Origin of the sequence: Methylopila sp. Yamaguchi, from assembly GCF_002897035.1 — a bacterium.
Classification (GTDB): domain Bacteria; phylum Pseudomonadota; class Alphaproteobacteria; order Rhizobiales; family Methylopilaceae; genus Methylopila.
Window position 1 is genome coordinate 1 of record NZ_BAUX01000022.1, and the last position, 55,499, is coordinate 55,499.

Annotated in this window: 50 protein-coding genes and 1 pseudogene (1 of these 51 running past the window's edge); 26 read left to right on the plus strand and 25 right to left on the minus strand. The window is 69.9% G+C overall.

Translation table 11 applies throughout. The features are described from left to right. The 12 genes from METY_RS19175 to arfB form a co-directional block, all read right to left on the minus strand. On the minus strand, positions 1-1,755 hold a 1,755-nt coding region (locus METY_RS19175; protein ID WP_160147393.1), incomplete at its 3' end, for an AAA family ATPase. Continuing rightward, positions 1,742-2,998, minus strand: a complete 1,257-nt coding sequence (locus METY_RS19180; RefSeq protein WP_103122997.1) for a metallophosphoesterase family protein — start codon at positions 2,996-2,998, stop codon at positions 1,742-1,744. The genes METY_RS19175 and METY_RS19180, both read right to left, overlap by 14 nt. 376 nt (positions 2,999-3,374) lie before the next feature. Beyond that, positions 3,375-4,355, minus strand: coding sequence for a branched-chain amino acid ABC transporter permease (locus METY_RS19185; RefSeq protein ID WP_103122998.1), 981 nt, complete (start codon positions 4,353-4,355; stop codon positions 3,375-3,377). A 199-nt stretch (positions 4,356-4,554) separates the two neighbouring features. Further along, a complete protein-coding gene (locus METY_RS19190) occupies positions 4,555-5,442 on the minus strand; it encodes a branched-chain amino acid ABC transporter permease (protein ID WP_103122999.1) in 888 nt (295 codons plus the stop codon). Positions 5,443-5,652: 210 nt separating this feature from the next. Further along, a complete protein-coding gene (locus METY_RS19195; protein ID WP_244593743.1) occupies positions 5,653-6,429 on the minus strand; it encodes an ABC transporter ATP-binding protein in 777 nt (258 codons plus the stop codon). Next, a complete protein-coding gene (locus METY_RS19200; protein WP_103123001.1) occupies positions 6,422-7,186 on the minus strand; it encodes an ABC transporter ATP-binding protein in 765 nt (254 codons plus the stop codon). The genes METY_RS19195 and METY_RS19200 overlap by 8 nt, the downstream gene beginning before the upstream one ends. Before the next feature lie 150 nt (positions 7,187-7,336). Then, the gene (locus tag METY_RS19205) at positions 7,337-8,539 is read right to left on the minus strand and encodes an ABC transporter substrate-binding protein (protein ID WP_103123002.1); all 1,203 of its coding nucleotides are present in this window, start codon (positions 8,537-8,539) and stop codon (positions 7,337-7,339) included. 448 nt (positions 8,540-8,987) lie between these two features. Beyond that, the gene (gene amaB / locus METY_RS19210) at positions 8,988-10,514 is read right to left on the minus strand and encodes an L-piperidine-6-carboxylate dehydrogenase (RefSeq protein ID WP_103123003.1); all 1,527 of its coding nucleotides are present in this window, start codon (positions 10,512-10,514) and stop codon (positions 8,988-8,990) included. A 135-nt stretch (positions 10,515-10,649) separates the two neighbouring features. After that, positions 10,650-11,435: a DUF1499 domain-containing protein gene (locus METY_RS19215; RefSeq protein ID WP_103123004.1), complete on the minus strand. Its 786-nt coding sequence runs from the start codon at positions 11,433-11,435 to the stop codon at positions 10,650-10,652. Between the two features lie 4 nt (positions 11,436-11,439). Continuing rightward, positions 11,440-12,603: a M48 family metallopeptidase gene (locus METY_RS19220; RefSeq protein ID WP_103123005.1), complete on the minus strand. Its 1,164-nt coding sequence runs from the start codon at positions 12,601-12,603 to the stop codon at positions 11,440-11,442. Continuing rightward, positions 12,604-13,809: a YjgN family protein gene (locus METY_RS19225; protein WP_103123006.1), complete on the minus strand. Its 1,206-nt coding sequence runs from the start codon at positions 13,807-13,809 to the stop codon at positions 12,604-12,606. Between the two features lie 73 nt (positions 13,810-13,882). After that, complete coding sequence (gene arfB / locus METY_RS19230) at positions 13,883-14,302, minus strand: alternative ribosome rescue aminoacyl-tRNA hydrolase ArfB (RefSeq protein WP_103123007.1); 420 nt, start codon at positions 14,300-14,302, stop codon at positions 13,883-13,885. A gap of 132 nt (positions 14,303-14,434) precedes the next feature. On the opposite strand from arfB, the gene METY_RS19235 reads away from it, so the two are divergent. Beyond that, a complete protein-coding gene (locus METY_RS19235) occupies positions 14,435-15,517 on the plus strand; it encodes a sensor domain-containing diguanylate cyclase (RefSeq protein ID WP_103123008.1) in 1,083 nt (360 codons plus the stop codon). A gap of 65 nt (positions 15,518-15,582) precedes the next feature. Here METY_RS19235 and METY_RS19240 read toward each other — a convergent pair whose 3' ends face one another. Beyond that, the gene (locus METY_RS19240; RefSeq protein WP_103123009.1) at positions 15,583-17,244 is read right to left on the minus strand and encodes a calcium-binding protein; all 1,662 of its coding nucleotides are present in this window, start codon (positions 17,242-17,244) and stop codon (positions 15,583-15,585) included. A 267-nt stretch (positions 17,245-17,511) separates the two neighbouring features. Here METY_RS19240 and METY_RS19245 point away from each other — a divergent pair, with 267 nt between their 5' ends. Further along, a complete protein-coding gene (locus METY_RS19245) occupies positions 17,512-18,561 on the plus strand; it encodes a TIGR03032 family protein (RefSeq protein WP_103123010.1) in 1,050 nt (349 codons plus the stop codon). Here METY_RS19245 and METY_RS19250 read toward each other — a convergent pair. The 3 genes and pseudogenes from METY_RS19250 to uvrB form a co-directional block, all read right to left on the minus strand. Beyond that, positions 18,539-19,261 carry a calcium-binding protein gene (locus METY_RS19250; protein WP_103123011.1) on the minus strand — a complete coding sequence of 241 codons (723 nt, stop codon included), beginning with the start codon at positions 19,259-19,261 and terminating at the stop codon, positions 18,539-18,541. The two genes, METY_RS19245 and METY_RS19250, sit on opposite strands and share 23 nt — an antisense overlap. 6 nt (positions 19,262-19,267) lie before the next feature. Continuing rightward, a pseudogene (locus METY_RS21795) lies at positions 19,268-19,351 on the minus strand (hypothetical protein); the annotation flags it as partial. 105 nt (positions 19,352-19,456) lie between these two features. Then, a complete protein-coding gene (gene uvrB, locus METY_RS19255) occupies positions 19,457-22,219 on the minus strand; it encodes an excinuclease ABC subunit UvrB (protein WP_103123012.1) in 2,763 nt (920 codons plus the stop codon). A 187-nt stretch (positions 22,220-22,406) separates the two neighbouring features. Between uvrB and aqpZ the strand changes: the two genes are divergently transcribed. The 4 genes from aqpZ to METY_RS19270 all read left to right on the plus strand — a co-directional run bounded on the left by aqpZ (position 22,407) and on the right by METY_RS19270 (position 24,529). Then, positions 22,407-23,135, plus strand: coding sequence for an aquaporin Z (gene aqpZ / locus METY_RS19260; protein WP_200819741.1), 729 nt, complete (start codon positions 22,407-22,409; stop codon positions 23,133-23,135). Between the two features lie 92 nt (positions 23,136-23,227). Continuing rightward, positions 23,228-23,719, plus strand: a complete 492-nt coding sequence (locus tag METY_RS19265) for a hypothetical protein (protein WP_146035766.1) — start codon at positions 23,228-23,230, stop codon at positions 23,717-23,719. A gap of 174 nt (positions 23,720-23,893) precedes the next feature. Further along, positions 23,894-24,106 carry a hypothetical protein gene (locus METY_RS21155; protein WP_160147394.1) on the plus strand — a complete coding sequence of 71 codons (213 nt, stop codon included), beginning with the start codon at positions 23,894-23,896 and terminating at the stop codon, positions 24,104-24,106. A gap of 156 nt (positions 24,107-24,262) precedes the next feature. Further along, positions 24,263-24,529 (plus strand): YARHG domain-containing protein, encoded by a 267-nt coding sequence (locus METY_RS19270; protein WP_103123015.1) that lies wholly within the window; start codon positions 24,263-24,265, stop codon positions 24,527-24,529. Positions 24,530-24,801: 272 nt separating this feature from the next. On the opposite strand, the gene METY_RS19275 is transcribed toward METY_RS19270, so the two are convergent. Next, entirely contained in the window at positions 24,802-25,740 is a 939-nt protein-coding gene (locus tag METY_RS19275; protein WP_103123016.1) for an NYN domain-containing protein, read from the minus strand. Between the two features lie 216 nt (positions 25,741-25,956). Between METY_RS19275 and METY_RS19280 the strand changes: the two genes are divergently transcribed. Genes METY_RS19280 through METY_RS19290 form a run of 3 tightly spaced genes read left to right on the plus strand, consistent with a single transcriptional unit; the run spans position 25,957 to position 29,966 of the window. Then, on the plus strand, positions 25,957-27,909 hold the full coding sequence (locus METY_RS19280; RefSeq protein ID WP_103123048.1) for an AI-2E family transporter: 1,953 nt from the start codon (positions 25,957-25,959) through the stop codon (positions 27,907-27,909). A 57-nt stretch (positions 27,910-27,966) separates the two neighbouring features. Beyond that, positions 27,967-28,368, plus strand: coding sequence for a peptide-methionine (R)-S-oxide reductase MsrB (gene msrB, locus METY_RS19285; RefSeq protein ID WP_103123049.1), 402 nt, complete (start codon positions 27,967-27,969; stop codon positions 28,366-28,368). A 59-nt stretch (positions 28,369-28,427) separates the two neighbouring features. Continuing rightward, complete coding sequence (locus METY_RS19290) at positions 28,428-29,966, plus strand: rhomboid family protein (protein WP_103123017.1); 1,539 nt, start codon at positions 28,428-28,430, stop codon at positions 29,964-29,966. Here the strand turns inward: METY_RS19290 and METY_RS19295 are convergent. Continuing rightward, on the minus strand, positions 29,947-31,224 hold the full coding sequence (locus METY_RS19295; protein WP_244593745.1) for a PQQ-dependent sugar dehydrogenase: 1,278 nt from the start codon (positions 31,222-31,224) through the stop codon (positions 29,947-29,949). The two genes, METY_RS19290 and METY_RS19295, sit on opposite strands and share 20 nt — an antisense overlap. A 105-nt stretch (positions 31,225-31,329) precedes the next feature. Between METY_RS19295 and METY_RS19300 the strand changes: the two genes are divergently transcribed. The 3 genes from METY_RS19300 (at position 31,330) to METY_RS19310 (ending at position 33,814) form a co-directional block, all read left to right on the plus strand. Further along, on the plus strand, positions 31,330-32,580 hold the full coding sequence (locus tag METY_RS19300; protein ID WP_103123018.1) for a PQQ-dependent sugar dehydrogenase: 1,251 nt from the start codon (positions 31,330-31,332) through the stop codon (positions 32,578-32,580). Continuing rightward, entirely contained in the window at positions 32,580-32,903 is a 324-nt protein-coding gene (locus tag METY_RS19305) for a c-type cytochrome (protein ID WP_103123019.1), read from the plus strand. The genes METY_RS19300 and METY_RS19305 overlap by 1 nt, the downstream gene beginning before the upstream one ends. Before the next feature lie 116 nt (positions 32,904-33,019). Beyond that, a complete protein-coding gene (locus METY_RS19310) occupies positions 33,020-33,814 on the plus strand; it encodes a polysaccharide deacetylase family protein (protein ID WP_103123020.1) in 795 nt (264 codons plus the stop codon). 23 nt (positions 33,815-33,837) lie between these two features. Here METY_RS19310 and METY_RS19315 read toward each other — a convergent pair whose 3' ends face one another. Further along, positions 33,838-35,190, minus strand: coding sequence for an Nramp family divalent metal transporter (locus tag METY_RS19315; RefSeq protein WP_103123021.1), 1,353 nt, complete (start codon positions 35,188-35,190; stop codon positions 33,838-33,840). A 291-nt stretch (positions 35,191-35,481) separates the two neighbouring features. On the opposite strand from METY_RS19315, the gene ppdK reads away from it, so the two are divergent. The 3 genes from ppdK to egtD all read left to right on the plus strand — a co-directional run bounded on the left by ppdK (position 35,482) and on the right by egtD (position 40,787). Beyond that, a complete protein-coding gene (ppdK, locus tag METY_RS19320; protein ID WP_103123022.1) occupies positions 35,482-38,175 on the plus strand; it encodes a pyruvate, phosphate dikinase in 2,694 nt (897 codons plus the stop codon). A 390-nt stretch (positions 38,176-38,565) separates the two neighbouring features. Further along, positions 38,566-39,831 carry an ergothioneine biosynthesis protein EgtB gene (egtB, locus tag METY_RS19325; protein ID WP_103123023.1) on the plus strand — a complete coding sequence of 422 codons (1,266 nt, stop codon included), beginning with the start codon at positions 38,566-38,568 and terminating at the stop codon, positions 39,829-39,831. After that, a complete protein-coding gene (egtD, locus tag METY_RS19330; protein WP_103123024.1) occupies positions 39,831-40,787 on the plus strand; it encodes an L-histidine N(alpha)-methyltransferase in 957 nt (318 codons plus the stop codon). Before egtB ends, egtD begins: the two co-directional genes overlap by 1 nt. On the opposite strand, the gene METY_RS19335 is transcribed toward egtD, so the two are convergent. The 4 genes from METY_RS19335 to METY_RS19350 form a co-directional block, all read right to left on the minus strand. Beyond that, positions 40,784-41,368, minus strand: coding sequence for an outer membrane protein (locus METY_RS19335; protein ID WP_103123025.1), 585 nt, complete (start codon positions 41,366-41,368; stop codon positions 40,784-40,786). The two genes, egtD and METY_RS19335, sit on opposite strands and share 4 nt — an antisense overlap. A 200-nt stretch (positions 41,369-41,568) precedes the next feature. Next, the gene (locus METY_RS19340; RefSeq protein WP_103123026.1) at positions 41,569-42,240 is read right to left on the minus strand and encodes an outer membrane protein; all 672 of its coding nucleotides are present in this window, start codon (positions 42,238-42,240) and stop codon (positions 41,569-41,571) included. Between the two features lie 273 nt (positions 42,241-42,513). Continuing rightward, on the minus strand, positions 42,514-43,158 hold the full coding sequence (locus METY_RS19345) for an outer membrane protein (protein WP_103123027.1): 645 nt from the start codon (positions 43,156-43,158) through the stop codon (positions 42,514-42,516). Positions 43,159-43,396: 238 nt separating this feature from the next. Next, the gene (locus tag METY_RS19350) at positions 43,397-44,095 is read right to left on the minus strand and encodes an outer membrane protein (protein WP_244593746.1); all 699 of its coding nucleotides are present in this window, start codon (positions 44,093-44,095) and stop codon (positions 43,397-43,399) included. A 383-nt stretch (positions 44,096-44,478) separates the two neighbouring features. Here METY_RS19350 and METY_RS19355 point away from each other — a divergent pair, with 383 nt between their 5' ends. The 7 genes from METY_RS19355 (at position 44,479) to METY_RS19385 (ending at position 49,799) form a co-directional block, all read left to right on the plus strand. Beyond that, positions 44,479-45,231, plus strand: coding sequence for an SDR family oxidoreductase (locus METY_RS19355; protein ID WP_103123028.1), 753 nt, complete (start codon positions 44,479-44,481; stop codon positions 45,229-45,231). 44 nt (positions 45,232-45,275) lie between these two features. Then, on the plus strand, positions 45,276-47,264 hold the full coding sequence (gene uvrC, locus METY_RS19360; RefSeq protein WP_103123029.1) for an excinuclease ABC subunit UvrC: 1,989 nt from the start codon (positions 45,276-45,278) through the stop codon (positions 47,262-47,264). Between the two features lie 39 nt (positions 47,265-47,303). Beyond that, positions 47,304-47,591, plus strand: a complete 288-nt coding sequence (locus METY_RS19365; RefSeq protein ID WP_103123030.1) for a hypothetical protein — start codon at positions 47,304-47,306, stop codon at positions 47,589-47,591. Between the two features lie 91 nt (positions 47,592-47,682). Then, positions 47,683-48,324: a CDP-diacylglycerol--glycerol-3-phosphate 3-phosphatidyltransferase gene (gene pgsA, locus METY_RS19370; RefSeq protein WP_244593747.1), complete on the plus strand. Its 642-nt coding sequence runs from the start codon at positions 47,683-47,685 to the stop codon at positions 48,322-48,324. After that, positions 48,321-48,572: a molybdopterin converting factor subunit 1 gene (gene moaD / locus METY_RS19375; protein ID WP_103123031.1), complete on the plus strand. Its 252-nt coding sequence runs from the start codon at positions 48,321-48,323 to the stop codon at positions 48,570-48,572. The genes pgsA and moaD overlap by 4 nt, the downstream gene beginning before the upstream one ends. A 6-nt stretch (positions 48,573-48,578) precedes the next feature. Beyond that, positions 48,579-49,037 carry a molybdenum cofactor biosynthesis protein MoaE gene (locus METY_RS19380; protein ID WP_103123032.1) on the plus strand — a complete coding sequence of 153 codons (459 nt, stop codon included), beginning with the start codon at positions 48,579-48,581 and terminating at the stop codon, positions 49,035-49,037. Between the two features lie 114 nt (positions 49,038-49,151). Next, the gene (locus METY_RS19385; protein ID WP_103123033.1) at positions 49,152-49,799 is read left to right on the plus strand and encodes a hypothetical protein; all 648 of its coding nucleotides are present in this window, start codon (positions 49,152-49,154) and stop codon (positions 49,797-49,799) included. A 71-nt stretch (positions 49,800-49,870) separates the two neighbouring features. Here the strand turns inward: METY_RS19385 and METY_RS19390 are convergent, their stop codons facing one another. Beyond that, positions 49,871-50,773: a branched-chain amino acid aminotransferase gene (locus tag METY_RS19390; protein ID WP_103123034.1), complete on the minus strand. Its 903-nt coding sequence runs from the start codon at positions 50,771-50,773 to the stop codon at positions 49,871-49,873. Positions 50,774-51,046: 273 nt separating this feature from the next. Here METY_RS19390 and METY_RS19395 point away from each other — a divergent pair, with 273 nt between their 5' ends. Genes METY_RS19395 through METY_RS19405 form a run of 3 tightly spaced genes read left to right on the plus strand, consistent with a single transcriptional unit; the run spans position 51,047 to position 53,636 of the window. After that, positions 51,047-51,592, plus strand: coding sequence for a MarR family winged helix-turn-helix transcriptional regulator (locus tag METY_RS19395; protein WP_244593748.1), 546 nt, complete (start codon positions 51,047-51,049; stop codon positions 51,590-51,592). A gap of 2 nt (positions 51,593-51,594) precedes the next feature. Beyond that, positions 51,595-52,305, plus strand: a complete 711-nt coding sequence (locus METY_RS19400; protein ID WP_103123036.1) for a response regulator — start codon at positions 51,595-51,597, stop codon at positions 52,303-52,305. Beyond that, entirely contained in the window at positions 52,302-53,636 is a 1,335-nt protein-coding gene (locus METY_RS19405; protein WP_103123037.1) for an ATP-binding protein, read from the plus strand. Before METY_RS19400 ends, METY_RS19405 begins: the two co-directional genes overlap by 4 nt. 34 nt (positions 53,637-53,670) lie before the next feature. On the opposite strand, the gene METY_RS19410 is transcribed toward METY_RS19405, so the two are convergent. Continuing rightward, complete coding sequence (locus METY_RS19410; RefSeq protein ID WP_103123053.1) at positions 53,671-55,053, minus strand: aminotransferase; 1,383 nt, start codon at positions 55,051-55,053, stop codon at positions 53,671-53,673. Here METY_RS19410 and METY_RS20945 point away from each other — a divergent pair. Further along, positions 55,052-55,499, plus strand: partial view of a hypothetical protein gene (locus tag METY_RS20945; RefSeq protein WP_146035768.1) — the 5' portion only. The gene runs 71 nt beyond the window's last position; only the first 448 of its 519 coding nucleotides appear in the window; it begins with the start codon at positions 55,052-55,054; its stop codon lies beyond the right edge, outside the window. The two genes, METY_RS19410 and METY_RS20945, sit on opposite strands and share 2 nt — an antisense overlap.

The following is a 55,499-nucleotide window of genomic DNA, read 5'->3' on the forward strand; positions in this document are numbered from 1 at the left end:
CTCGCGGGCGCGCCGGTCGGCGAGTTCGTCCGCCAGCGCCAGCGTCCGGTCGACGCTCTCGGTCTCCGCGGCCCGGACCGTGGCGTCCTGATGCGCGACGCCCGCGCGGTGCGCTGCGCGGACCTGCGCCCAGGCGGCCTCGCGGGCGGCCCGCGCGGCGCTGAGCGCCGCGTCTGTCGCGATCTCGCCGCCGGACTGCAGCCGCGCGATGGCGGCGAGCGCCGCCGAGCGCTTCGCCTGCGCAGCCACTCCGGCCTCCGCATGTCGGGCGCGGCGCTCCGCGCGGGCCTCGGAGGCGGCCAGCAGGTGCCCTGCGCTCTCGGCGGACGGGCAGGGCAGGTCGCGCGCAGCCGCTGCGTCGGCGAAGCCCATCGCCTTGGCGCGGGCGGCGACGTCCGCGGCGGCCGTCCTGGCCCGAGCGGCGCGCGCCTCCGCTTCCGCCGCCAGCGAGGGCAGGCCCGCGAGCTCCGCCGGCGCGACGCCCGAGGGCCTGTGATGGCCGGCGGCGTGCGCCGCGGCGATGCGGGCGTCGAGTCGGCGAAGCGCGAGAGCGCCGTCGCCGATCTGCGCGTCCAGCGCCGCGCGTTTGGGCGCGCGGGCCTCGGCCGCGGTCGCGAGCCGGCGCACGGCCTCCACCGCCTCCGGCGGCGGGAGGCGCAGGCTCAGGTCCTCGTCCTCGCGCGCGCCGATCATGCGGCGCAGCCGCGCGAGGTTGGTCTCGGCCTGCGCAAGCTCGCGCTGCCGGTTCGGCCGGTCCTCGCGCGCCTTCGCCACGTGCACGAAGTCCTCGACGACGTCGCGGATCGCGGCTTCCGCCGCCACCAGCGCGTCGTCGACCGCGATCGCGGCGAGCCGCTGGCCCAGCGTCGCCGCGACGGCATCGCTCTCCGCCAGCGCCTTCTCGGCCTCGGCGCAGGCGGTCAGCGCCGCCCTGGCCTCGTGCGCAAAGGCGTCCGGCAGAAGCGCGAGGTCCGGGTCGGCCGCAAGCCGCGCGGACAGAAGTTCGAGCCGCTGCAGCAGCGGCGAGACGCGGGCGATGCGCTCGAGGCCCGAGCGTTCGCGGGCGAGCGCCCGGCGGGCCTCCCGCAGCCGCGCGGTCTCGGCCTCCGCCTCGGACAGGGCCGCGCGCGCGCGGTCGTAGGCTTCCTTCGTGAGGAGCCCCGCCTTGGCGTCGCGGTCGGCCTCCTCGAAGGCGGTCAGCGCCTTGTAGAAGGCGCGCTCGCCCGAGCGCCGCGGCGCGAACAGGCCGTCGCGCGCGCGGTCGATGGCCTCCAGCCGCGCGACGAGGCTTCTCAGACCCCCGCCGGCCTCCACGATCAGCCGGCCGATCTCGCCGTCGGCGGTCAGCATGCGCTCGCCGCCGTCGCGCAGGCGCGTGTGGTCGAGGCCGAACAGGCTCTCGAAGCGTTCGCGGGTGGTCGCGCCCAGCAGCGCGGCGAGCAGGCCTTCCTCGGCGGGCGCGCCGTCCCAGTCGGTGAGCGTCCGCCCGGCCCGGCCCTTGCGCCGACGAAGCGCGAGTTCGCTTCCGTCCGCCCGGACAAGCCGCGCACCGATCCGCATGGCGTCGTAACCAAACACCCCGCCGCGGGCCGTCTGCGGCGGCACGCCGAACAGGAAGTCTCCGACCGCCGCGAGCGAGGTGCTCTTGCCGGCCTCGTTCGGGCCGTAGACCACAGTGAGCCCGGGGTGCGGAAAGGCGATCGTGCGGGCCTTCACCGCGCCGTAGCTGTCGAGCGCGAGCTCAGCGAAGCGCATCGTCGCGTCCTTCACCGACGAGCGCCAGCGCCAGCGCGCGGGCCCGCGCCGGGGCCTCCGCCCGCAGCGCCTCCAGCAACGCCTCCGCCCGCGCCGAGGCGGGGAGACGGGCGCGGATTTCAGCGATTCTCGCCTCAAGCTTGTCGGCCAGCGCCTCCGCCGGCAGGGCCGCGATCTCGGCCTGGATGCGGCCCGCGACGGTCGGGTCCGGCGCCGCTTCTGTGGCCTTCGGTGCGCGGGTTGCGAGGCTGAGCTTCTCGAGCCAAACCTCGGCGGAGAGGCCCGCCGCGATCGTCTCCGCCTCCTCGCGCAGCTCCGCCCGGCGCAGCGCCAGCTCGCCGTGCAGCGGCGTCTCGCCGGCCAGCGTCAGCCGCAGCGCCAGCGGCCGGCCCTCGGCGGCCTCGCCCGCGCGCTCCATCGCGTCTCGCAGCCGGCCCAGCGCCTCGGCGGAGGTGGTGGCGCCCCCGACGTCGACGCGCTCGTGCGCCCAGCGCACCGCGTCGAGCGTCCGGTGCTCCAGGCTCTCCACCGCGCCGTCTTGAACGCGAACGAGCGTCGCGCCCTTCGCGCCGGTCTCGCGGGCGCTGCGGCCCTGCAGGTTGCCGGGGTAGACCACGTAGGGCCGCTCGTTGAGCAGCCCGCGATCGTGGATGTGGCCAAGCGCCCAGTAGTCGTAGCCGTGATTGACCAACTGCTGGACAGAGCAGGGCGCGTAGGCCGCGTGTTCGCCCTCATGGCCGATGCAGGCGGTGTGCAGCAGGCCGATGTTGAACGCGCCGGCGACCGGCGGGGGATAGGTCTGCGCCAGATTTTCGGTCACGTCGCGCTGGGGAAAGCTGCGCCCGTGGATAGCGACGTCGATCTCCGGGAGGGTCGCGGTGTGGGCGGCCCGGGCCGAAAACAGCGTGACGTTGTCGGAGAAGTCGAGCTTCGCCATGAAGCGGTTCTCGGCGTCGTGGTTGCCGAGGATCATGTAGACGCGGACGCCCGCCTCGCGCAGCCGGGCGAGCCGCGAGACCAGGAACAGGCCCGCGCGGATGTTGCGCAGGTCGCCGTCGAAGACGTCGCCCGACAGCAGGACGAAGCGGCAGCCCTCGTCGATCGCAAGCTGCACGAGAGCGTCGAGCGCCGTGCGCGAGGCGTCCTCCACCCGCGCCGCGAAGTCCGGCGAGCGGCCGGAAAGACCGATCAGCGGACTGTCGAGGTGAAGGTCCGCCGCGTGGAGGAAGCTGAAGCTCGCCATGAGGCAGGGACGCTACACCGAAGCGGGGGCGAGGGGAGGGGCCGTGACGCGATGGGCTGTGGGGAACCGCCGACGGCGGATCGTTTGCTTTGTCCGAAGAGATGCGCTCGGCCATGCCCCGGCTCGTCCGGGGCATCCACCGCGCCGAGGCGCTGCAGGTGGCGGATGTCTGGATCCCGGACAAGCCGGGGGATGACGGCGGGGCGAGGGGCAGGGGATGTGCGCTCGGACGAGCTCCGGTCGACGTTCCCCCACCGTCCGCCGTCGTCCTCCGGCTTGACCGGAGGACCCATCTTCGTCGTGGCGCGCGACGTCGAAGATGGATGGTCCGGACAAGCCGGACCCTGACGGCTGGGGTGGGCAGGAAAGCGCCCCTTCAGTCCTCGCCGCGCCCGGCCAGCCGCTTCCCCCAGCGCGTCGCGAGCAGCTCGCCCACTACGCCGCGGCGGAAGGCGAGCACGCAGAGCATGAAGGCCACGCCGATGACGATGGTCGGCGGGAAATCCGAGGTCGCGAGGTAGTTCTCGAGCGCGGTGACGATGGCGGCCCCGACCACCGGTCCGATCATGGTTCCGATGCCGCCGAGCAGTGTCATCAGGATGACCTCGCCCGACATCTGCCAGCCGACGTCGGTCAGCGTCGCGAACTGGAACACCAGCGCCTTGGTCGCGCCCGCAAGTCCGGCGAGCGCCGCGGACATCACGAAGGCCGCGAGCTTGTAGGAGCCGACCGATATCCCGAGCGAGGTCGCGCGGCGCTCGTTCTCCCGGATCGACTTCAGGATCATGCCGAAGGGCGATTCCGTGATGCGGTGGATCGCGACCATGCCGGCGAGGAACACGACCGCGACGAAGCCGTACATGGCGAGCGGCTGATTGAGATCGATCACGCCGAACAGATGCCCGCGCGGCACGCCCTGGATACCGTCCTCGCCGTGGGTGAACTTCGCCTGCAGGCAGAAGAAGAAGAACATCTGCGCGAGCGCCAGCGTGATCATCGCGAAGTAGATGCCCTGCCGGCGGATGGCGAGGAAGCCGACCGCGAGCCCGAGGGCCGAGGCGCCTGCGACGCCCACCAGCACGCCGAGCTCCGGCGTCAGACCCCATTCCTTCACCGCATGGGCGGTGAAATAGGCCGCGCCGCCGAAGAACGCCGCATGGCCGAAGGACAGCAGGCCGGCGTAGCCGAGCAGCAGGTTGAAGGCGGCGGCGAACAGCGCGAAGCACAGCAGCTTCATCACGAAGATCGGGTAGACCACGAAGGGCGCGACCGCGAGCAGGACGAGCCCCACGGCGATCAGCGCGACCCCGCGCCCCTTGGAGCGCCCGGCGGCGGGAGCGAGCGCGGCGTCGGTCATGGCCGTGCGGTCCTAGAGCCGGCGGTTGCGCGCCGCCTCAGCCGGCGGTTCGCGCCGACCTCTTGTTGCCGGGGAGAGGTGAAGACCTGCGCCTCCTCCCGAAACGAAACGCGAGCGCGCCGCGCGTCACCTCTCCCCGGCAGGAAGAGGTCGGATCGCGCAGCACTCCGGGTGAGGGGGCTCACGGCCCTGCATCCTCTCACGCCGTCCTCCCGAACAGGCCTGCGGGGCGGATCAGCAGGACGATCGCCATGATGACGAAGATCACGATGTTGGAGGCCTCCGGGTAGAACACCTTGGTGAGCCCCTCGCAAAGGCCGAGCATGTAGCCGGTGACGACCGCGCCGAGGATCGAGCCCATGCCGCCGACGACCACCACGGCGAACACCACGATGATGATGTTGGAGCCCATGAGCGGGCTGACCTGGTAGATCGGCGCGGCCATCACGCCGGCGAGCCCCGCCAGCGCGGCGCCGAGGCCGTAGGTGAAGGTGAGCAGCAGCGGTACGTTCACCCCGAAGGCGCGCACCAGCGTCGGGTTCTCGGTCGCGGCGCGCAGGTAGGCGCCGAACTTGGTCTTCTCGATCGCGAGCCAGGTCGCGACGCAGATGGCGAGCGAGGCGACCACCACCCAGCCGCGGTAGTTCGGCAGGACCATGAAGCCGAGGTTGCGCGCGCCGGTGAGCGCCTGCGGCACGGCATAGGGCTGGCCGGCCGAGCCGTAGACGTAGCGGAACGAGCCCTCGATCGCGAGCGCGAGGCCGAAGGTGAACAGCAGCCCATAGAGCGGGTCGAGATCGTAGAGCCGCGAGAGCGCCAGCCGTTCGATCGCCGCGCCCGCGAGGCCCACGATCAGCGGCGCGAGGATCAGCGCGCCCCAGTAGCCGATCCCGGCGTAGGCCAGCAGCAGGTAGGCGACGAAGGCCCCCAGCATGTACTGCGCGCCGTGGGCGAAATTAATGATGCGCAGCAGCCCGAAGATGATCGCGAGTCCGAGGCTCAGCAGCGCGTAGAACGAGCCGTTGATCAGCCCGACCAGCAGCTGACCCAGAAGCGCCTGAAGCGGAACGCCGAACACCATGGTCATGGGGCGCGCTCCATGGGACAGGCTCGCCGCGATCCCTCGCCTTGCAAAGGGAGGGTGGCCGGCGGAGCCGGTCGGGTGGGGTCGGCCCAAGCGCGAGCGCGACGTCCAAGGACCCCGCCCGACCCTTGGCTGCGCCAAGGGCCACCCTCCCCAAGCTCCGCTTGAGGAGGGATCCGCGCGCCTTGGCCTGAAGCCGGGCGTTCTCCATCCTCACACCCCCAGCGCCTCTTTCAGCCGGTCCATGCGGTCGGGCAGCTCCGCCGCCGCGAAGCCGTCGACGATCTGGCCGTGGTCCATCACGTAGAACCGGTCCGCCACCCGGCTCGCGAAGCGGAAGTTCTGCTCGACCAGCAGCACCGTCATGCCGCGGCGCTTCATCTCGAGAATGATCTCGCCGATGCGGTCGACGATGACGGGCGCGAGGCCCTCCGTCGGCTCGTCCAGCAGCAGCAGCGTGACGCCGGTGCGGAGCACTCGGGCGATGGCGAGCATCTGCTGCTCGCCGCCGGAAAGCTGCGTGCCCGCGCTGCGCCGGCGCTCCTTCAGGTTGGGAAACAGCGCGTAGAGCTCCTCCACCGTGAAGCCGCCCGCGGCGACCACCGGCGGCAGCGTCAGGTTCTCCTCGACGGTGAGCGAGGCGAAGATTCCGCGCTCCTCCGGGACGAAGCCGAGGCCGGCGGCCGCCACCTTGTGCAGCGGCGTGCCGATCATCTCGCGGCCGTTGAGGCGGACGGAGCCCGTGCGCTTCGGCAGGATGCCCATGATGGCGCGGAGCGTCGTGGTCTTGCCCACGCCGTTGCGGCCGAGCAGCGTCACCGTCTCGCCGGAGGCGACGTCGAGGTCGACGCCGTGCAGCGCGTGGCTCTCGCCGTACCAGGCGTTCAGCCCGCGCACCTTCAGCAGCGCCTGGGCCACGGGCTTCGTCCCGCGGGACGAGGGCTGGAGCGTGGAGTTCGACGGCGGCGGCGCCAGCGGAGCCTCAGTCATGGCCCGCTCCGAGATAGGCGACGCGCACGCGCTCGTCGCGGGACACCGTGGCGTAGTCGCCCGAGACCAGGATCTCGCCGCGCTGGAGCACGGTGACGCGGTCGCAGAGGTCGGCGACGACCTTCAGGTTGTGCTCGACCATCAGCACCGCGCGGGTCCTGGCCACGTCGCGGACGATGGCGGAGACCACGGCGACGTCCTCATGGCCCATGCCGGCCATGGGCTCGTCGAGCAGCAGCGCCTTGGGGTCGAGCGCGAGCGTGGTCGCGATCTCGAGCGCCCGCTTGCGGCCGTAGGAGAGGTCGGCGGCGGGGCGGTTGCGCGCGTCCTTGAGGCCCACAAGCTCGATCAGCTCCAGCGCCCGCGCGTTCAGCCGGTCCAGCGCGCTCATCGGCCGCCAGAACTGGTGCGCGAGGCCGTTCGGCCGCTGCAGGGCCACGCGTACGTTTTCCAGCACGGTGAGGTGCGGGAAGGTGGCCGAGATCTGGAATGAGCGCGCCAGCCCCATCCGCGCGACCTTGGACGGCGAGGTCTTGGTGATGTCCTGGCCGAGCAGCGTGATCCGCCCCTTGGTCGGCTGCAGGAACTTGGTCAGCAGGTTGAACACGGTGGTCTTGCCCGCGCCGTTCGGCCCGATCATGGCGTGGATCTCGCCGTGCCGCAGGTCGAGGTCGACGTCGTTCACCGCCGTGAACCCGGCGAAGTCCTTCCGCAACCCGCGGCAGGAGAGGACGATCTCGGAACCTGGAGCGTCCATGGTCACGTACGGGTGTCCTTTAAGAGCGCCGTCTTGCCCCGGCTTGTCCGAGGCATCCACCGTTCCGGCAGGCGGACGCTCCGGCCTGGATCCCCCGGCCAAGCCGGGGGATGACGGAGCGTCATCGGCGGCCGTTTGCACAGCGGGCCGTCACTGCGCCAGCGGGCAGCCGCTTTCCGACGGCTTGATGTAGGCCTGGTCGCCAGGAACGGTCGCGAGCACCTTGAAGTAGTCCCAGGGCTGCTTGCTCTCCTCCGGCTTCTTCACCTCCATCAGGTACATGTCGTGGATCATGCGGCCGTTCTTGGCGACGATCCCGCCCTTCGCGAAGACGTCGTCGACGGGCATGGCGCGCATGGCCTCGGCCACCTTCTCGGTGTCGTCGGTCCCGGCCCGCGCGATGGCCTTGAGGTAATGCGTCACGCCGGAATAGGTGCCGGCCTGGATCATGTTCGGCATCCGCTTGGTGCGCTCGAAGAAGCGCTTGCCGAACGCGCGCGAGGCGTCGTCGCGGTCCCAGTAGAAGCCTTCGGTGAGAGACAGGCCCTGCGCGGCCTCGAGCCCAAGGCCGTGCACCTCCGCGAGGGTGAACAGCAGCGCCGCCAACCGCTGGCCGCCGGCGACGATGCCGAACTCCGAGGCCTGCTTGATGGCGTTCGCGGTGTCGAGGCCGGCGTTGGCGAGGCCAATCACCTTCGCGCCGGAGGACTGCGCCTGCAGCAGGAAGGAGGAGAAGTCGGCGTTCGAGAGCGGATGGCGCACCGAGCCCACCACCTTGCCGCCGTTCGACGTCAGGAACTTGGTGGTCTGGGCCTCGAGCGAATAGCCGAAGGCGTAGTCGGCGGTGAGGAAGAACCAGCTGTCGCCGCCCGCCTTCACCAGCGCGCCGCCGGTGCCGACCGCGAGCGCGTTGGTGTCGTAGGCCCAATGGAAGCCGTAGGGGCTGCACTGCTTGCCGGTCAGCTCCGTCGTCGCGGCGCCGGTGACGAGGTTGATCTTCTTCTTTTCCTTCGAGAGCCCCTGCACCGCGAGCGCGACCGAGGAGGTGGTGAGCTCCATGATCGCGTCCACCTGGCCGGTGTCGTACCACTGCCGGGCGATGTTGGAGGCGATGTCGGGCTTGTTCTGGTGATCGGCGGTCACGACCTCGATCGGCATGTCGAGCACTTTGCCGCCGAAGTCCTCCACCGCCATCTTGGCGGCCTCGTAGGACCACTTGCCGCCGAAGTCGGCGTAGACGCCGGACTGGTCGTTCAGGATGCCGATCTTGACCTTGTTGTCCGACACCTGAGCCGCCGCGGGCAGCGCGCTCGCCACGAGCAGCGCCGCGGCCATCGCCGCCGAAAGCTTCATGCTTCATCTCCTCCCAGAGATACGCCGGCCTGTCTCGCCCGTTTTCGGGTCATGCGGCGGCGTTGAAGACGTTCTTGGCGCGCGACTTCGCGATTCTTCGTATTGTGACGAAGCGCGCACGGTTTTGTTCACTATCGGAAGGTCGCCCGAGGTCCGAGCGTCGCCGCGTTTCCTCTTACATCTCCTGAACTCGGCGACGTTGCCCGTCGCTCTCTGCCCGACACGAGCCTAGCATCGGGGCGAAGGCCATCAAGCGCTAAATTTCGTTTTGGACGGGGATGCGAAAGGCGCGCGCTTGGCCCCGCCCTCGCCGTCGTCCTCCGCCTCGACCGGAGGACCCACGCCCGCGTCCATCGCGCCGATTGACGTGGGGTTAGATGGTTCGGTCAAGCCGGACCATGACGGCGTGGGTCGTCTTCGGATGATTGAAACGTCGCTCGCCGGCCACTCACCCCACGTCGAACCGGACCCCCTGCGCCAGCGGAAGCGAGCGGCCCCAGTTCACGGTGTTGGTGGCCCGGCGCATGTAGGCCTTCCACGCGTCGGAGCCGCTCTCGCGGCCGCCGCCGGTCTCCTTCTCGCCGCCGAAGGCCCCGCCGATCTCGGCGCCCGAGGGCCCGATGTTGACGTTCGCGATGCCGCAGTCGGAGCCGCGGTCGGACAGGAACAGCTCCGCCTCCCGCAGGTCGTTGGTGAAGATCGAGGAGGACAGGCCTTGCGCCGCCGCGTTGTTGAGCGCGATCGCGGCGCCCAGGTCGGCGTGACGGACGACGTAGAGAACGGGCGCGAAAGTTTCTTCCAGCATCGGTCCCTCCTGCCGCGGCAGCTCGACCAGCGCCGGCCGCGCGTAGACGCCGGGCCCGGGCAGCCGTTCGCCGCCGGTCACCCGTCCGCCCAGCGCCGCGGCGGCGCCAAGCGCGCGGGCCATTCCCGCGGCGGCGGCCTCGTCGATCAGCGGCCCGACGAGCGTCTTCGGGTCGCGCGGATCGCCGATCGCGACCGAGCCGTAGGCCTTGGCGAGGCGCGGGACGAAGGCGTCGTAGACCGCGTCATGCACGAACAGGCGTCGCAGCGTGGTGCAGCGCTGGCCCGCCGTGCCCATCGCGGCGAAGGCCACGGCTCGCAGCGTCAGGTCAAGGTCGGCGGAGGGGCAGACGATCGCGGCGTTGTTGCCGCCGAGCTCCAGCAGGGCCTTCGCGAAGCGGGCGGCAAGACGGGGCGCGACCGCCCGGCCCATGGCGGTGGAGCCGGTGGCGGAGACGAGCGCGACGCGCGGGTCGTCCACCAGCGCTTCGCCCGCGGCGCGGCCGCCGATCAGCGTTGCGGTCAGTCCCTCGGGCGCGTCGCCGCCCGCCGCCCGAAAGCGGGCGAGGGCGCGCGCCAGCAGCGCGTCGACGGCGAGCGCCGTCAGCGGCGTCTTCTCGGACGGCTTCCACACAACGGCGTTGCCGCAGACCAACGCCAGCGCCGTGTTCCAGGCCCAGACCGCGACAGGGAAGTTGAACGCCGAGATAACGCCGACGACGCCGAGCGGTCGCCAGCTCTCCGACATCCGGTGTTCGGGCCGCTCGGTCGCGATGGTGAGCCCGTAGAGCTGGCGGGACAGGCCGACCGCGAAGTCGCAGACGTCGATCATCTCCTGCACCTCGCCGAGACCTTCGGAGAGGATCTTGCCGGCCTCGAGCGTGACGAGCCGTCCGAGCGGCTCTTTGGCCGCGCGCAGCTCCTCGCCGAACAGCCGCGCCAGCTCGCCGCGCTTCGGCGCCGGGACGTCGCGCCACGCGCGGGCGGCCTCCGCGGCGCGTCCGATGGCGCGATCCACGGCGCGCGCGTCGCTCTCCACGAGATGGCCGATCACGGCGCCGTCGATCGGCGAGCGCGCGGGAAGCCCCGCCGGGCCCAAGCGTCCGAGGTCGACGCCGAGCGCGTCAAGGACCTGGCGCGCCTCATCGACGGGGGGGTGGAGCGTGGTCATTGTTCGCCTCCCTCTCTCGCCAAGGCGCTCAGCGCCGAGGCGTCACACGCGCCGTCGCTCCGGGCGAAGTCCCCGAACCACGACGTGGTCATCGGCTGCGCCCGACGCGTCTCGAAGCACCCACGCGCCCTCGCGTCACCCCCCGCCCGCCGCCGCCTTCAGGTCGGCGAGGAAGCTGCGGATGCGCTCGGCGTTGGCGCCGAAATCGCCGCGGCCCAGGCGGGAGGCGGAGCGCATGTCGACGCGCGATCCCGTTCCGTCCTCGCGCACGCGAATCACGACGTCGTCCTCGAAGCCCAGCACGGGCGTGCGCGCCACCGCCTCCACGCGGCCGAGCGGCGGCCCGCCGCGCGGGTAAGCGGTGGGGCCGAGCGTGCGCCAGCCGCGCTCCTCCACCAGCGCGATCACGAGGTTCGACACTTCGTCGGGCCCTTGCGACAGCTTCAGCGGCTGAAGGTCGCCGTAGGCCGCGCGCAGCCGCTCGGCCTGCTCCGGCGGGATCGGGCCGGGGACCGGCAGATCGCCGGGCGTGCGGTCGCGGACGGCGCGAGTGAAGGCGGGCGGGTCGGCGAGGTCGGTCGCGACGTCGTTCAGCACGGGCGCCCCGAACCCGCGGGCCGCCACATAGGCGGGGCCTGCGAGCACCGCGAGCGCGATGGCGATGGCCGCGACGGCGCGCACGCCGCCCCGCAGCCCCGTGGTCCAGACGACGACGAGGGCCGCCGCCCCGAGCAGGATCGCGATCACGGCGATCCCGAGCCCGGAGGCGAAGGCGGCGAAGGCGGCGAACGGCTCCACGAGCCGCAGGCGAATCAACGCGAAGGCGTAGAGCGCGACCAGCGCCGAGAACCACGCGAACGCGAGCGCGAGGCGCGCGAGGCGGGACCGGCGGCGCGGCGGCTCTCTCAGGTCGAACGTCACGCGGTCAGGATCCCTCGTCAGCCGTCTCAGGCCCGCAGATCGTCTTCAGCGCCGCGAAGGCGGCGGCGTCCAGCGCGGGCCTCGCGGGCGCGTCGCCCGCCGCGGCGTCGATCGCGCGGCGGCGCTCGGCGACCGCCGGATGAGACGAGAGATAGTCGAGCGCGGAACCGCCGTCGCGGTCTTTCTCGACGTCGGCCCCGTCCTTCGACTTCGACTCGGCGACAAGGCGGTCCAGCATCGTCCCGAGCGCGCGCGGGTCGGCGCCGATCCTGCGCATGAGACGGACCGCGTAGAGATCGGCGTCGCTTTCCGCGGCGCGCGAATAGGACGCCTCGCTCAGCACCCGGGCCACGAAGATCGTCGCCGCGCCGCCGCTGAAGTCGCCGAGCACGAAGCCGAACAGGAACGACAGCCCGCTCGCCTGCAGCACGCGGCGGGAGCCGTCGCGATGCGCCACGTGCCCGATCTCATGCGCCAGCACGCCGGCGATCTCGTCGGGCGTCTCCGCTTCGCGGATCAGGCCGTCGAACAGGTAGATGTAGCCGCCCGGCAGCGCGAAGGCGTTGGGGATCGAGCTGCGGACGGCCACGATCTTCAACGGCACGGGAAGCGCCGCGGCGTCGGAGAGCTTTGTCGTCAAGGCGTCGAGCGCGGCCTTGCCCGCCGCTTCGCCGTCGCCCGCGCCGCATTCGAAGTCGCCGTCGCCGGTCGGCAGCAGGAAGCGGATCTGGGCGTCGAAACCTTCGCCCATGCGTTGGTCGACGCTCCAGGGCAGCAGCGGCGCGATCCGGTCGGCGAGCGCCGGCAGGCCGTAGACCGCGAACAGGCCGGCGGAGACGGCGGCCGCGCAGCCCCAGAGCGCGACGCGCCGCCTGAGGCCCCGCTCCGCGCGCTCGCCCGCGGCGAGGCTTGGCGCGCGCGCCCGGATCGCCGCGGCGAGGGCTGCGTCTCGCACGTCCAGCCGGGCGAGGGCGTGCGCCGACTGCGACGACAGCCGCAGCGCGCCGGGCGGTCCCGCGACCTCGCGCAGCAGCGAGTAGGGCCAGAGCTGCGGCGCGGCGCCGTCGCTTTCGCTCAGGCGAAGCCCCGTGTCGTCGAGCGCGACGAGCACCGGCCGGCGCCGGCTGGTGACGCCGTCGAAGTAGGAGGCGGGACCGCTCAGCCCCATTCAGAAGCCGCCGAAGTCGAGCGCGTCGGCCACGCCCTCGCCGAAGGCGTTGGCGGGCGGCGTCGCGGACTGGGCGGCGGCGAGGTCGGCGAGCCCCAGGATCGCGACGCTCTCGAACGATTTCCGCCACAGCCCGCGCGCGCCGATGAGCTGCCAGAGCGCGGAGGCGCCCAGCGCGGCGCCCAGATAGAGCGCTAGTCCCAGAACGATGACGATCGGGCTCGGGGCGCGCTCGAAGTCGACGAGGCCTGCGAAGGCGCCGCCCGCAAACACGGCGCCGCCCGCGGCGGCGAGGGCCAAGCCCAGGAGCAGCAAGGCGCCGAAGAAGAGGAGATAGGTCTTCAGGAAGGCGAAGAGGCCGAGATCGCACTCCGCCCGCGCCGGGCCGATCCGGCATGCGTTCGCCCACCAGCGGAACTCGATGGCGTTCAGCAGGGGGAAGGTCACGAAGAGTGCGAGGTAGAAGGTGACGGTGAAGAAGCCCGCCGCAGCGGCGGTCCGGCCCGCGGCCAGATCCTGCTGGGAGGCGGCGTAGTGCACGCCGAGGAAGGCCGCCGCCGAGCCGAGGCCGACGACGACCGCGAACAGCCACAGCAGGACGCCCTTGCGGAACAGCTGCCCGCCCGTGCCGTCGAACGCGCCCTGCTGGTCGCCGTACCAGGTGTTGCGCATCTTGAAGCGCTCGAGGCTGGCGCGCATCCAGGGGTAGGCCAGCCCGAGCGTGAGGACCGCCACGATCAGCCAGCCGAGGCTCCGTCCGGCGTAGGCCCAGCCCGAGCCGGTCTGCTGCAGTCGCACGCCGCGCCAGATCGTGCGCGTCAGCCGGTAGCGGCGCGCCCGGTAGAGCGCGTATTGCGCCAGAACCACCACGAGCAGGGAGACCGCCACGTTCACGAGCGGCCCGAAGGCGCCCGCGGCGATGCCGAGCAGCGCCGCGCCGCCGTAGAGCGGGATGAGCACGCCGAGCGCGATCAGGAAACCGATGAACAGTTCGAGCCCGCGCCCGGTGTATTCCAGCGCGTCGCCGTCGATCTCGACGTTGTTCCAGAGGAAGCGGCGGACGTCGGTCTGGTACCAGAACCGGTAGACGCCGAGAGTGACGACGCTGAGGGCGAGACCCTTCAGAACGAGCGGCGCCATCGCCCGCTTCGTCCCGTGAAACCGCGGGCGGATTGCGCCCCATCCGCCGTTCGGCCCGCCGTCCATGTTCGCTCTCCCCTTAGCCGACTCACAACTCGGAGCTTCACGAGCTTAGCCCGAACCCAAAGCCTCGCCGCCATCAGTCCATCGTCGGTCGACCACGCAACGCCTTGACGTCGCCCCGCTTGGTCTTGCCCTCGATCCGGCGAACCTTGGAGGCCTTCGTGGGCCGCGTCGGACGCCGTGGCTTCGGCTTCTCCGCCGCCTCGCGCACCAGAGCGGTCAGGCGTTCGATGGCCTCGGCGCGGTTATCGCCCTGCGTGCGGTGCGACTGCGCCGTCAGCACGAGCACGCCCTCGTTGGTGAGCCGCGAGCCCGCGAGCTTCATGAGGCGGATCGCCACGTCGTTCGGCAGCGAGGGCGAGCGCCGCACGTCGAAGCGCAGCTGCACCGCCGTCGAGACCTTGTTGACGTTCTGGCCGCCCGGTCCGGACGACCGCACGAAACTGAGCTCGACCTCGTTGTCGTCGATCGACAGATTTGGTGTGATCACGATCATGACTTTAAGAGTCGTTTCACGTTTGGCGTGCGTCGTTCGCGGGGCGAAGCCATGCGCGAGGGCGAAACCTGCGCCCCTCGCCGGGCGTCGGCCGCGCTCCCCGGCGCGCGGCGCCGACCGAGAGGCCAGCCTATGACCGAGCCGTACGCCTCACGCAACGAGGACGAGCGGATCGCCGCCCTCGAGCGGCTGCGGATTCTGGACGCGCCGCCCCCGGCGGGGTTCGATCGCATCGTGGCGCTGGCCCGCGACCTGATGCGCGCGCCGGTCGCGATCCTGACGATGATCGACCGCGAGCGCGCGTGGTTCAAGGCAAAGCGCGGCGTGGAAGGGGACGGCGCGCCGCGGGAGCTGGCCTTCTGCAACCGCACGATAGAGGGCGCCGGGCTGCTCGTGGTCGACGACCTCGCGGAGGACTCGCGCTTCGCGGACAACATCCTCGTCACGCAGCACCCGTCGTTCCGCTTCTACGCCGGGGCCCCGCTGGCGCTGACGCCGAACGTCAATCTCGGCACGCTCTGCGTCATCGACGACAAGCCGCGCTCGCTCGACGCCGACCAGCGCGAGGTTCTCGCGCGTCTCGCGGAGCTCGCCTGCGACCAACTGCGTCTGCACGAGATCAACGAGACGCTGAAGCAGGAGATCGCCGCCCGCCAGCGCCTGCAGGCGGAGCTGGAGGAGCAGGGCCGCGAGCTCGAGCGCCAGCGCGACGCGCTTCGCCACCTGGCCGAGCATGATCCGCTGACCGGCGTCGCGAACCGCGCGCTGCTGCAAGGGCGGCTCGACCAGGCGGTGGCCTCCGCCGAGGGGCGCGTCGGGCTGCTGCTGATCGACCTCGACGACTTCAAGCGCCACAACGACCTCTACGGCCACCCCGTGGGCGACGCGCTGCTGCGGACGGTGGCGCGGCGGCTGGAGAGCTGCACGCGGCCGGGCGATCTCGTCGCCCGCGTCGGCGGCGACGAGTTCGTGCTGCTCGCGCCGGGGATCGCGCACCGCGACGACCTGCAGGCTCTCGGCGACCGCGTCGTCGCCACGCTGTCGCGCGAACCGGTCGTCGTCGGCGAACTCGCGCTCGTCTGCCGCGCGAGCGTCGGCGCGTCGCTGTTCCCGGACGACGAACGCGAGGCCGACCGCCTGCTCGCGGTCGCCGACAGCGCCATGTACCGCGCCAAGGCGGCGGGCAAGGGCCGCGCCGTCTCCCGCCCGGGGTGAGGCGAGCCTCCGGAGCGGGGCGTGAGGGGACTGCGGTCTCCTTCACGCCGTCTCTGAGGTCAGCTTCAGCCGAATAGGTCCGCGTCGAGGAAGTGGTCGGCCGTCAGCTCCGGCGCGCCGCGGAGCGTGGCGAGCAGCACGGCCCGTCCCGATCCCGAGCCGTCGGCGTCGAACAGCAGCCGGCCGTTGGTCTCGTTGTAGACGAAGCGGGCCTCCGCGGTGGTCGCGACGCCGCCCACGTTCGACTCGAACAGGCTCGCATCGAAGCTCGTCAGGCCGAAGCCTTCGACGTCGATCGCGATGAAGTCGGAGTCGATCTGGAAGTCGGTGATGGTGTCGCCGGCGTCGCCCACGTCGTGGAACAGGAAGGTGTCGTTGCCGGCGCCGCCGGTGAGTACGTCCTTGCCGGCGCTCCCGATCAGCAGGTCATGGCCCGCGCCGCCCTTGATGCTGTCCGCGCCGAGGCCGCCGGCGAGCCGGTCCGCGCCGGCGCCTCCGGTCATGGCGTTGTCGGAGTCGTTGCCGGTCACGGCGAGGCCGTCAGCGCTGCGGACGATGACGTTTTCGACGTTGGCGGCGAGGATGTGGTCGACCGTCGTGTAGACGGTGTCGGTTCCCTCGTCCGCGAGTTCGACCACGACGTCGCCGGCGTCGTTGACGAAGTAGCTGTCGTCGCCGGCGCCGCCGATCATGCTGTCGGCGCCGCCGCGGCCGTCGAGGCGGTCGTCGCCGTCATAGCCGATCAGCGTGTCCGCGCCGACGCCGCCGGTCATGGCGTTGGCGAGGGCGTTGCCCTTGACCGACAGGCCGGCGTCGCCGCGGATGACGATGTTCTCGACATTGTCCGACAGGCGGTAGGCGGACGTGGTGTAGACGGTGTCGACGCCTTCGCCGGCCAGCTCGACCACGACGTCCGACGGCTTGTTGACGACGTAGGAATCGTCGCCGAGCCCGCCGACCATGGTGTCGACGCCGCCGCGGCCGTTCAGGGTGTCGTCGCCGTCGAGGCCGTACAGCGTGTCGCCGCCCGCGCCGCCGATCAGGCTGTTGTCGAGCGCGTTGCCGGTGAGGGTGAGGCCGGTGTTGGCGAAGGCGATGATGCGCTCGACGTTGTCGGGCAGCGTGTAGTCGACCGTCGTGTAGACCGTGTCGTAGCCTTCGCCGCCGTTCTCCGTCACCACGTCGTCGGCGCTGTCGACGTAATAGCGGTCGTCGCCGTCGCCGCCGATCATCTCGTGGGCGCCGTCTCCGATCGCGCCGAGCGTGCCCGTCCCTCCGTCGACGATCTGCGGCAGCACGCCGGCAGGGCCTGAGCTCTGGATCATCGTGTAGTTGCCGTCGTTGTAGCCGTAGCCCGCGAAGCGGATGTAGTAGGTCTCGCCCGCGACGACGCTGAATTCCTCATAGAAGTTGCCGGAACCGAAGCTGGCTCCGGATCTTAGCTCCTGGAGAGAGCCGAACGACGAAGAGCCGTCCGGGGAGAGGAAGATGTTATAGGCGAACGACGAATCGAAACCTTCGGTCTCGAGAACGATCGTGCCCGTCGCCGACGCCGTGTAGACGAACCAGACGCTGTCGTCCGCGTCGTTATCCGGGTAGGGGTCGCCGTCATAGGCGGCCGGTTCTCCGACCTGCAGGGTCGCGTCGGCGGTCGTGCCGCTGTACGTGAAGCCGTCACCGGCGATGACGATGGCGTTTTCGATGTTGTCGTTGACAGGCTGCGCCATCGGCGTCTGCTCCTAAAGGCGTATTCGTGCGCGCTATAAGACGGAGCTTGTCTGTAGGAAAGTTTAACTGTGTAATGTTCAATCGAAAATCAAAGTTTTCCTGAACACGACAAGCAACCCGTGCCGGGACGGGACAAGCCGGCCGCCGTTCCCCCATGCCGCGGGGTAGCGCGCTCGCGATTGCGCCGAGATCGTTGCCCGGCTATCGCTCGCCGCGCGGCCGCGCTGCGCCGCCGGACCCCGCCTCCAGCCTCCGAGCGTCGCCGCGTGACTGACCCCGCCGAGCCCTTCGCCGTCTCCACATCGCCCGGCTTCGCCGCCTGGCTCGCCCGCGCGAAGGTCAGCCTCGCCTTCTCCACCTACCAGGCCGGAAAGCTGCTGATGCTCGGAGCGCGGCCGGACGGGCGGCTGTCGGTGTTCGAGCGGTCGTTCAAGCGCTCCATGGGGATCGCGGTCGCGCCCGGCGGCCGCAGCTTCGCCCTGGCCACGCACAACCAGATCCTGCGGTTCGACGACGTCCTGCCGCGCGGGCAGCGGAAGGACGGCCACGACGCGGTCTATGCGCCGCACGCCGGATGGATCACCGGCGCGTCCGACTCCCACGACGTCGGTTTCGGGCCGCGGATGCGGCCGATCTTCGTCAACACGCGGTTCTCCTGCCTCGCCTTGGTCTCAGACGGCCATTCGTTCAAGCCGGTGTGGCGGCCTCCCTTCATCACGGCGCTGCAGCCAGAGGACCGCTGCCACCTGAACGGCCTCGCCATGCGCGGCGAAGCGCCGGCCTACGTCACCATCGTCGGACGCTCGGACGCCCCAGGCGGCTGGCGCGAGATGCGCGGCGACGGCGGAATGGTCATGGACGTCGCAACCAACAAGACGGTGGTCGAGGGGCTCTCGATGCCGCATTCGCCCCGGCTGGCGGACGGCAGGCTCTGGGTGCTGAACTCAGGCCGCGGCGAATTCGGCTTCGTGGACGTCGCCGCCCGTCGGTTCGAGCCGCTCGCGTTCTGTCCCGGCTACGCCCGCGGCATGACCATCGTCGGCCGCCACGCGGTTGTCGCCCTGTCCCTGGCGCGTGAGAACAGGACCTTCGGGGGGCTCGCGCTGGAGGAGGAACTGGCCCGGCGGGGGGAGGAGCCCCGCTGCGGGCTGCTGGTGATCGACGTCAAGACCGGCGAGACGGTCGAGTGGGTCCGCCTCGCCGGCCCGGTGCGGGAGCTCTACGACGTGGCGGCTCTTCCCGCCGTTGCGAACCCGTCGCTGGTCGGGCTGTTCGGCGACGACGTCGACCACGTCATCTCGATCGAAGGGGTGTGAGGGGCGCCTCGGCGCCGCCTGCTTCCGGCCGGGATGGAGCGGTCCGCGGGAGACGGACGCGCGTCGGCACCCTGCGACGGCGCGTCAGACGAGCAGGCTGGCGTCCGTGAAGTCGTCCGCCGGCAGTTCGGGCGCGCCGCGGAGCGTCGCGATCAGCACGGCCTGAACCGTCGGCGTCGAAGAACAGCCGGCCGGTGGTCTCGCTGTAGACGAAACGGGTGCCGGCGTCGGTCGCGAGCCCGCCGGCGTTCGACTCGAACAGGCCGGCATCGAAGCTCGTGAGATCGAAGTCCGCGCGGTCGATCCCGATCTTGTCGACGCCGATCTGGAAGTCCGTGATCGTGTCGCGACCCTGGTCGACGTCCGTGAACACGAAGATGTCGGCGCCGGCGCCGCCGGTGAGCACGTCATTGTCCCCTCCGCCGAACAGCACGTCGGCCCCTCCGCCGCCGTTGATCCGGTCCGCGCCTGCGCCGCCCGAGAGCGTGTCCGCGCCGACCCCGCCGGTCATGACGTTGTCGGAGTCGTTGCCCGCGACATCGAGGCCTGCCGAACCGCGCACGACGACTTTCTCGATGTTCGCTGACAGGGCGTAGTCGATGGTGGCGTAGACCGTGTCGGTTCCTTCGTCCGCCAGTTCGACCACGACGTCGCCGGCGTCGTTGACGTAGTAGCTGTCGTCGCCGTCGCCGCCGACCATGCTGTCGGCGCCCGAGCGGCCGTCGAGCTTGTCGTTTCCAAGGCCGCCATGAGCGTGTCGGCGATCTACTGATGGCCGCCGAATTTGGATGTGCGCAAAAGATTACTTGCGGCTCGGCTCCGCCAGTCTAATCGCCCCGCCGGAAGCCGACGCGCCGGCGGCGGGGAGGCTTGGCGAGACCGCCAATCTCCGCCGTCAGCGCCGCTTCGGCCCCTGCCGCCGTCCGCCCGGGCGGTAGTTCGTCGTCATGTTGTCCGGCTTCGCCGGAAGCGGCAGCACGGGCTGCAGCGGCGTCGCGCGGTCGGTGCCCGGACCCATGTCGTCCAGCGACGGCTTCGACACGCGCGATCTGCTCGCCGAAGACTTCGGCGGCTCGTTGGCGGAGCGGCCGTACCTGCGCTCGCCGGCGTAGCCGCCGGTCTGGCGGTCGATGTCCTGCTGGCGGGCCAGCGGGTCGTCGGCGAGCAGCAGCTCCGTCGCCTGCAGCCGCTTGATCTCGTCGCGCAGCCGGGCGGCGGTCTCGAACTCCAGGTCGCCGGCGGCCTTGCGCATGCGCGCCTCGAGATCGGCGAGAGTCGCCTTCATGTTGTGGCCGGCCTGGGGCGCGTCCTCGGCGAAGCCCTTGTCGACGGTGACGCGGTCGCGCTCGTACATCGAGTTCATCACGTCGGAGATGTCGCGCTTGATGCTCTCCGGCGTGATGCCGTGCTCGGCGTTGTAGGCGAGCTGCTTCTCGCGTCGCCGGCCGGTCTCGGCCATGGCCCGCTGCATCGAGCCCGTCTCCTTGTCGGCGTAGAGGATGACCTTGCCGTCGACGTTGCGGGCGGCGCGGCCGATGGTCTGGATCAGCGAGGTTTCCGAACGCAGGAAGCCTTCCTTGTCCGCGTCGAGGATCGCGACCAACGCGCACTCCGGGATGTCGAGGCCTTCGCGCAGGAGGTTGATGCCGACGAGCGCGTCGAAGGCGCCGAGGCGCAGGTCGCGGATGATCTCGATGCGCTCCAGCGTGTCGATGTCGGAGTGCATGTAGCGCACCCGCACCCCGTGCTCGTGCAGGTACTCCGTCAGGTCCTCGGCCATGCGCTTGGTGAGCACCGTGATCAGCGAGCGGTAGCCCTTGGCCGCGACCTCCTTCACCTCGCCGAGCAGATCGTCGACCTGCGAGCGGGCGGGGCGCACGTCGATCACCGGATCGACGAGGCCCGTCGGCCGGATCACCTGCTCCGAGAACACGCCGCCGGTCTGCTCCAGCTCCCACGCGCCGGGGGTCGCCGAGACGTGGATGGTCTGCGGGCGCATGGCGTCCCACTCCTCGAACCGCATCGGCCGGTTGTCCATGCAGGAGGGCAGGCGGAAGCCGTATTCGGCGAGCGTCGCCTTCCGCCGGAAGTCGCCGCGGTACATGCCGCCGATCTGGGGCACGGTGACATGGCTCTCGTCGGTGAAGACCAGCGCGTTATCCGGCAAATATTCGAACAGCGTGGGCGGCGGCTCGCCGGGCTTGCGGCCCGTCAGCCAGCGCGAGTAGTTCTCGATGCCGGCGCAGCTTCCCGTCGCCTCCATCATCTCGATGTCGAAGGTGCAGCGCTGCTCCAGCCGCTGCGCCTCCAGCAGCCGGCCCATCTTGGTGAGCTCGACCAGACGGCCCTTCAGCTCCTCCTTGATGCCCTTGATCGCCTGGTTCAGCGTCGGCCGCGGCGTGACGTAGTGCGAGTTGGCGTAGACCTTCACCGCCGCGAGGTCCTGGATCTTCGCGCCCGTCAGCGGGTCGAACTCCTGGATGCTCTCGATCTCGTCGCCGAACAGGCCGATGCGCCAGGCGCGGTCCTCGTAATGCGCCGGGAAGACCTCGATCGTGTCGCCGCGCACCCGGAAGGTGCCGCGCACGAAGTTCACGTCGGCGCGCTTGTACTGCAGCGCCACGAGGTCGGCCATCAGCTGCCGCTGGGAGACGGTCTCGCCCACCTTCAGCACGAAGGTCATCGAGGTGTAGGTCTCGACCGAGCCGATGCCGTAGATGCACGACACCGAGGCCACGATGATGACGTCGTCGCGCTCCAGCAGCGACCGCGTCGCGGAGTGCCGCATGCGGTCGATCTGCTCGTTGATCGACGACTCCTTCTCGATGTAGGTGTCCGAGCGCGGAACGTAGGCCTCCGGCTGGTAGTAGTCGTAGTAGGAGACGAAGTACTCCACCGCGTTGTCGGGGAAGAACGACTTGAACTCGCCGTAGAGCTGCGCCGCCAGCGTCTTGTTCGGCGCGAGGATCAGCGCCGGCCGCTGGGTCTCCTGGATGACCTGCGCCATGGTGAAGGTCTTGCCGGACCCCGTCACGCCCAGCAGCACCTGGTCGCGCTCCTGCCGGCGCACGCCGTCCACCAGCTCCGCGATCGCGGTGGGCTGGTCGCCCTTGGGCTCGAACGGACTCGACAGCCGGAAGGTCTGGCCGCTCTCCAGCTTGTCCGGCCGGGGCGGGCGGTGCGGCACCCAGGGCTTGCCCTGCAGCTCGGGCCGCCCGTGCTGGATCAGGTCCTCGAGCGCCTTGACCGTGGCCGAGACCGAGGCCGAGGCGTCGAAGTCCGCGGGCAGCGCGGCGAGGTCGGTCTCCGGCGTCGCGCCGAAGCCGCGCGGGGCCTTCTGCGGGTCGGGCGCGCCGGCGGGCGCCGCGTCCCGCTTCTGCTTGCGCTTGCCCTTTTCCGGGGCGACGGCGAGCTTGCGCGCGCCCGCGGCCTTGGCGGGGATCGCCTCCGGCGCCGGACCCTCGCTCGCCGCCCGCGCCGTCGCCTCGTCCGCCACCGCGGCCCGCGCGGCGTCGGCCGCCTTCGCCCCGCGGCCGAGCGCGCGCAGCAGCGCGGCGTCGCCGGAGATCTCGGTCAGGTCGAGGGGCGCCCCGGCGTCGAAGGCGGCCTGAGGCTGCTCCGAAAAGCCGGGGGAGGGGCGGCGCGTGGGCTTTGGCATGGAGGCAATATGGAACGTCCCCCGCGGCATTGCGAGGGGAGAACGCGCCATGAACGCCGCGCCCCCGCGCAGGCCCGGCCTGCGCCCCGCGCCGCACGACCTTTGGCGATCTATTCAACAGGCCGCGAGCGGATAATCCTCGTCGGGCCCTCCGGGGGAGGGCGCAGGGGAGGCTTTCATGACGGACATGGCGCGGCGCGTGGTCGCCGAATTCTTCGGGACCTTCTGGCTCACCTTCGGCGGCTGCGGGGCGGCGGTGCTGGCCGCGGCCTTTCCGGAGCTCGGCGTCGGCTTCCTCGGCGTCGCCTTCGCCTTCGGCCTGACCGTGCTCTCCATGGCCTACGCCGTCGGCCACATCTCGGGCGGGCACTTCAACCCGGCCGTGACGCTCGGCCTCTGGGCCGCGGGCCGCTGCGCCCCGAAGCACGTCGCGCCCTACATCGCGGCGCAGGTCGCCGGCGCGATCGTCGGCGCCGGCGCGCTCTACCTCATCGCCTCCGGCAAGGCCGGCTGGATCCCCGCGGGCTTCGCCTCCAACGGCTACGGCGCCCAGAGCCCCGGCGGCTACGGGCTCGGCGCCTGCCTGCTGACGGAGCTGCTCGCGACCTTCTTCTTCCTGTTCATCATCCTGGGGGCGACCTCGAAGGGCGCGGCCACCGGCTTCGCGGGCATCCCGATCGGCCTCGGCCTGACGCTGATCCACCTCATCACCATCCCCGTCACCAACACCTCGGTGAACCCGGCCCGCTCGACCGGCCCGGCGCTGTTCGCCGGCGGCGAGCACCTCGCCCAGCTCTGGCTGTTCTGGCTCGCCCCCATCGCCGGCGCGGTGATCGCGGGCCTCCTCGCCCGCTGGCTCTACGCCGACGGCGCGATCGTGGACACCATGGTGGTGGAGGAACGCGGGGTGGCGTGAGGGGGACGCGCGCCTGCGCGGATGACATCCGCGCAGGCCTATGGTCCGCTTGCAATGCGGGCGCCGACTCGGGCGCCTCAGGGGGCGGCGACATGAGGCGTGGGAACCTGCGACGGGCGATGCGCCTGAGCGTGGCGGCGGGCGGGCTGGCGGCCCTTGGCCTCTCCAGCTGCGCCACGCCGCCGGAGCGCACGCCGCAGAACTCAGGCATGGCGACATGCCGCGCGGAAGACATGGTCTACTGCAAGGAGCTGGCGGGCTACACGCACCGCAGCCTCGGCCCCGCCCAGATCGAGTACATCGCGCCGGACGGCAAGCTTTATCTCTGGATCAACGACCGCATCACCAAGGGGCACTGGGAGATCGGCCACGGCCTCGGCACCTTCATGTGCTACGACTACGGCGGTCCCCCTAACTGCAAGTTGCTCAGCGCGGAGCGTCGCAAGAAGGACGAGAGCGTTCCCGGCGACCCGCTGCGGCTCGCGGAGCGCTCGACCGCGCCGCTGGCGCTGGAGTTTTTCGACAGCCGGACGATCGTGCAGCTGGTGGCGGAGGTCGACGGGGCCAAGCCGGCGAGACGGTGAGCGATGACGCGATGCTTGGTTTTTATTGCATGGATTGCCCTAGGAGCGTGGGCTAGTTCGGCATTGGCTCAAGATGACACCGAGAAGACCTTTCCAGGCGCTATTAAACTTAGCGAATTAGCCCTCTTGAAGCGTGTAATCCGGAATCACCTTGCCATCTCGACGGATCCCACAGTGTTCATAGCGATGGCGCGCGTAGGAGGAAACGGGGTTGTCTACCTTTCTGGGGTTACGGATGGTGGCAGCGCGTCGACCTCCAATCTCTTCTTTGCGCATAAGAAAGGTGAGGCCATTGAAGTCTTGGAAATAGATAGCGGTTCAAAAATCAATAGCAGAGCCAAAAAGCTTTGCGATACTCATGGCTTTCAAACCCCCATCCCCGGCTGAGCCTCCGCAGGCTTTGAGGGCAGCTTCCCATTTCGCCCAATCTCTCATTCTGAAATTTTGATTTAACGACCTAGGATGCTATCAGATTTACAAGGACACCAAGGAATTCTCTTCCGCTCCGTATTTAGAATCCATCCCCAATCAAGTAAAATGGCCATGAAACGAACCGTACTGACCAGCGTCGTCTTGCTGCTTTTGGCTACCCCGGCTTTCGCCGTGTTTCCCTGCGACGAGCTTTGGGGCGAACGGAACGCGGTGTATGCGGAGGCGGGCTACTGCTTCAAAACGGCGAAGGCCATCCGAGCGTTCGGCAACGCCGGGTGCCGCTTCGACCGGTTGGAGGACGTGCCGCTGTCCGACCGCGACCGCGCTAAGGTGCACGAGATCGAGCGGGAGGAGCGCCGGAACGGCTGCCGAAGCTGACGCGCGCTCCCAATCCACACCGCGTCGTGCCCGCGCTTTCGCGCGGGTATCCACGTCTTGGGCGTCGGGCGCGGCGGACGGGGGGGTGGGGGGGAAGTAGTGGATGACCGCGAAGGGGGCATGACGATGCGGACGGCGCATTGGCGCGCCCGATGCCATGGCTTAACCGGGCGACTCTCCGCGAGGCGTCGCGAAAGCGCGGGACGTTTGAGAGCGCGCCGCAGAGGGTGCGACGTCGAGGGGGACTCTCCCGGCGCGGTGGTGGCCGAAATCTACTTCAACCGCACATAGACGCTGCGCTGGCCGGTCGAGCTGCGTTCGACCTCGAACAGGCCGGTGGCCTCCACCAGATCGCTGAGACGGGCGAAGCCATAGTTGCGCGGGTCGAACTCCGGCGAGCGCTTGGCGATGTGGCTGCCGATCGCGCCGAGGCTGGCCCAGCCCGAGTCTTCGGCCACCGCCGCGAGCGCCGAGGTGAGCAGGGCGCGTGCGGGCGCGTCGACGGCGTCGCCGCGCCGCTGCTGCGACTTCGCCGCGGGGCTCGCGGTCGCAGCAGCCGGGAGGAGCGGCTTCGAAGCGCCTTTGTCGGGCGCCGGCGCGACGGCCTTACCGGCCCCCTTCTCCGCGGCCTTGGCCCCGGTCCTGGCTGACGGTTTGCCGGCCGGCGTGTCCGTCGCGGCGGGATCCGGCGTCGGGGCGCCGGGAGTCTTCGCGGGCGCCGGGACGACGAGGCCGCCCGGCTGCGCCAGCACGTCGAAAAAGACGAACTTGTCGCAGGCGGTGATGAACGGGCGCGGCGTCTTGCGCTCCCCGAAGCCGTAGACCAGCACGCCCTGCTCCCGCAGCCGCGAGGCGAGGCGCGCGAAGTCGCTGTCGCTCGACACCAGGCAGAAGCCGTCGAACCGGCCGGTGTAGAGCAGGTCCATGCCGTCGATGATCATCGCCCCGTCGGTGGCGTTTTTTCCCGTGGTGTAGGCGAACTGCTGGATCGGCTGGATCGAGTGCTCCAGCAGGCACTGCTTCCAGCCGCCGAGGTTGGGCTTGGTCCAGTCGCCGTAGATGCGCTTCACGCTGGCCGTGCCGTAGGTCGCGATCTCGGCGAGCAGGCCCTCGACGATCTTCGGAGAGGCGTTGTCGCCGTCGATCAGGAGCGCCAGCGTGGCTGAGCGGTCGGCGGGATCGATGCGGCGCGGCGCGGGACGGTTGGTCATGCGCGGACCATGCGTCGCCGCGCGGGCCGCGGCAACCGGAGAGCGAGGGGAAGGCGGCCCAAGCCGCCGCAAGGCGCGCGGCGGATCGCCTGCGTCACCTTTCCTTCATCGTTCCGGCCTTTCTGCGGCGCCCGCGAGGAACGGCGGGGCCGCCGAGACGTTCTGGCCTGCGAGGGCGAGATGCGCGGCTCCGGCCGCGTGGGGGACGTGACGATCATGGCGGAGACTTCCGACGCGCAGGGACGGGGCCTCGCCCCGGCGAGCCCGCTGATCACGGCGGCCTGCGCCGCGATCATCGGCTGCATCGTCGTGGGCGTGCTCTATGTCGGGCGCGACCTGCTGATTCCGCTGGCGCTGGCGCTGCTGCTGAGCTTCGTGCTGTCGCCGCTGGTCGGCCGGGCGAAGAAGCTCGGCGCGCCGCGCACGCCCGCCGTGATCGTCGTCACGCTGTCGGCCTTCCTGCTGCTGTTCGGCCTGTCGGCGATCATCGCGGGGCAGGTGGGGCAGCTCGCGGCGGACCTGCCGCAGTACCAGTCCACCATGCGCCAGAAGGCGCAGTCGGTCCGCGAGATCACCGGCGGCAGCCGCACGCTGGAGCGCGCGGCCGAGCTGCTGCAGAGCCTGGGCCAAGAGCTGAACGCCCCCGCCGTCGGCGGCCGCACGCTCGGGCCGGACGGCAAGCCGATCGAGGCCGAGCGCAAGCCGGACCAGCCGCTGCCGGTCGAGATCCACTCGCCGCCCCCGACGCCGCTGCAGAACCTGCAGGCGATCCTGGAGCCGCTGATCCACCCGCTCGCGACCACCGGCATCGTGCTGATCTTCGTGATCTTCATCCTGCTGCAACGGGAGGACCTGCGGAACCGGCTGATGAGCCTCGCCGGCGCCCACGACATCCAGCGCACCACAGCAGCCCTCGACGACGCCGCCAAGCGGCTGAGCCGGCTGCTGCTGACCCAGCTCGCGATCAACGTCGCCTTCGGGATCGGCATCGGTTGCGGTCTGGCGCTGATCGGGGTGCCGAGCGCGGCGCTGTGGGGCATCCTCGCCGCGGTGCTGCGCTTCGTGCCCTACATCGGCGCGATCATCTCCGCGATCTTCCCGCTCGTGCTCGCGGCCGCGGTCGATCCGGGCTGGAGCATGCTGATCTGGACCGCGGTGCTGTTCGCGGTGGTTGAACCCATCGTGGGCCACGTCGTCGAGCCGCTGGCCTACGGCCGCAGCACGGGCTTGTCCCCGGTCGCGGTGGTGGTCGCCGCGACCTTCTGGACGGCGCTGTGGGGGCCGATCGGGCTGGTGCTCGCGACGCCGCTGACGGTGTGCCTGGTCGTGCTCGGCCGCCATGTGCAGGCGCTGCGGTTCCTCGACGTGATGTTCGGCGACCGGCCCTCGCTGTCGCCGCCCGAGCTGTTCTACCAGCGCATGCTGGTGGGCGATCCGGCCGAGGCGGCGGAGAAGGCCGAGGAGTTCCTGCGCGAGCGCTCGCTCTCGGCCTATTACGAGGAGGTCGCGCTGCCGGGCCTCATGCTCGCGAGCCGGGACGCGCTGAGCGGGGCGCTCGACGAGCGCCGCATCGCCACGGTGCGGGGCGCGGCGGACGAGTTGGTCGAGGATCTCGACGAGTGGGACGACGCCGATCCGGAGCCGCCGGTCGACCAGACGCAGGACATCGAGTCGGTCGACGCGGTGGAGCGCGCCGAGCCCTCCGCGTCCGCCGCGGCTCTGCCGGACGCGAGCCCGGTCCAAGCGCTGAAGGTGCGCTGCGTCGGCGCCCGCGGGCCGATCGACCAGGCCGCCGCCGGCGTCGTGCGGCAGGTACTGGAGAAGCACGGAATGGCCGCGACCCTCGAGGCCGACGACTTCCTGTCGACGACGAGCGTGGTCGAGCTCGACGGGCCGGGCCGCACGGTGATCCTCCTGGCGTCGCTCGCGCCAAGCGAGGCGCATCTGCGGCTCGCGGTCCGCCGCATCCGCCGGCGCGCGCCGGGCGCGACGGTCGTGCTCGGCTGCTGGAGCGCCGAGGGCGACGCGGGCGAGACCGCAATGCGCCGCGCGGGCGCGGACGCCGTCGGCCGCAGCCTGCCCGAGGTCGTCGCGCTCTGCCTCGCCGCCGGCGAGCCCCAGCCGGAGACGGGCGTCGCGGAGGCGCCGGCTCTCGCCGCCGTAACGTGACGTCGGGCCGGGGCGTACCTACATCCCGACCCGACACCCCTGATGGAGGCGCGCGAGATGCTGGACGAGGTCTACGAGGTCACCCGCACTGACGAGGAATGGCGGGCGCTGCTCACGCCCGAGCAGTACCAGGTGATGCGCCGCCACGGCACGGAGCGGCCCGGCAGCTGTTCGCTGCTGCGTGAGAAGCGCGCGGGCGTCTTCGCCTGCGTCGGCTGCGGGCAGCCGCTGTTCCGCTCCGGCGAGAAGTTCGAGAGCGGCACGGGCTGGCCAAGCTTCGACGCGCCGATCGAGGGTGCGCTGGGCGAGACGGTCGACCACAGCTACGGCATGACGCGCACCGAGGTGCACTGTTCGCGCTGCGGCAGCCACATGGGCCACGTGTTCCCCGACGGCCCGCCGCCGACCGGCCTGCGGTACTGCATCAACGGCGTCGCTCTGGCGTTCGAGCCGGAGTGACCGTGACGCGCGGCGCGGTGGGGTCCGGCCCCGCGGGCTCGGGCTAGGGCCGGGCCTCGATGGATCTGCCGTCGATCCTGCCGATCGTCGTCGGGCTGTGGTGCGTGGCGTTTCTCGTCCGCGCCGTCGCGGTCGCCCGCCGCGGCGGCCCCTTCGCGACGGGTTGGGTGGTGAAGGCCGCGCTGGCGCTGCTCGGCGTAGGCGCGGCCCTCGCGCTCGGGTCCGAGACCGCGCTCTACGGGGTCTCGGCGGCCTGGGCGGTGCTGCTGGTCGCGCCGGCGCTCGCCGCGCAGGGGCAGGCGCGGGAGCTCGCCGGCCTGCGGTTCGACCGCGCGCGCGTCTACGCCGAGATCGTCCGCCTGCTGCACCCCATCGACGGCTGGCGCGGCGCGCCGGACCTGATGCGCGTGCTCGCCAGGGCGCAGGCCGGCGACGCCTCCGTCGTCCCCGAACTCCGGCGCAGGCTCGAGGCGGACGACCTTCCCGCGGGCGCCCGGCCCTATGTCTGGGGCGAGATCGCGCGGCTGACGGGCGATTGGGACGGGCTGCTCGCGCTGCGCCGCCCGACGCTTCCGGCGACGGCCGGCCTGAGGCTGCGGGCGCTGGGGGAGACCGGACGCCTCGCGGAGCTGGCGCAAGAGCACGCCCGGCTGGAGGAGCCGGACCCCTTCGCCGATCTCATGCTGTTCGCCTTTTCCGGACGGAAGCGAGGCGTCGCGGCCCTGATCGACGGCGCGCCCTTCGCGGCGCTGAGCCCGAGCGCGAAGGACTTCTGGCGCGCCACCGCTGCGATGGTCGCCGATCCCGGCGACGCCGCGGCGCGCGCCTTGGTGGAGGCGAGCGCGGCGGGGCCGCAACGGGACGCCTTGATCGCCCGCAGGCTGGGCGGAGGGCTCGGCGAGCGCTCGGCTCTCGACCCCAAGACCTCTGCGGCGATCGACCGGCTTGAGAACGACGTCGTCGCGGCGATGACTGGGGCCGCTCCCGTGGTCCGGCGTTGGCCGATCGTCACGGCGGCGCTGATCGCGGCCAACGTCGCGGCCTTCGGCGCGGAGATCCTGGTCGGGGGATGGGGCGGGCCGACCGATCTCGACACGCTGTACCAACTCGGCGCGCTGTGGCCGCCGTCCGTGCTCGAGGACGGTGAGTGGTGGAGGCTCGGCTCCGCCATGTTCCTGCATTTCGGCGCGCTGCATCTCGCCCTGAACATGCTGGCGCTGGCCGTCTTCGGACGTCAGGTCGAGCTGAGGGTCGGGCCTTGGCGCATGGCCGCGCTCTATGCGCTGGCGGGCCTCGGCTCCATGGCGGGCGTGCTCGCGCTCGGCGAGATCCGCGGAGCGGAGCCCGATCTGCTGATCGGCGCGTCCGGCGCCATCTTCGGCGTGGTCGGCGCCTTCGGCGCGCTGCTGGTCGCGGACGTCCGGGCGGGCCAGCGCGGCGCGCGCCGGAGGCTGATCGAACTCGCCGCCATCGTCGCCCTCCAGATCGCGTTCGACGCGCTGACGCCCGAGATCAGCATGTCCGCGCACGCCTTCGGTTTCGTCCTCGGCCTCGCCGCGGGGTTCGCGCTCCTCGGCGTCACTCGCCGACGTAGCTGACGCGGTAGACGGCGCCGTTGTGGTCGTCCGAGACCAGCAGCGATCCATCCGAGAGCGGCTGCACGTCGACCGGGCGGCCCACGTACTCGTCGTTCTGCACGAAGCCGCTGAGGAACGACTCGACCCCGGTCACGCGGCCCATGCCGTCGCGCAGCACGGCGACCACGTCGGCCTGTTTGCGCGCCCGGTTCCAAGGGCCGTGGCGGGCGACGAAAATGGCGTTGCGATACTTTTCCGGGAACGCGGTCCCTCTGTAGAAGCGCATCCCGAGCGGCGCGGCGTGGGGCCCAAGCAGAGCCTCCGGAGCCGTGAACTCCGAGCAGGAGCGCCCGGCGCCGAAGGCGGGGTCGGGCAGCAGGCCGGAGTGGCAATAGGGGAAGCCGAAGTCCTGGCCGAGCCGCGTCACGTGGTTCAGCTCGTCGGAAGGCTCTGGGCTGGTGAGGCCGTCGCGCTGGTTGTCGGTGAACCAGAGGTCGCCGGTCGTCGGGTCGAAATCGAACCCCACGGAGAACCGCACGCCGCGGGCGACCGTCTCTACGCCGGTCCCGTCCAGGTTCATGCGAAGGATCCGGCCGTGGGCGTCATCGGGCCGGCAGACGTTGCAGGGCGACCCGACGGTCACATAGAGCTTGCCGTCGGGACCGACCTTGACCGCCTTCCAGCTGTTCGGCGACTCGGCCGGAAACGCATCGTAGACCACCGCCGGCTCGCCCGGCCGGTCGATCCGGTCCTCGATTGCGTCAAAGCGGAGGATCTTGCGGGGCGTCGCGACGTAAAGCGCGCCGCCGGAGACTTCGATCCCGTTCGGCAGCGGCGTGTCGTCGAGCACGACATGGACGGCGCGACCGCCGGCGGGCGTCTTCACCAGCGCGTAGACGCGGTTCGCGACGAACAGCGAGGAGACGAAGACCGTGCCGCGCGGCCCCTCCCGCAGCATGCGCGCGTCCAGCACGTCGCTCGCGAAGGTCTCGACCTTGAAGCCGGGCGGCGCCCTGAGCTTCGCGGTCGGCAACTCGTCCGCAGGCGTGGCCGCCGGAAACACCGAGGGCGGGGCGAGCCGGCGCGGGCTCTCGGACGGCGGTCGGCCGATCGCCCAGAAGTCCTCCGCGGCGACGGCGGGCGCTAGCGCGCCGACCAGAAGCAGGGCGGCCGCGGCGACGCGGCGGATATGGTCGAGCGTCGCTATGGCGATCCGTCTCCTGCGGCGGCCGCCGTCTCTGAGGCGGCGGTCTGTCGCGCGCGACGCTAGCCTCGCCAAAGCCTGTCGCCAAGCGCGACTCCTGACGGTTGCGCGGCTCCTCAGGTGAGCGCAGGATCGCTAGGCACGGGCCGCCATAAGGCCCGGCTAGGGAGTGAAACCGACATGGGAAAATCGCGTCTTTGCGCCGCGACGGCGCTTGCCCTTTTGTGCTCAATTCCGGCCCAGGCGGCCGACGACGCTCTCGACAAGCTTGGCGGGTTCCGCACGACGGGGACGAGCCTCGACATCCCTCAGGTCGAGCAGAGCGGCAAGAAGGCCGAGAACCTCAAGTCCATCGCGCAGAAGATCAAGGTTCCCGACGGCTTCAAGGTGGAGCTCTACGCCATCGTGCCGGACGCCCGGCACATGGCGGTCGGAACCAATGTCGGCGTCGTCTTCGTCGGCACCCGCAAGTCCAAGGCCTATGCCGTGACCGACCGCGACGGCGATCACGTGGCGGACGAGGTGAAGGAGTTCGCGCCGTCGCTGAGGAAGAGCGTGCCCAACGGCATGTGCTTCACCAAGGACGGCTTCCTCTACGTCATCGAGCACAACCGCGCGCTGCTCTTCCCGGCGGCGGAGTTCTTCTACGAGAGCCCGGACGTCGCCGTTGCGGTGATCGCGGAGCAACTGATCCCGAAGGAGGACGAAAGCTTCAATCACGGCGCGCGCACCTGCGCGATCGGCCCGGACAACAAGCTCTACATAACGCTCGGCCAGCCGTTCAACGTGCCGCCCAAGGAGAAGCTCAAGGGCTTCGCGGAGGCCGGGATCGGCGGGATCATCCGCATGGATCGCGACGGCAAGAACCGCGAGGTCTTCGCGCGCGGGATCCGCAATTCCGTCGGCCTCGACTTCAACCCGGCGAACGGCGAACTCTGGTTCACCGACAACCAGGTGGACGGCATGGGCGACGACATCCCGCCCGGCGAGCTCAACCGCGCGCCGAAGCCGGGCATGAACTTCGGCTTCCCCTGGTACGGCGGCGGCAAGATCCGCACGGTCGAGTACAAGGATGACGAGCCGCCGGCCGACGTCACCTTCCCCGAGGTGGAGTATGCCGCGCACGCCGCGGATCTCGGCATGCGGTTCTATGCGGCGGAACAGTTTCCGGAGAAATGGCGCGGCGGGATCTTCGCCGCCGAACACGGCTCCTGGAACCGCACCAAGCCGATCGGAGGACGGATCATGTTCACGTCGTTGAAGCCGGACGGGACGGCGGACAAGACCGAGGTCTTCGCCGAGGGATGGCTCGATCCGAAGACCGGGCGCTATCTCGGCCGCCCTGTGGACGTCGCCATCGCGCTGGACGGGTCGATGCTCGTCTCCGACGACCTGTCGGGCGCGATCTGGCGCATCTCCTACGGCGAGTGATGCGCGCGCGGGAACTCCTCGCTGCCGTCGCCGTCCTCTCGCTCGCAGCGGCGCCGGCCTTCGCCGACGCCGCTGCGGGCAAGGACAAGGCGCAGGCTTGCGCGGCCTGCCACGGGCTCGACGGCCTGTCGCAGATGCCGAACGCCCCGCACATCGCGGGGCAGCCGGAGGTCTACCTCAAGGCGCAGCTCGAGGCGTTCCGCTCCGGCGCGCGGGTGAACGAGATGATGTCGGTGGTCGCCAAGGGCCTCAGCGACGAGGACATCGACGACCTCGTCGCCTGGTACTCGGCGATCGAGGTGACGGCGAAGCCGCCGGAGTGAGGCGTCCGCGCCGCTCGCTTCCGCGAAACGTTAAGCGATTGGCGGCATAGAGACGAAGCGCCCTAGATTCGCCTCATGGCGGGCGGATCGGGGCGCAATCGTTTCCGGAGACCGCCATGCGCCTGGTCCGTCTGATCGCCGCCGCCTTCGCTTTCGCGCCCGTCGCTGCGCAGGCCGCGGACGTGGAGCCGCGTCTGACGATCGTTGCGCCGGACCCCTCAGTGCGGACCGTCGCCCTGACGCTTGACGCCTGCTCCGGCGCCACCGACCACCGGGTGCTCGACATGCTGGTGGCCGAGGCCATTCCCGCGACGGTGTTCGTCACGCACCGGTGGATCCGTTCGAACCCCGCGGGCCTCGCCACGCTGAAGGCGCATCCCGAGCTGTTCGAGATCGAGAACCACGGCGAAAACCACGTGCCGGCGGTGACCGACGTCTCGCAGGTGTTCGGCCTCAAGACCGCCGGCTCGCTGGAGGCGGTGCGCGCCGAGGTGGCCGGCGGCGCCGCGGCGGTCGAGGCGGCGACGGGCGAACGCCCCCGCTGGTACCGTGACGCAACCGCGCGCTACAGCCCCGACGCAGTCGCCGAGATCAAGGCGCAGGGGTTTGCGATCGCGGGCTACTCGCTGAACGCCGACATGGGCGCCTCCCTGATGGCGCCCACCGTCGCGCGGCGGGTGGCGGCCGCGAAGTCCGGCGACGTCATCATCGCCCACATCAACCAGCCCGGGCGGGCAGCGGGGGAGGGGCTTGCCGCCGGCATAAGGGCGCTGAAGACGGCCGGCGCGCGGTTCATGCTGCTGAAGGACGTCGAGACCCGATTGGACGACGGGCCGGAGACCACGATCGCCGTGCGGAAGGCGGCGCCCGCCCTGCCGAGCGCGGCGCCGAAGAAGGCCAGGACCTCCTGACGCTTCAGGAGACGCCCTGAGTTTCAGAGGCCGCTGGCGAAGTCGTAGAGCAGCTTCATGTTGAGCGCGACGATGACCGCGGCGGTGACGCCCGCAGCGACGCTCATCCAGCGCGGCGCGACGAACTCGCCCATCTTCGAGCGGCTGGCGGTGAACCACACCAGCGGGATCACCGCGAAGGGCAGCTGCAGGCTCAGGATCACCTGGCTCAGCACCAACAGCTGCGCGGTGCCGCTCTCGCCGTAGATCAGGGTGACGGCGATCGCCGGCGTGATGGCGATGGCGCGGGTGATCAGGCGGCGCAGCCAAGGCGCGAGCCGGATGCGCAGGAAGCCCTCCATCACCACCTGGCCGGCGAGCGTCGCGGTGACGGTCGAGTTCAGGCCGCAGCAGAGCAGGGCGACGCCGAAAGCGGTCGCGGCGATCGCGCCGCCGAGCAGCGGCCCAAGCAGCGTGTGCGCCTCGCCGAGCTCCGCCACTTCCGTGCGCCCGTTGGCGTGGAAGGCGGCGGCGGCGAGGATCAGGATCGAGGCGTTGATGACGAAGGCGAAGACCAGCGCGATGGTCGAGTCCGTCGTCGCGTAGCGGATCGCCTCGCGCTTGCCGGCGTCGGTGCGCTCGTAGCCGCGGGTCTGCACCACCGAGGAGTGCAGGTAGAGGTTGTGCGGCATGACCGTCGCGCCGACGATGCCGAGCGCGATGTAGAGCATCGCCGGGTTCTTCACGAGTTCGGTCGTGGGCGCGAGGCCGCGGATGATCGCGCCGAGGTCCGGATCGGCCATCGCGAGCTGCACCGCGAAGCAGGCGGCGATCACGAACAGCAGCCCGATGACGAAGGCCTCGATCCAGCGGAAGCCCACCCGCTGCAGCAGCAGCACGAGGAACACGTCGAGCGCGGTGACGACGACGCCGATCTCGAGCGGGATGCCGAACAGCAGGTTCAGGCCGATCGCGGTGCCGATCACCTCCGCGAGGTCGGTGGCGCAGATCGCGGCCTCGGCGAGCATCCACAGCACGAAGGCGACGGGCTTCGGGAAGGCGTCGCGGCAGGCCTGGGCGAGGTCGCGGCCCGCACCGACGCCGAGCCGCGCGCACAGCGCCTGCAGCAGCATCGCCATCAGGCTCGAGAGCGCGACAACGGCCATCAGCGCGTAGCCGAACTGCGAGCCGCCGGCGAGCGAGGTCGCCCAGTTGCCGGGGTCCATGTAGCCGACAGCGACGAGGTAGCCCGGACCCACGAAGGCGAGGAAGCGCCGGAGCGGGGAGCGCCCGCGCACGCCGACCGAACCGTTGACCTCGGCGAGCGACGCTTCGCCGGGGCGGCCGCGCCATCCGGAGAAGGGGGAGTCGGGCAGGCGCTGGGTCAGTTCGGTCATCGGGCGGGCTCGCTGACGGGGGCGTGCGGGAGGCGAGAACGATAATCACTTGCAACAACACCTTTTGCAAGTGGTTCGCAAGAGCGTCTTTTGCAAGCGCGAAGGGGCGCTGGCGTTTGGCATGCAAGAGATAGAGCGCTTAGCGGGCCGTCGAGTTCCCCCGCTGCCGCGACGCAGCATCGGTCTGCGACAACTTGCCATTGAACGAAAGGCGTGCAAGGTCCCTAATGCCGGACATGTAGGGCCCTAAATGGCCCGCGGGGGAACCGGCGGACAGGCGGAGAACGACGCATGACGAAGTGGGTGCTGACCTTCGGCGACGGACGTGCGGAAGGCCGCGCCGAGCTGCGCGAGCTGCTCGGCGGCAAGGGCGCGAACCTCGCCGAAATGGCGAACCTCGGCCTCCCTGTGCCGCCCGGCTTCACCGTCACCACCGAAGTCTGCACCTATTACTACGCCAATGGCCGGAGCTATCCCGCCGAGCTGCAGGCGCAGGTCGACGCGGGCCTCGACCACATTCAGGCGATAACCGGCCGCGTCTTCGGCGACGCCGCGAATCCGCTGCTGGTCTCCGTCCGCTCGGGCTCGCGCGCGTCGATGCCCGGCATGATGGACACGATCCTCAACCTCGGCCTCAACGACCAGACGGTCGTGGGCCTCGCCGAGGGCTCGGGCAATCCCCGCTTCGCCTACGACAGCTACCGCCGCTTCATCCAGATGTACTCGAACGTCGTGCTCGGCGTCGGCCACCACGCCTTCGAGGACATCCTCGAGACCGCGAAGGAGAAGAAGGGCGTCGTCGAGGACACTGACCTCAACGCCGACGATCTCCTCGCGCTGGTCGCCTCCTACAAGGCGAAGGTGCTGAAGGAGACCGGCGAGCCCTTCCCGCAGGACCCGCGCGACCAGCTCTGGGGCGCTGTCGGGGCTGTGTTCTCCTCGTGGATGAACGCCCGCGCCATCACCTACCGCAGGCTCAACGACATTCCCGAGAGCTGGGGTACGGCGGTCAACGTCCAGGCCATGGTGTTCGGCAACATGGGCGACACCTCGGCCACCGGCGTCGCCTTCACCCGCAATCCTTCCACCGGCGAAAACCGTCTCTACGGCGAGTTCCTGGTGAACGCCCAGGGCGAAGACGTCGTCGCCGGCATCCGCACCCCGCAGCCGATCACCGAAGCCTCCCGGATCGAGGGCAACGTCACGGCGCCGTCGCTCGAAAAGCGCCTGCCTGAGGTCTTCACCGAGTTTGTCCGCGTGTCCAACGTGCTCGAGAAGCACTACCGCGACATGCAGGATCTCGAGTTCACGGTCGAGCGCGGCAAACTGTGGATGCTGCAGGCCCGAAACGGCAAGCGCACCGCCAAGGCCGCGCTCAAGATCGCAGTGGATCTGGCGAGCGAAGGCCTGATCACCCGCGACGAGGCGGTGGCGCGCATCGATCCCCCGTCGCTCGACCAGCTGCTGCACCCGACGATCGATCCCAAGGCCGAGCGCAAGGTGATCGCCACCGGCCTGCCGGCCTCGCCCGGCGCCGCGCAGGGCGAGCTGGTGTTCTCGTCCGAAGACGCCGAGGTCGCGGTCGCGGCGGGCAAGAAGGTCATCCTCGCCCGCACCGAGACTTCGCCGGAAGACATCAACGGCATGCACGTCTCCGAGGGCATCCTCACCACCCGCGGCGGCATGACGAGCCACGCGGCGGTGGTCGCCCGCGGCATGGGCAAGCCCTGCGTCTCGGGCGCCGGCATGCTCCGTATCGACGAGAAGAACGGCACGCTCACCGTCTCCGGCCGGGTGTTCAAGGCCGGCGACGTGGTCACCATCGACGGCTCCACGGGCCAGGTGCTCGACGGCGCCGTCGCCATGGTGCAGCCGGAGCTTTCGGGCGATTTCGCCACGCTGATGCGCTGGGCCGACGAGGTGCGCCGAATGGGCGTGCGCGCGAACGCCGAGACGCCGGACGACGCGCGCGCCGCGCGCCGTTTCGGGGCGGAGGGCATCGGCCTCTCCCGCACCGAGCACATGTTCTTCGACGAGAGCCGCATCGTGTCGGTTCGTGAGATGATCCTCGCCGACGACGAGGCCGGCCGCCGCAAGGCGCTCGGCCAGCTGCTGCCGTTCCAGCGCGCAGACTTCGTCGCTCTGTTCGAGATCATGAAGGGCCTGCCCGTCACGATCCGCCTGCTCGACCCGCCGCTGCACGAGTTCCTGCCGCACACCGAGAAGGACATGGCGGAAGTCGCCGCCGCCATGGGGGTCGACGTCGAGAAGCTGCGCGCCCGCGCCGCCGAGCTGTCGGAGTTCAACCCGATGCTGGGCTTCCGCGGCTGCCGTCTCGCGATCGCTTATCCCGAGATCGCCGAGATGCAGGCGCGCGCCATCTTCGAGGCCGCGGTCGAGGCCGCCAAGTCCACCGGCGCGCCGGTGACGCCTGAGGTCATGGTGCCGCTCGTCATGGGTCGCCCGGACTTCGACTTCGTGAAGGCGCGCATCGACGCCGTGGCGAAGCTGGTCGAAGAGGAGACGGGCGAGAAGCTCGTCTATCAGGTCGGCACCATGATCGAGCTGCCGCGCGCCTGCCTGAAGGCGGACGAGATCGCCGAGACGGCGGAGTTCTTCTCCTTCGGCACCAACGACCTGACGCAGACCGCGCTCGGCATCAGCCGCGACGACGCCGCGACCTTCCTGAAGCACTACACCGACAAGAACCTGCTGCCGTCCGACCCGTTCGTGACGATCGACCGGGAGGGCGTCGGCGAGCTTGTGGTCCTCGGCGCCGAGCGCGGCCGCTCCGTGCGGCCCAAAATCAAGCTCGGCATCTGCGGCGAGCACGGCGGGGATCCCGCGTCCATCGCCTTCTGCGAGGAGGTCGGGCTCGACTACGTCTCTTGCTCGCCGTACCGCGTGCCGATCGCGCGCCTCGCCGCGGCCCAGGCTGCGCTGAACGCGAAGAAAGCCGCGACCAAGAAGGCGGCCGTGGCGTAATCGCCCCGACGCGTCACGCTCCCCGTCGCCCCGGGCTTGTCCCGGGGCCATAACCCCGCGGGTCGATCACAGGCTCGCCTCGGGGTCCTGGCCTTGAGCCGCGCCCCGGACGCGGACCCTCGCCAGCCAGGTGTCCACGGCGCCCGTCGCGTTTTCATTTGAACCTGAAGAGCGCCCATGCCCCGGCTCAAGGCCGGGGCATGGGGAACCGCGGGATCGCTTGTTCAGCTGCAGTGCCCGCTACTCTGTCCCCTCGCGAGATCGAAACCGCGCTTGCCCCTGTAATCCGCCGGGCCTTCAATCCGTAGACGAAGGAACGACCCGCCGCGCGGAGTCGTTCTGACGGAAACGCCGGCGACGATCGCGATCGGCGAGGATCGAGAGGACTTCATGGCTTTGAGCGAGGCGCGGGCCCAAGCGGCCCGCTCGGCCGTGCACGAGCGTTATGCGAGCGTTCGGGCCCACAGCCGTCGGCTGGCGTCGCCGTTGAGCGACGCGGACGCCACGGTCCAGTCGATGGCGGACGCAAGCCCGGCGAAATGGCACCTGGCGCACACCACCTGGTTCTTCGAGACCATGGTGCTGAAGCGCTTCGCGGCGGACTACGCCGTCTTCGACGAGCGCTTCAACTACCTGTTCAACTCCTACTACGAGACCATCGGAGCGCGGCAGCCCCGTCCGAAGCGGGGCATGATCACGCGCCCGTCGCTCGAGGAGATCATGGCCTATCGGGCCCATGTGGACGCCGCGATCGCAACGCTTCTCGACGGAGGCGCGGAGCCCGCGGCGGAAGAGCTCGTTGAGCTGGGCTGCCACCATGAGCAGCAGCATCAGGAGCTTCTTCTCACCGACATTCTGCACCTCTTCGCGCAAAGCCCCGTGCGTCCCGCCTACCGCGACGGCTCGGCGCCTGAGGCGGTGCAGGCGGCTGCGCCAGCGGAATGGATTGCGTTCGACGGCGGCATCGTCGAGATCGGGCACGCCGGCGGCGGCTTCTCCTTCGACTGCGAGGGCCCTCGTCACCGCGCGTTGCTGGAGCCGTTCCGGCTGGCGGACCGGCTGGTCACCAACGGCGAATGGCTGGAGTTCATGGCGGACGGCGGCTACCGCGACCCACTGCTGTGGCTCTCCGACGGCTGGGCGCAAATTCTCGCGAACGGCTGGGCTGCGCCGCTGTACTGGGAGGAGGGCGACAGCGGCTGGCGCTCCATGACCCTGCGCGGCATGCAGCCGGTCGACCCCGCCGCCCCTGTGACTCACGTCAGCTACTTCGAGGCCGACGCCTTCGCCACCTGGGCCGGCAAGCGCCTGCCGAGCGAGTCGGAATGGGAGCACGCCGCGGCGTCGCTTTCGGTTTCGCCCGGGTCGGAACCGCAACGGCTTCGGCCGCGGCCAGCGTCGCGCGAGCCGGGGCTCAAGCAGATGTTCGGCGAGGTCTGGCAATGGACCCGCAGCCCCTTCACACCCTATCCGCGCTTCAAGGCGGCCGAGGGCGCGGTGGGCGAGTACAACGGCAAGTTCATGTGCGGGCAGTTCGTGCTGCGCGGCTCGTCGATCGCAACCCCGCCAGAGCACGCGCGGGCGACCTATCGCAACTTCTTCCCGCCCGACAAGCGCTGGCAGTTCTCCGGCCTTCGTCTCGCCGAGGACAACTGATGCTGGATCGCGCGCCGCTGCAGGCCGCCCAGCGCGAGGCGTTTCGCGCCGACGTGCTGGAGGGGCTGTCCAAACCCGCCAAGACTCTGCCGAGCCGGTGGCTCTACGACGACCGCGGCTCAGAGCTGTTCGAGGAGATTACGCAGCTTCCTGAGTACTACCCGACGCGGACGGAGACCGCGATCCTCCGCGCGGGAGCGGAAGCGATCGCCGCCTTTTGCGGTCCGCGCGCGACGCTGATCGAATATGGCGCGGGAGCGGGCGTGAAGACCGAGATCGTGCTCGCAGCGCTCGACAACCCGGCGAGCTACGTGCCGGTAGACATCGCCGGGGACTTCCTCGCGCTCTCCGCCGAGCGGCTCGAGCGGCGATTTCCGTGGCTCGAGATTCGGGCCGTGGTCGCCGATTTCACCGACGACTTCGACCTGCCGACGGATCTGCCGCGCCTCAACCGCCGCATCGGCTTCTTTCCCGGCTCGACGATCGGCAACCTCTCGCCGGCGCAGGCGGTGGCCTTTCTCGCGCAGGTCGGCGCCCACGTGGGCGACACGGGGCGCGCGGTGGTTGGTGTCGATCTCGTGAAGCCGCTCGAGCGGCTCATTCCGGCCTATGACGACGCCGCCGGCGTCACCGCCGCCTTCAACCTGAATCTCCTCGTCCGCATCAACCGCGAACTCGGTGGGACCTTCGACACCGCCCGCTTCGCCCACGAAGCGCGCTGGAGCGTAGAGGATCAAGCGATCGAGATGCACCTCAAGAGCCTAGGGCGGCAGGTCGTCAGGGCGGCCGGGCGGGAGTTCGAATTCGCCGAGGGCGAAACGATCCATACCGAGAGTTCGCGGAAATACAGCGTCGACACCTTCACGGCGCTCGCCGCGCAGGCGGGCTGGCGCCAAGGCTCCGTGTGGAGCGACCCTGACGGGCTGTTTGCGGTCGTCGGCTTGGAGCGAGCCTAGAACCGGTAGTTCAGACCGACCCGCACCTGGCCGCCGGCGGCGTCGAGGCCGACGTCGCCGCCGGCGTTGAAGGTCTTGCGGTCGAGATCGACGTAGACGTACTCGGCGGTGGCGGAGACTCGGTCGAACAGCCGCACCTCCACGCCCGCGCCGACCAGCCAGCCGGCCTGGAAAGCGCTGTCGCGCCTTCCGGCCCGCACGTAGTCTGTCGCGGCGAAGGCGGCGCCGACGGCCCCATAGGCCATGAAGCGATCGAAGGCGTAGCCGATGCGGGCGCGGATCTCCCCGACCGCCTCGACCTCGTAGCGGCCGCCGTCGCGGCGGCCGTCCATGCCGCTGGCGAGAAGGCCGCCGTCGACGCCCACGACCACGTCGCCGAAGCGCCAGTCGTAGCCGATGGATGCGCCGGTAAGAGCGCCTTGGCCGTCGAGCGACCCATAGCCCGCGTAGATCCCCGCCCGCGGTCCGCTCCAGTCGAACGGGGCCGGGTCCGCAGCCGCCGTCACCGCGTCCGCCCCCAGCGCGTGGGATGCGCCGGCGAGAACGATCAGCCAGGACAGCGACAGCAGGCGAAGCATCATCGGCGGGGGGTCCGTGTGCGACAGCGACGCCGTCAGGATACCTCCGCGCGGCGACACTTCGGTTAACGTAACCCTGCCGTCACCGCTAAAATTTCCCTGAGTCAACCAAGCGTTAACACGGGCGCGGGGCGTAAAAGAAACCCCGCGCGAGCGAGCCGCGCGGGGTTTCGGAGATTCGTCAAGCCGCTCGCGGCGAGGGATCACCACAAATTGTTGAACTTGTACGCCACGCCGCCCATCAGGCGGTTCTCGGTGGTGGAGCTCTTCAGCTTCTCGCCGCCGATGTTGTACTTGTCGCTGCCGTAGTCGGTGTAGCGGTACTCCACGCGCGCCGTGACGTTGTCCGTCACCGCGCTTTCGGCGCCGACGCCAACGGTGTAGCCGACGGCGGTCTTGCTGTCGTGGCCGGCGACGACGCCGTCCGAAGCCGTAACCTTCTGGTCGGCGTAGGCGACGCCGGCCGCGCCGTACGCGAGGAACTTGTCGAAGGCGTAGCCGACGCGGGCGCGGGTGGCGCCGCTCCAGCTCTTCCTGTTGCGGACGCTCACGCCGCCGTTGCTCTTGCGGTCTTCGCCGTCGTCGTAGTTGAAGTCGGTCTCGACGCCGACCACGACGGGCGAGCCGTCGAACTGGTGGTTATAGCCGGCGTAGGCGCCGACGATCCCGCCGTTCGGCTTTGTGTCGGGGGCGTTCTTGTTCTTCGACTTCGACCAGCCGTAGCCGGCCTGGGCGCCGAGATAGGCGCCGGACCAGCTGTACCCTTGCGCCGGCGCGGCGTAGTCGGCCGGGGCGCTCTCATAGGGAAGGTCGGCGGCGAAGGCGGCGGGAGCCACGAGCGCGACGGCTGCGGCTGCGATGACGGTGCGGATCATTGGGGGGCCTCGATACTCAACAACCGGACGGGATGAGGAGCGCGTCCGTACGCAAAACGACACGGGGCAGGCGCAGGCGCTTCGGCCCGCGTTGACCTGACCCTAGCGGCCAATTGTTAGCGATGCGTGAAGGTTATCGGGGCGTGAAAAGATCTCGCAATGCGATTGTGCACGGCTCCGATGCAATCGCGAAGCAACGCGAACGAAAAAAGCCCGCGGCGAGCCGCGGGCTTTTCAAGAACGGTCCGGGCGACCTAGGTCGCCCGGGCGTTATCAGAACGGGCTGGTGAACTTGTACGCCACGCCGCCCATGACGCGGTGCTCGGTGTACTGCGACTTGGTGGTCGGGTCGATCTTGAACTTGTCCCGGCCGTAGTCCGCATAACGGTAGTCCGCGCGGACCGTAACGTCGTCGGTCGCAGCGTACTCGACGCCGCCGCCGACGGTCCAGCCGAACGCGGTGGTGTCGTCCTTGCCGCCGCCGACGCGGGACTTCAGCTCACGATCGGCGTAGGCGACGCCGGCAGTCCCGTATACGAGGAACCGGTCGAAGGCGTAGCCGAGGCGAGCGCGGGTGGCGCCGTTCCAGTCCGTCGTGGCGCGGGTGTTGCTGCGCTTGGCGTCGATGTCGGCGTAGTTGAAGTCGGTCTCGATGCCGATCACGACCGGCGAGCCATCGAACTGGTAGTTGTAGCCGGCGTAGCCGCCGACGACGAGGCCATCAGCCTTGCGGTTGATGGTGCGGCCCCAGCTGTAGCCAGCCTGAGCGCCGATGTACGGGCCGGTCCAGGTGAAGGACGGCACGGCGATGGCGGCGGCCGGAGCTTCGTAGGCCGGGAGATCCGCAGCCATAGCGGCGGGAACCACGGCGACGACCGCTGCAGCCGAGGCAGCGCCGAGAAGGAAGCGACGGATCATTTTGAGTACCCTCTTACTGATGTTCAGCCTGAACGCGTCCAGGCTCCGTGTCTGCCATTTAACGGGAAGGCGACTGAATTGCAGTGCCTAAACTGCAACAGTGCTAAATCTTCGCCAACCCTCTACTCGAAACGGACAACTACACGTGGTGACAACCGACGATGATCTACACTCACCGCCAGTAATTTTACCTGCGAAGCTAACCGCAGGTCAGGCCCAACCGAATGACCGATAAACGTTACCAGCCGGTTGAGAATTTATATCCGACGCCGAGCATCACCCGGTTCTCGGAGAGATCAGATTTCACGCGGCTCCCGGCCACGCTGAACGTGTCCGTCCCATAGTCCGAGTAACGGTATTCGACGCGCGCCGTGACGTTGTCGGTCACAGCCGCCTCGACGCCGCCGCCGATGGTCCAGCCGACGGCGACGGTGTCGTCCGATCCGCCCGCGGCGCCCTGCGCCTTCACCTCATGCTCGGCGAAAGCGAGACCGCCAGCCCCGTAAACGAGAAAGCGATCAAATGCATACCCGATTCGACCCCGGATCGCGCCCGTGTATCCGATGTCGTTCCGAATTCGCGCATCCGGCGCGCCGGTGAAGCCGGACGTGCCGCGTCGGGCGTCCGCGTCGCTCCAATTGATGTCGGCCTCCAAGCCGAGGACGATCGGGGAGTTGTCGAATTGGTAGTTGTAGCCCCCAAAGGCGCCGAGGCTGACGCCGTTGGGCTTGGAGCCCGGCGACGCGCCGTTCACGCGATTGTCGGCGTCGAACCAGCCGTAGCCGGCCTGGAGGCCGACGTAGGGGCCGGTCCAACTGAAGGAGGGCACCGGGGCGATCGCCGTCGACTGCTCGTAGCTCGGCATATCAGCCGCCATGGCGAACCCGCCGGAGGCCAACACGACAGCGATGCTTCCGAGACTGGAAGAGAACTTCATTTCCACCCGACTCCTGCGGCGCAGACCCATTTTTCGGGACTGCAGCCGGGACCCCCAATACGCCGACCGCGACGCAAACGCGGGGTACGCCTAAAAGTTCCGGACCAAACGGTGCGTATGGCGATTTTTATGACGCGGCTTTGCGGCTCTTTCGAAACCTGAATGTGGCCGCTGGCGGACTGAAATAAGACGCAGGCCGGCGTGACGTTCCTGCCACACCAGACCAAACTCCTTCATTCTCAGCGGTTTAGCTGGATCTAGGCTGAGTTGAGCGTACGTTTCCGCAGGTGGCGCGGGGCATCGAAGAGCGCCGACGCCTCGTAAACCGATGGGCAAAGCGAGCGAACCGAAACCCGGTCCGCGGATGTGAGGTGGGTACGGGCATGACGAACGGCCTCGGTGCGGCGTTGATCACGGGAGCGAGCCGGCGCATCGGCGCAGCGATCGCCGAAGCCTTGGCGGCCGAGCGGCGCCCCGTCGCCCTCCATTGCCATGAGTCGATCGACGGGGCGCGGGCGCTCGCGCAGCGGATCGTTGCGCGGGGCGGCCGGGCGGCGGTGGTCGTCGGCGACCTCGCTGATCCGGCCACCCCGGAGCGTCTCGTGCTGGAGGCCACAGCCGCCGTCGGCGCGCCTCTCGAAGCGCTGGTCAACAACGCCTCAACTTTTGAAGAGGACGAAATTGGCGCGCTCGAGTCCGTCGCGTGGGACCGGCAGATGGCCGTCAACCTTCGCGCTCCGGTGTTTCTCGCCCAGGCCTTCGCCGCCCGCCTGCCGGCGAACGTCGGCGGCTGCGTCGTCAATGTGATCGACCAGCGCGTGCTGAAGACGACCAGCCGCTTCGTCTCCTACGCGCTGTCGAAAAGCGCGCTGCGGACCGCCACAGAGACGCTCGCGCTCGCGCTGGCGCCGCGCGTCCGGGTCGTCGCGGTGGCGCCGGGCCCCACGCTCGCGAACGCGCGGCAGTCCCCGGAGGCCTTCGCCCGGCAGGCGGAGGCGACCCCGCTTCGGCGAGGCCCCACGCCGGCCGAGATCGCCGAGGCCGTGCGGTTTCTGCTGAACGCGTCGAGCGTCACCGGCGTCATGCTGCCGGTCGACGGCGGACAGCATCTCGCGCCGGATCGCGACGACGACTGAGGCGCCTCGCGGAATCGGCTTCGGTCGCTTAAATTGACGGCTCCATGATCGATGACGACCGCCCCCCGATCGAGCCTGACGCGCTCGACGACGACGAGCTTTTCTCTGTCGAGGAGCGCGAGACCGCCGAGGCGGCGCTCGAGGCCGCGCCCGAGAACCTGCGCCGCGGCGTCGAGGTCATTCGCTCCCATCTGAAGCACCTGCCGAATGGGCCGGGCGTCTACCGCATGTTCGCGGCCGACGGCGACGTCCTCTACGTCGGCAAGGCGCGGAGCCTGAAAAAGCGGGTCGCGAACTACGCCCGCGGCATCGGCCATAACATCCGCATCGCCCGCATGATCGCCGAGACCGCGGCGATGGAGTTCGTCTCGACCGAGACCGAGACCGAAGCGTTGCTGCTCGAGGCGAACCTGATCAAGCGGCTGCGCCCGCGCTTCAACGTGCTGATGCGGGACGACAAGTCGTTCCCCTACATCCTGATCTCGTCCGAGCATCCTGCGCCGCAGATCGCCAAGCACCGCGGCGCGCGCACCCGCAAGGGCGACTACTACGGTCCCTTTGCTTCGGCCGGCGCCGTCGGGCGCACGATCGACGCGCTCGAGCGCGCTTTCCTGCTGCGCTCCTGCGCCGACAGCTATTACGAGCGGCGCACGCGGCCCTGCCTGCTGCACCAGATCAAGCGCTGCTCCGGACCCTGCACCGGCGAGATCGCGCTCGACGACTACGCCGTGCTGGTCGAGGAAGCCCGCGACTTCCTCTCCGGGAAGAGCGACCGGGTGAAGACCGAGCTGGCGCGCGCCATGGACCAAGCGTCGGAGACGCTCGATTTCGAGCGGGCCGCGGTCTACCGCGACCGGCTGGCGGCGCTCGCGGCCATTCAGTCCAACCAGGGCGTCAACCCGCGCTCGGTGGAGGAGGCGGACGTCTTCGCGATCCACGCCGAAGGCGGACAGACCTGCATCGAGGCGTTCTTCTTCCGCGCCTATCAGAACTGGGGCGCGCGGGCCTACTTCCCCAAGGCCGACAAGTCGCTGGAGACCGGCGAGGTGCTGGGCTCGTTCCTCTCGCAGTTCTACGACGCCGAGGAGCCGCCGCGCCTGGTGCTGCTGAGCGAGGACATGGAGGACCGGGCGCTGCTGGCCGAGGCCCTGACGATCCGGTCAGGCCACAAGGTCGAGGTCGCGGTGCCGGCCCGCGGCGAAAAGAAGGAGCTCGTCGACCGTGCTCTCTCGAACGCCAAGGAGGCGCTCGGCCGCAGGCTGGCGGAGACCTCGACGCAGGCGCGACTGCTCGCGGGCGTCCAGGCCGCGTTCGAACTCCCGGCGCCGCCGCAGCGCATCGAGGTCTACGACAACAGCCACATCATGGGGACGGCCGCGGTCGGCGGCATGATCGTCGCCGGGCCCGAGGGCTTCCTGAAGAACCAGTACCGCAAGTTTAACATCAGGCCCGAAGATCTGACCCCGGGGGACGACACCGGGATGATGCGGCAGGTGCTCCGCCGCCGCTTCGCTCGGCTGCAAAAGGAATCGCCGCGCGACGCCGAGGGCAAGACGCCCGAGGGGGCGCCGCCATGGCCGGACCTCGTGCTGATCGACGGCGGCCAGGGCCAGCTCAAAGCCGCGCGCGAGACGCTGAAGGAGCTCGACCTTGCAGGCGTGCCGCTGGTCGGCATCGCCAAGGGCGTCGACCGCGAGGCGGGCCGCGAGACCTTCTTCCTCGAGGGCAAGCAACCGTTCCGCATGCCCCCGCGGGACCCCGTGCTCTATTATGTCCAGCGCCTGCGCGACGAGGCCCACCGCTTCGCGATCGGAACGCACCGGGCGCGGCGCTCCAAGGAGTTCGTCGCGAATCCGCTCGACGAGGTGCCGGGCATCGGCCCCACGCGCAAGCGCGCGCTGCTGCGCCACTTCGGCACCGCCAAGGCGGTGGCTCGCGCAGGTCTTTCCGACCTCGAGAAGGCGCCGGGCGTCAGCAAGGCTATGGCGAGGACGATCTACGACTTCTTCCACGCACGGGGCGACGGGGGCTGACGTTTCGGGGGCCCGCGCGCTTAACGAAAGGACGGTTCGATGACCCTGGGGCTCCGTTTGGCCGCGGCCTTCCTCGTCGCCTGCGCTGTGGGCGCGGGGGCGATGGTCTACGATCAGACCCGCGGCGCTGACTGGGCGGTCTCGCCCCAGCAAATCGCCGGGGCGAAGGCCGCCGGCCGGGCCGGCGTCGAGACCCGTTCAGGATCGGTCGCCGTGCTCCCGATCCGGTCCGAAACCGCGGATGCCCTACCGTTCAAGTGGGCGCTGCTGGGCTTGGCCGCGGGGGCGCTTACCTTCGTCGGCCTGCGTCGGCGGAACCGAGCATGAGGGGGGACGTCCGCCGAGGCTCTCGTGTTGACGCCCGCGGACGCGCGTGGTCGTGTCGCCGCCTGACCCGTCAGCATGCCGGCGCCGATTTATGACTTCCGAAAGCCATCTCGAACCCGTCGGTCCCGCCGCTGCGCGCCGCGGCGACAACGCGTCGCGACGGCACGCGCTCAGCCTTCCGAACATACTCACCTACGGCCGCATCGCGGCGGTGCCGGCGGTCGTCGGATGTCTTTTCGTGGGCGGCGACGCCTGGCGCTGGACGGCGCTCGCGTTGTTTGCGCTGGCGGCGATCACCGATTTCCTCGACGGCTACCTTGCGCGGGCCTGGCAGCAGCAGTCTCCGCTCGGACGCATGCTCGATCCGATCGCGGACAAGTTGCTTGTCTCCGCCTGCCTGCTCATGCTGGCCGCGGACGGCACGATCCACGGCTGGACGCTGTGGGCGGCGATGGTGATCCTGTGCCGGGAGGTGCTGGTCTCAGGGCTGCGGGAGTTCCTGGCCGAGCTTCGGGTCAGCGTGCCGGTCACCAACCTCGCGAAGTACAAGACCACCGCTCAGCTCGTCGCCGTGGGCTTCCTTCTGGCCGGGGCCGCCGGCGACAAGGTGATCCCCGGGGTGACGGCGGTCGGGCTCGGCCTGCTGTGGTTCTCCGCGGTGCTTACGCTTTACACCGGCTATGACTACTTCAGGGCGGGACTGCGCTACGTGCTGGAGGATCCCGTCGAGTGAAACTGAAATATTTCGCCTGGGTGCGGGAGCGGGTCGGGTTGGCCGAAGAGGACGTCGACGCGCCGGCCGGCGTGGCGACGGTGGCGGAGCTGGTCGACTGGCTCCGCGCGCGTGGCCCTGATTACGAGCGGGCCTTCGCGGCCGGTCCCGCGATCCGCGCCGCGATCGACAAGCGGCACGCCAAGCCCGACGCGTCCATCGCCGGCGCCGGCGAGATTGCGTTCTTCCCGCCGATGACCGGCGGCTGAGCCGCCATGACCGTTCGTCTTCAGAGCGAGCCGTTCGACGCCGGAGCGGAGTTGGCGCGGCTGAGCGAAGGCCGCGACGGCGTCGGCGCGGTCGTGACCTTCACCGGCCTCTGCCGCGACCGCGCCGACAGCGGGGCGCCGCTCGAAGCGCTGATCCTTGAGCACTATCCCGAGATGGCGCAGGAGGAGCTCGAGCGGATCGAGGCGGAGGCGCGGGCCCGCTGGCCGCTGATCGACTCGCTGCTGGTCCATCGCTATGGGCGGATCCGTCCGGGCGAGCCCATCGTGCTGGTCGCGACGTTGTCGTCCCACCGGGCGGCGGCCTTCGCGGCGGCCGAGTTCCTGATGGATTACCTCAAGACCTCCGCGCCGTTCTGGAAGCAGGAAGAGACGGCCGCCGGGACGGGCTGGGTCGCGGCGAAAGAGGCCGACGACGCGGCCGCCGAGCGCTGGAGCCGCGGCTGACCCGCGCCCCGGGCGGACGGGCGCGAACGACGCTTGCCGGGCGTGCAAACCGCGGTAGAGTTAACCCGATGTTAACCGCGCTGTCGCGCGGCGCGCCTCTCGGGTAACCCTGCGATGACCGGCAAGCTCTCGTTTCGCGCCAGCGCGACCTTGATCGTCTGCGGCTACGCCGTCATCGCCGCCCTGCTGGTCCTCGCCGCCGGCCAGAATCTCGGACATGGGGTGTCGAATTACGCCCAGCAGATGACCTGGCTGTCGTCGGAGACCACCACTGCACGCTTAGCCGCGCTGCGGCAGGCGGGACGGCCGGAGACCGCGGCGCTGTACGCGCTCGTGGCCGCCGTCTCCTGGGGTCTGATCGCGGCGATGGCCGCCGCCGGCTTCGCCTGGGGCGTGCTGCACAAGGGCGAAAGTCTCCTTGGACTCGACAAGGCGCTGACCTACCTCGCGGCGCTCTCCGGCCTCTACGCGTTGTCGACCTGCCTCACGATGGGCCTGAGCGCCGCGCATCTGACGCTCCCGCGCGAGGGGCTGCACGCGATCCCCGGGCTGTGGTTCGCGACCATGATCCCGAGCGCCGCCGTGCTCGCGCGCTGCGCGGCGCTGATCGCCCACGACGCCGGATCCCTGCTCGCCGTGGTCGTCGCCGCGGAGCCGAGGCGGATCGCGCAGTTCGTGGAGGCGACCGAGGCCGCCAGGGGCGTCGACAGCGTCGAGGCGAGGCTCGCCCGTCGGGTCGCGGCCGCGCGCGTTCGCGGCTAAGGCCTTAGGTATCAAGCGAAAAAGCCCGCGAACCGGCCGGTCCGCGGGCTTTTGTTCGAAAGTGGCGGAGCTCAGGCCGCCGCGACGGCCTTGGGCGCGGACGGCTGCACCGCCGCCATGTAGTCGTTCATCAGCGTGCTGGTGATGTCGCCCACCGTGAAACGCCAATCGGCGATCTCGGCGACCGGCGTGACCTCCGCGGCCGTCCCGCAGATGAAGCACTGCTCGAAGCCCGACAGCTCCTCCGGTCGGATCGCCCTCTCGACCACCTCGATGCCGCGCGCCCGGGCGAGGCCGATGACCGTGCGGCGGGTGATGCCGTCGAGGAAGCAGTCCGGCGTCGGGGTGTGGATGACGCCGTCCTTGACGAAGAAGATGTTCGCGCCGGTGCATTCCGCCACCTGGCCGCGCCAGTCCAGCATCAACGCGTCGGCGTAGCCCTTACGCTCGGCGGCGTGCTTCGACATGGTGCAGATCATGTAGAGGCCGGTCGCCTTCGCCTTGGACGGCGCGGTCAGCGGGTCCGGGCGGCGCCATTGGGCGAGGTCGAGCCGGATGCCCTTCAGACGCTGGGCCGGATCGAAGTAGCTCGGCCACTGCCACACGGCGATGGCCAGATGGATCCGGTTGTGCTGGGCGGAGACGCCCATCATCTCGCTGCCGCGCCAGGCGATGGGGCGGATGTAGGCGTCCGAGAAGCCCTGACGCGCGAGCGTCTCTTCGCAGGCCCGGTCGATCTCCTCGACGGAGTAGGGGATTTCGAAATCGAGCAGCCGCGCGCTCTCGATCAGGCGCTGGTTGTGCTCGCGCATCTTGAAGATTACGCCGCCGTAGGCCCGCTCGCCTTCGAACACCGCGCTCGCGTAGTGCAGCGCATGCGTAAGAACGTGAACCTTGGCGTCGGCCCACGGGACGAAGGCCCCGTCGTACCAAATGACGCCGTCGCGCATGTCGAAAGGTTGTGCGTCGGCCATGACAATCGCTCCTTGGCAATCGCTCGCCGGCTCGGAACCGGCGCAATAAGGCTGTTCAATCTTCGTCGTTCGAGGTGCGCCTGAACGCTGCGACGGTCAAGTCGAGCGTTCAGGCCTTACGCATTTTGCGCCGCGCGAGCGGACTGGCTATCCTCGGCGAACGCCCTGCCGGCTCAACGGCCGCGCAATGATCCGCTTGCTTGCGCTCGTCTTAGGTAATTTCCTTTCGCGGATAGGGCAGGGTGTGTAACGAACGGATCGGGATAAGTCAATATGACTGACGTAATGACCGAGGCGTCCGGCGCGACTCAGCGCTCCTCCGCCGCACGCGCCCTCGGTCCCGACGGCGCGCCGGCTTACGACCTGATCGAGCTTCTGTTTTTCGCCTACCGCGACTTCGTCCGCGACGCCGACGAGGCGCTTGCGGCCTATGGTTTCGGGCGGGCGCATCACCGCGTCCTGCATTTCGTGGATCGCAACCCAGGCCTGCGCGTTACCGAACTGCTCGACATCCTGAAGATCACCAAGCAGAGCCTCGGCCGGGTGCTGCGCGAGCTGATCGACCAGGGCTTCATCATTCAGCGCGAGGGTGCGTCCGACCGCCGCCAGCGGCTTCTGTTCGTGACGGAGCGCGGCGACGCCCTCGCCTTGAAGCTCGCGCATCTTCAGACCGAAAGGATTTCGCGGGCGCTCGAGGGGTGCGGCGACGACGTCGGCGCCGCCGCGCGGCGCTTCCTGTTCGCGATGGTCGATCCCGAGGAGCGAGACGCCGTAGCGCGGCTCGCTATGCCCGGACGGCCCCGCGGAGGGCGAGCCTGACCGTGGCGTCCTCCAGCGAGACGGCCGTCAACGACGACGCCGCCCACCTGCTCGTCGTCGACGACGACGCGCGAATCCGCACGCTTCTCCACAAGTTCCTGACGGGCAAAGGCTACCGCGTCAGCACCGCCGGCGACGCCGCCGAGGCGCGGGCGAAGCTGGACGCCCTGGCGTTCGATCTTCTGGTGCTCGACGTGATGATGCCCGGCGAAAGCGGCCTCGACCTTGCCCGGGCCGTGCGCGCGCGTTCGCCCGTGCCGATCCTCATGCTCACCGCGCGCTCCGACGCCGACGACCGCATCGCGGGGCTCGAAACCGGCGCCGACGATTATCTGGCGAAGCCGTTCGATCCGCGTGAACTGCTGCTGCGCGTGGGCGGCATCCTCAGGCGGGCTGGCGCTATGGCCGCGACGTCCGCGCCGGAAGTCGTGTTCGGCGAGTTCGCCTTCCACCGGGGTCGCGGGGAGTTGAAGCGCGGCGACGAGGTGGTCCGTCTGACGGACCGGGAGCGCGACCTGCTCGCGACGCTGGCGGAGCGCCCCGGCCAGACCGTACCCCGCTCTGCGCTCGCGACCGACGACGCCGCGCCGGGCGATCGAGCGGTCGACGTCGTCGTCACCCGGCTCCGCCGGAAGATCGAAGTCGATCCGGCGAACCCGCTTTTGCTCCAGACGGTGCGGGGCCTCGGCTACCGCCTCCTCGCCGACGGATGAGCGAGGCGCCTGCGACGGGGACCTTCCTGCGGCGCTTGATGCCGAAGGGGCTCTACACCCGCTCGCTGCTCATCATCGTGGTGCCGATGGTGCTGCTGCAGGGGGTCCTCGCGTTCGTGTTCCTGGAACGGCACTACCAGCTGGTGACCGAGAGGCTGTCCTCGGCGGTCTCGCAGGACATCGCGGCGCTGGCGCGTCTCCACGATCTCCAGCCGACCCCTGAGAACGACGCGCGGCTCACCCGCATCGCGCGCGACCAGCTGTCCCTGCAGGTGGAGTTCCTGCCGCCGCAGCCTCTGCCTCAGGAGCGACCGCGCCCGTTTTTCTCGATCATCGACGAGGCGCTTTCCAGCCAGCTCGCGGACAGCCTGAAGCGCCCGTTCTGGATCGACACCGTGGGCCGGTCGAACTTCGTCGAGATACGGGTGTCCCTTGCCGACGCCACCATGAAAGTCCTGGCGCGACGCAATCTCGCCTACGCCTCCAACAGCCACATCTTCCTGGTCTGGATGGTGGGCGCCTCGGTCGTGCTCATCACCGTCGCCATCCTGTTCCTGCGCAATCAGATCCGTCCGATTCTCGCCCTCGCCGCGGCCGCCGAGAGCTTCGGGAAAGGTCGGGCCGGGCCGGACTTCAAGGTGCGCGGCGCGCGGGAGGTCCGTGAAGCCGGCCGCGCGTTCCTCGACATGCGAGACCGCATCGAACGTCAGATCGAGCAACGCACCACCATGCTCGCCGGGGTCAGCCATGACCTGCGGACCATGCTGACCCGGTTCCGCCTCCAACTCGCGCTGCTCGACGAGACCCCTGAGATCGAGGACCTGAACCGCGACGTCGATGAGATGTCGCGGATGCTGGAGGCCTACCTCGCCTTCGTGCGCGGCGACGCCGGCGAGGCGCCGTCGCCCACCGACGTGCCGGGGTTGCTGGAGGAGCTGAAGCGGGCGGCGGAAACGTCCGGCGTGCGGGTGAGCGTGGAAAGTCACGGCCCCGAGACCGCCGTGGTGCGGCCTGACGCCTTCCGGCGCTGCCTCGGCAATCTCGTCTCCAATGCCGCGCGGTTTTCCACGCGGATCGCGATCCAGGCGATCAACGACGGCCGAACGCTCGAGATCCGGATCGACGACGACGGTCCGGGCATCCCGCTTGAGAAGCGCGAGGAGGTGTTTCGACCGTTCCTCCGACTCGACCAGGCCCGGAACCAGGATCACGGCGGCACTGGCCTAGGCCTCGCGATCACGCGCGACATCGCCCGCAGCCATGGCGGCGACGTCACGCTGGAATCGAGCCCGCTCGGCGGCTTGAGGGCGGTGGTGCGGGTGCCGGCCTAGAGCGTCCGGTCCGACGCGTCTGCCCGGGCCGAGCTTACGCGGCCGCCCGCAGGTTCTCCTCGCCCGCCCAGGCCTCGGCGCGGTCGAGCGCTCTTGCAAGCTTGTCGAACAATTCGTCGATCTGGGCTTCGATGATCACGAGCGGCGGGCACACCGCGATGGCGTCGCCGATGGCGCGAACGATCAGTCCTTCCTGCTCCGCAAAAGCGACGACCCTCGGCGCGACGCCTTGCTTCGGACCGAACGCGCGCTTCGTCGCCTTGTCGGCGACGACCTCGACCGCGCCCACGAGCCCCGTGCCGCGAGCCTCGCCCACCAGCGGATGATCGGCGAGCGACCGCAGCCGCGCTTGGAAGTGCGGGATCAACCCGCGGACATGCCCGATGATGTTTTCGCGCTCGTAGATCTCGAGCGTGCGCAGCGCCACCGCCGCCGCGACGGGGTGCCCGGAATAGGTGAAGCCGTGGCCGAACACGCCGATCTTTTCGCTCTGGCGGGTCAGCGCGTCATCGATCCACTCCGGGATCATGACGCCCGCGATCGGCAGATAGGCGGAGGACAGCGCTTTGGCGATCGAGATCGTATCGGGGCTCATCTCCATGGCGGTCGAGCCGAACCATTCGCCGAGCCGTCCAAAGCCGCAGATCACCTCGTCCGCGATCAGCATGACGTCATGCTTCGCGAGAACCTCCTGGATCTTCGGGTAGTAGGTCTCAGGCGGCACGATGACGCCGCCGGCCCCCATGACCGGCTCGGCGATGAACGCCGCGACGGTGTCCGGTCCCTCCGCCTCGATCTGGGCGTCGAGCTCGGCCGCAAGCCGGGTCGCAAAGTCGATCTCGCTCTCCCCGGGATGGGCGAAGCGATAATGATGCGGGCAGGCGGCGTGCCGGACGCCGGCGATCGGCAGGTCGAAGTCGATGTGGTTGTTCGGCAGGCCGGTCAGGCTCGCGCTCGCTATCGTGACGCCATGGTAGGCCTTGATCCGCGAAATGATCTTCTTCTTCTGCGGCCGGCCCAGCGCATTGTTGACGTACCAAACGAGCTTCATCTGGGTGTCGTTGGCCTCGGAGCCCGAGTTGCAGAAGAACACCTTCGAGATCGGCGTCGGCGCCAGCTCCTTCAGCTTTTCCGCAAGCGCGATCGCCGGGTCGTGGCTTTTGCCCGAGAACAGGTGCGCGAAAGGCAGCTTCGACATCTGCTCGGCGGCCACCTCGACGAGTTCCTGGCGGCCATGGCCGAGCGCCGTGCACCAGAGGCCAGCCATGCCCTCGAGGTAGGGTTTGCCGTCGGTGTCGTAGACATGGACGCCGTCGCCCCGTTCCAGGATCAAGGTGCCCTGTTTCGGCAACGTCGCGAGGTTCGAATAGGGATGGAGGACGGTCGCGACGTCGCGGGCCTGAAGGTTCGTGAGCATGGCGCGTCTCTCCCAATCGGCGATCTCCGACGCCTCACGCATAGGAAATTCGCGCGGCCCTTGGAAGCGCGGCGAGCGCATGCCGCAGCAGCGAAAAATTGTTCTCGCATTCGGTGAAATTAACTGGAACGATAGTCGAAGTCCGGCGTTCTTACGCTCGATCGCACTCCGTCATTTCGGTCTCAAAACGATGCGGCTCGCACTCGTTGGCGCTGCCCTTGCGTTCGCAGGCTATGCGGCGCTCAACCACGTGACCTATCTCGCCGATGGCGGGTATACGAGCGGATTCCCTGAGCACAGACGGATCGACGTACGCTCGCCGCAGGAGTGCGCCGAGGTCATCGCGCGGGCGGACCGGACTCTAGGACCCAATCACGGCCTCATCTGCGAGCAGGTTCCCCTGGCGCGTCACTGGTTCAACCTGGCGCAGGATGCCTTCGAGCGAC

Excerpts from the sequence above, each read along its gene's own strand:
- METY_RS19225 (WP_103123006.1), bottom strand. The coding sequence starts at position 13,809 with ATGGACGGCGGGCCGAACGGCGGATGGGGCGCAATCCGCCCGCGGTTT.
- METY_RS19280 (WP_103123048.1), top strand. The coding sequence starts at position 25,957 with ATGGCGGAGACTTCCGACGCGCAGGGACGGGGCCTCGCCCCGGCGAGC.
- METY_RS19300 (WP_103123018.1), top strand. The coding sequence starts at position 31,330 with ATGGGAAAATCGCGTCTTTGCGCCGCGACGGCGCTTGCCCTTTTGTGC.
- METY_RS19220 (WP_103123005.1), bottom strand. The coding sequence starts at position 12,603 with ATGGGGCTGAGCGGTCCCGCCTCCTACTTCGACGGCGTCACCAGCCGG.
- uvrB (WP_103123012.1), bottom strand. The coding sequence starts at position 22,219 with ATGCCAAAGCCCACGCGCCGCCCCTCCCCCGGCTTTTCGGAGCAGCCT.
- METY_RS19240 (WP_103123009.1), bottom strand. The coding sequence starts at position 17,244 with ATGGCGCAGCCTGTCAACGACAACATCGAAAACGCCATCGTCATCGCC.
- METY_RS19305 (WP_103123019.1), top strand. The coding sequence starts at position 32,580 with ATGCGCGCGCGGGAACTCCTCGCTGCCGTCGCCGTCCTCTCGCTCGCA.
- METY_RS19310 (WP_103123020.1), top strand. The coding sequence starts at position 33,020 with ATGCGCCTGGTCCGTCTGATCGCCGCCGCCTTCGCTTTCGCGCCCGTC.
- METY_RS19185 (WP_103122998.1), bottom strand. The coding sequence starts at position 4,355 with ATGACCGACGCCGCGCTCGCTCCCGCCGCCGGGCGCTCCAAGGGGCGC.
- METY_RS19410 (WP_103123053.1), bottom strand. The coding sequence starts at position 55,053 with ATGCTCACGAACCTTCAGGCCCGCGACGTCGCGACCGTCCTCCATCCC.
- METY_RS19270 (WP_103123015.1), top strand. The coding sequence starts at position 24,263 with ATGAAACGAACCGTACTGACCAGCGTCGTCTTGCTGCTTTTGGCTACC.
- METY_RS19340 (WP_103123026.1), bottom strand. The coding sequence starts at position 42,240 with ATGATCCGCACCGTCATCGCAGCCGCAGCCGTCGCGCTCGTGGCTCCC.
- METY_RS19250 (WP_103123011.1), bottom strand. The coding sequence starts at position 19,261 with ATGGTCGGCGGCGACGGCGACGACAGCTACTACGTCAACGACGCCGGC.
- METY_RS19195 (WP_244593743.1), bottom strand. The coding sequence starts at position 6,429 with ATGACTGAGGCTCCGCTGGCGCCGCCGCCGTCGAACTCCACGCTCCAG.
- METY_RS19395 (WP_244593748.1), top strand. The coding sequence starts at position 51,047 with ATGACTGACGTAATGACCGAGGCGTCCGGCGCGACTCAGCGCTCCTCC.
- METY_RS19390 (WP_103123034.1), bottom strand. The coding sequence starts at position 50,773 with ATGGCCGACGCACAACCTTTCGACATGCGCGACGGCGTCATTTGGTAC.
- aqpZ (WP_200819741.1), top strand. The coding sequence starts at position 22,407 with ATGGCGCGGCGCGTGGTCGCCGAATTCTTCGGGACCTTCTGGCTCACC.
- msrB (WP_103123049.1), top strand. The coding sequence starts at position 27,967 with ATGCTGGACGAGGTCTACGAGGTCACCCGCACTGACGAGGAATGGCGG.
- METY_RS19190 (WP_103122999.1), bottom strand. The coding sequence starts at position 5,442 with ATGACCATGGTGTTCGGCGTTCCGCTTCAGGCGCTTCTGGGTCAGCTG.
- egtB (WP_103123023.1), top strand. The coding sequence starts at position 38,566 with ATGGCTTTGAGCGAGGCGCGGGCCCAAGCGGCCCGCTCGGCCGTGCAC.
- METY_RS19180 (WP_103122997.1), bottom strand. The coding sequence starts at position 2,998 with ATGGCGAGCTTCAGCTTCCTCCACGCGGCGGACCTTCACCTCGACAGT.
- METY_RS19405 (WP_103123037.1), top strand. The coding sequence starts at position 52,302 with ATGAGCGAGGCGCCTGCGACGGGGACCTTCCTGCGGCGCTTGATGCCG.
- METY_RS19275 (WP_103123016.1), bottom strand. The coding sequence starts at position 25,740 with ATGACCAACCGTCCCGCGCCGCGCCGCATCGATCCCGCCGACCGCTCA.
- METY_RS19315 (WP_103123021.1), bottom strand. The coding sequence starts at position 35,190 with ATGACCGAACTGACCCAGCGCCTGCCCGACTCCCCCTTCTCCGGATGG.
- METY_RS19265 (WP_146035766.1), top strand. The coding sequence starts at position 23,228 with ATGAGGCGTGGGAACCTGCGACGGGCGATGCGCCTGAGCGTGGCGGCG.
- METY_RS19385 (WP_103123033.1), top strand. The coding sequence starts at position 49,152 with ATGACCGGCAAGCTCTCGTTTCGCGCCAGCGCGACCTTGATCGTCTGC.
- METY_RS19350 (WP_244593746.1), bottom strand. The coding sequence starts at position 44,095 with ATGAAGTTCTCTTCCAGTCTCGGAAGCATCGCTGTCGTGTTGGCCTCC.
- METY_RS19205 (WP_103123002.1), bottom strand. The coding sequence starts at position 8,539 with ATGAAGCTTTCGGCGGCGATGGCCGCGGCGCTGCTCGTGGCGAGCGCG.
- arfB (WP_103123007.1), bottom strand. The coding sequence starts at position 14,302 with ATGATCGTGATCACACCAAATCTGTCGATCGACGACAACGAGGTCGAG.
- uvrC (WP_103123029.1), top strand. The coding sequence starts at position 45,276 with ATGATCGATGACGACCGCCCCCCGATCGAGCCTGACGCGCTCGACGAC.
- METY_RS19380 (WP_103123032.1), top strand. The coding sequence starts at position 48,579 with ATGACCGTTCGTCTTCAGAGCGAGCCGTTCGACGCCGGAGCGGAGTTG.
- METY_RS19335 (WP_103123025.1), bottom strand. The coding sequence starts at position 41,368 with ATGATGCTTCGCCTGCTGTCGCTGTCCTGGCTGATCGTTCTCGCCGGC.
- pgsA (WP_244593747.1), top strand. The coding sequence starts at position 47,683 with ATGACTTCCGAAAGCCATCTCGAACCCGTCGGTCCCGCCGCTGCGCGC.
- METY_RS19355 (WP_103123028.1), top strand. The coding sequence starts at position 44,479 with ATGACGAACGGCCTCGGTGCGGCGTTGATCACGGGAGCGAGCCGGCGC.
- METY_RS19365 (WP_103123030.1), top strand. The coding sequence starts at position 47,304 with ATGACCCTGGGGCTCCGTTTGGCCGCGGCCTTCCTCGTCGCCTGCGCT.
- METY_RS19290 (WP_103123017.1), top strand. The coding sequence starts at position 28,428 with ATGGATCTGCCGTCGATCCTGCCGATCGTCGTCGGGCTGTGGTGCGTG.
- METY_RS19200 (WP_103123001.1), bottom strand. The coding sequence starts at position 7,186 with ATGGACGCTCCAGGTTCCGAGATCGTCCTCTCCTGCCGCGGGTTGCGG.
- ppdK (WP_103123022.1), top strand. The coding sequence starts at position 35,482 with ATGACGAAGTGGGTGCTGACCTTCGGCGACGGACGTGCGGAAGGCCGC.
- egtD (WP_103123024.1), top strand. The coding sequence starts at position 39,831 with ATGCTGGATCGCGCGCCGCTGCAGGCCGCCCAGCGCGAGGCGTTTCGC.
- amaB (WP_103123003.1), bottom strand. The coding sequence starts at position 10,514 with ATGACCACGCTCCACCCCCCCGTCGATGAGGCGCGCCAGGTCCTTGAC.
- METY_RS19345 (WP_103123027.1), bottom strand. The coding sequence starts at position 43,158 with ATGATCCGTCGCTTCCTTCTCGGCGCTGCCTCGGCTGCAGCGGTCGTC.
- METY_RS19235 (WP_103123008.1), top strand. The coding sequence starts at position 14,435 with ATGACCGAGCCGTACGCCTCACGCAACGAGGACGAGCGGATCGCCGCC.